The following is a 57,155-nucleotide window of genomic DNA, read 5'->3' on the forward strand; positions in this document are numbered from 1 at the left end:
GCAGCCGTTTTGTATCAGCACAACAATGCAATAATTTATACGGTAAATAAATAGTGAGCGAATATTTGATGGGCTCGCTAAAAATGTGTAAAGTAAAGCCATCAGCCGCGTCTGCGTTGGCTCGCACGCTGTTAAGTCTTTGTGACTGTGTTAAGGAGTGCTTTCAATGCGCCAATCAGTATCATGTCCAGTACCTGCCAATGAGCCTCAGCGCGTTGCGTCATTGTATGCGTATGATATTTTGGATTCGTTGCCAGAAATGGACTTTGATACGCTAGCCAGTGTTGCAGCCAATGCTTTGAAAATGCCAGCCGCCGTGATTGGGCTGATGGATTCCGAGCGATTATGGTTTAAGTCACAAATCGGTTTGGGTGTCACACATCTTGATCGTAGTATTGCATTTTGTGCGCATGCCATTATGCGACCAGATGAGGTGCTGGTCAGCGAAGATTTAACAAAAGATGCTCGGTTTGTGCATAACCCGCTGGTGACCAACGCCCCCAATTTAAGATTTTATGCGGGCGCGCCACTCATCAATCAACAGGGCTATGCGCTTGGGACCATTGCCGTAGCCGATACAAAACCCAGAACACTGTCCGATGCAGAAAAGCAGTTGTTAAAAGACTTTGCCAAACTTGTGATTCTGGCAATAGAAAGCCGTAAAACTGCCACGCAGCTGCAAAAATTGGCCATGACAGATCAATTGACCGGCTTACCTAATCGTGTGCACTTTGAGCGTGTGCTCAATGCGGAAATCTCACATGCCAAACGTAGCAAGATTGCCTTTAAGTTGTACTTGATGGATTTGGATAATTTTAAATGGATCAATGATACCTTTGGGCACCCCGCAGGAGATGAGGTGTTACAGGAAGTGTCGCAACGCATGCTCAATGAAATTAGGGCAGAAGATTTGCTAGCGCGTTTAGGTGGCGATGAGTTTGGTTTGATTGTGCGTGGCGACTGTAGTCAGTTTAAAGATACCATCACCTCGAGGATGGCCTATGCGGTATCTGCGCCACTGACGTTATCCAATGGCAACGAAGTGAATATAGGTATGTCTATTGGCAGCGTTGCGTTCTCTGAGTCTGTTGATTCTATTGGCGAGCTGCTGGGTGTTGCAGACGAGTTGCTGTACCAACAAAAGCGAAAGTAATCCGCTGTTAGGATGACAAGCCCAGCGTTCTGAGGTTGGCCAATCGCCCGTGATAGAGCGCAGAGACCAAATCTGACTGCGTGACGATACCCACAAGCCTCTGCTCACTATCGACGACCGGAATATGGTGCAATACTCGGCCTTGCGTCATCAGCGGAATTAGCTCAATGATATGCATATCGGCGCTCGCCGTGACTACGGGTGAGCTCATGATTTGACCGACGACTTCTGGTTTGTCTGCATGATGGCCAGCGGTGCGTCGGATGAATTGCTTGAGTTTGACTTCAAAATTATCATACACCTCAAGGTTTGCATTTTTCATAAAATCAATTTGCGTGATGATACCAATGACCAAGTTGCTTTTATTGACCACGGGCAGCGCCTTGATTTTATGCTGGCGCATCAACGCCCAAGCCTCTTCCAGTTCTGTACCAAACTCTACGCTAATTACCTCTGTCGACATGATGTCGCGGCATTTGATTTCACCAAAGCGTCTGCGATACGCATGCATCTCGGTTTGTTGAAACAGTTTTTCCAGATCATCACGGCTGATATACAACAGCTCGTTATTTTCTTTCAATACTTCATTCAAGTCATCTGTGGTAAACCCAAACCGCAATTCCGGTGGAATGGTTTCGTTGGCAGCCTCTTTTTTTCTATGCCGAGCATGGTGTGGGTATTCGTGCCGGGTGGTGGTATGAAAAACGATGGCGGTGATAATCAGAATGACAGAATTCAGTGCTACCGGCGCAGCTACAAACCAATACCCTAACGCATGAATGGCTGGCCCGCCCAACACTGCGGTGAGTGCAACCGCGCCACTTGGGGGGTGCAGGCAACGCATGCATAACATCAGTAAAATGGAGGCGCCCACAGCAATCGAAGCTGCCAACATGGGATTGGGAATCCATATGGCGCAGGTGACGCCGACTAATGCGGCAACCAGATTGCCACCTAATAATGACCATGGTTGTGCTAATGGGCTGGCTGGTAATGAAAACAGTAGTACCGCGGAAGCCCCCATAGGGGCAATCAAGTAAGGGACACTGGAGAGTTCGCCGGTGATAAGGTATGTAGATACGGCTGTTAGCGCGATACCTGCAAATGCACCGATAGCAGCGCGCAAGCGCTCACGGTTGGAAATGACGATGGCTTCCGGTACAAAGCCAGACAGCCAATCATATAGTCTGATCATGTAAAGCTCGTTGGATTCAATAGACGCTGATTTTACACTGTGCACTTTTTCAGTGCATGTGTTATTTTCTGCGTCAGTTGATCTCCTGATTATTTTTCAACGAATGCGCGCTCAATCACATAGTCTGCCGGGTCGCCAATACGTGGCGATACACGGAAACCGCGTGCATCCAGTAGCGCTTCTGTGTCTTTGAGCATTTGCGGGCTACCGCATATCATGGCTCTGTCATGTTCAGGGCTTAATGGCGGCAGGCCAATATCGTCAAACAGTTTGCCACTGTTGATCAGATCGGTAAGTCGGCCTTGATTACGGAAAGGTTCTCTGGTGACGGTTGGGTAGTAAATGAGCTTTTGTTTGACTTCATCACCAAAAAACTCGTTATTGGGCAGTACGTTTTCAATAAAGTCTGCGTAAGCCAGTTCATTCACATTCCGCACACCGTGAATTAACACCACTTTTTCAAAGCGCTCATATACTTCAATGTCTTGAATCAAACTCATGAAAGGCGCCAAGCCAGTGCCGGTAGAAAGAAAGTAAAGGTGTTTGGCAGGCGTTAAGTCATGAATCACCAACGTACCGGTCGGTTTTTTGCTGACGAGCAACTCGTCACCGACTTTCAGGTGCTGGAGCCTTGAAGTGAGCGGGCCATTGGGCACTTTAATGCTAAAGAACTCTAAATGCTCTTCATAGTTTGGGCTGGCAATACTGTAAGCGCGGGTGAGGGGGATGCCATCCACCTCAAGCCCAATCATCACAAATTGGCCATTTTCAAAACGCAGGCCAGGGTCACGCGTCGTTGTAAAACTAAATAAAGTATCGTTCCAGTGGTGAACGCTCAATACGCGTTCAGAAGTGTATTTGCTCATGAATTAAATTCTTATGGTTGTGATTGAATGGAGGCAGTGAGTGATGGCACGACTTCAAATAAGTCACCCACCAAGCCGTAGTCTGCTACTTGGAAAATAGGGGCATCAGGGTCTTGGTTAATCGCCACGACCACTTTGCTGTCTTTCATGCCGTATGTGTGTTGTACGGCGCCAGAAACGCCAACCGCAATATATAACTCTGGTGCTACAGTCACGCCAGTTTGGCCGACCTGAATATCATTCGGTGCAAAACCTGCATCTACTGCGGCGCGCGTAGCGCCGAGTGCAGCGCCTAATTTAGAGGCCAATGGCGCAAGAATTTGCTCAAAATGTTCTGCGCTACCCAATGAGCGGCCACCAGAAATGACCACTTTAGCGGAGCTGAGTGGTGGGCGTTCTGATTGGCTACGGAATTCAGAAACCCAGCGTGATGCAGGTGTGGCGGGCAGTGCTGCTATCGTATCGATTTCAGCCGGTGCTTGCGTACGGGCAGCCTGCGGAAAACGGCTGCTATGTATCGTCAGTATCTGCAATGTATCGCTACTTTGTACGGTGGTGTAAATATTGCCTGCATACACGGCACGTACATACGTTTTGTTCGCTTGAATTTCCAATACGTCAGAGATCATGGCGACATCCAGCAATGCGGCAGCACGCGGCAGAATATTGCGGCTAAAGGCAGAATGCGCAGCAAGGATAACGGAATAATCACGCCCTAATTGTGAAATCAGCTTGGCTGCATCTTCAGCGAGCGTGTGCGCAAATGCTGTGCTATCGCTGTAGATAACGTGGCTTACGCCTTGAATCGTGGCGGCGGCCTGTGCAATAGAGTTTGCATCATGCCCCAGTACCAATAACTCTACAGGCTGGTTCCAAAAAGCGGCCGCGGCCACGGCGTGATATACGCCCTCTGATAAGGAGCGGCCATCATGCTCTGCCAAAATCAATGTTTTGTTAGCGGTAGTGCTCATAGTGATATCCCTTCATGCGCGCGCAATTTTTCTAATAACTCAGTCACGCTATTGACCTTAATCCCCGCTTTTCTTGCAGGCGGTTCGGCAACACTTAATAAGCGTACGCGTGGTGTGATGTCGTCTGACAGCGTATTCGCTGCAAGCGTTTCAATCACTTTCTTTTTCGCCATCATTAAATTGGGCAGTTTGACAAAGCGCGGTGCGTTCAAACGTAAATCTGCAGTGACAACAGCGGGCAATTGCAAGGCCAGTGTTTCCGTGCCGCCATCTACTTCGCGTGTCACAGTCGCTTCATTGCCAGCAATCTCAATGGCTGAAGCAAATGTACCCTGTGGATAATCCAAGAGCGCGGCAAGCATTTGACCCACTTGGCCAGCATCATCATCCACAGCTTGTTTGCCCAGTAAAATCAGCTGCGGTTGCTCTTTTTCTACCACGGCTTTGAGTAACTTAGCGACAGCTAATGGCTGTACCTCGCTATCGCTTTCCACCAATACGGCACGGTCAGCCCCCATCGCGAGTGCGTGTCTGAGCACATCTTGATGTGCAGCATTGCCGATGCATACTGCGACAATTTCGCTGGCGATGCCTTTTTCTTTGAGGCGAATTGCTTCTTCAATAGCATTTTCATCAAATGGATTGATGCTCATTTTTACGCCCTGCGTATCCACATCAGAGCCATCTGCTTTCACGCGTACTTTGACGTTATAATCAACCACACGTTTGACTGCGACCAGTATTTTCATGTCAGAAATCCTTTGTAATTGCTGCGTATTTTACAGTAGCGTATAATATTTACCAAATGGATTGTATTGATAAAATGTATCTACAAAATAGATACAAAGGACGATGAAATTTAGCTTAAGACAATTAGAGATATTTGTGGCGATTAGCCGCACTGCCAGTGTGTCACGCGCTGCAGACGATTTGTCATTGTCTCAATCAGCGACCAGTACGGCATTAAGCGAATTAGAACGCCAATTCGATTTGCAACTATTTGATCGTGGAGGTAAAGCGCTGCGCATCAATGAAACGGGATTGCAGCTATTACCACGCGCTGTGGAGCTGTTAGATCGTGCCAAAGAGATCGAACACTTACTACAAGGCCATGCTGGATTTGGCCATATGCGCATTGGCGCGACACTTACCGTGGGCAATTATTTGGCTACCATATTGGTTGCCAAGTTTTTACAAGATCATCCGGAAAGCCGTATTCAGTTGCAAGTGCACAATACGCAAACCATTGTGCAGCAAATTGCTAACCACGAGCTAGACCTAGGCTTGATCGAGGGCGATTGTAATCATCCGGATATTGCTGTGCAGCCATGGATCGCCGATGAGCTGGTCGTGTTCGGCGCACCCAATCACCCATTGGCCAATCAGAAACAGGTGAGTGTGGAGCAACTATTACAAGAGCCCTGGATTTTGCGCGAAAAGGGATCTGGGACGCGTGAAACGTTTGATAAAGCTTTTCACAGCATGCATTCCAGACTCAAAATTCGATTAGAGCTTGAACATACAGAAGCGATTAAGCGCGCAGTTGAATCTGGCTTAGGCATTGGCTGTATTTCGCGCTTGGCGCTCAAAGATGCATTTAGACGAGGTAGTTTAGTGCCGATTGCCACGCCAAGTCTGGATCTCAGCCGCAATTTTTATTTTTTGTGGCATAAGCAAAAGTATCAAACAACTGGCATGCGCGAGTTTTTAGCGTTGTGTAATGCGTTTACCGCGGGGGTAACGCGCAGCGATCTAGTGAACTTGCCGGATGTAGCATAACGGTGATAGAAATACGGATATAGAAATAAGGAACAGCGATGGAACGTGATGTGATGAATTATGATGTGCTGATTGTCGGTGCAGGCCCCGCAGGGCTATCGGCTGCGATTAAGATCAAGCAGCTGGCACAACAACAAGGGCAAGAAGTCAGTGTGTGTGTACTTGAAAAAGCGTCAGAAGTCGGTGCGCATATCATGTCCGGCGCCGTCATCGATCCCATTGCACTGAATGAGTTGATTCCCGATTGGCAAGAGAAAGGTGCACCACTGAAAACTGCGGTGCAGGATGATCAATTCTTGATTTTGGGTAAAACCAAGCACTGGACGATTCCACACTGGCTATTACCACCGCTGATGAAAAACCACGGTAACTATATTGTGAGCCTTGGCGATGTTTGTCGTTGGTTGGGCGAGCAAGCTGAAGCACTTGGCGTGGAAATTTATGCGGGCTTTGCTGCGCAATCTATGTTGTACGATGAGAGCGGCGCAGTGGTGGGGATTATCACTGGCGATATGGGGCGTGATGCACAGGGCGAACCGACTGCACAATTTACACTAGGCATTGAAATCAGAGCTGCGTACACACTGATTGCTGAAGGTGTGCGTGGTTCGCTGACACGTGAGTTAGAAACCAAGTTTGATCTACGTAAAACAGCATCGCCACAGAAATATGGATTGGGCTTTAAAGAAATATGGCGTGTGCACGTGGAACAACATCAGCCAGGGCTAGTGCAGCACAGTTTGGGCTGGCCACTCAACGCAGATACTGGCGGCGGCTCGTTTATCTACCACTACGGCGAGCAATTGGTCTCGATAGGCTTTGTTGTGCATTTGGATTACACCAATCCACATTTATCTCCGTTTGAAGAATTTCAGCGCTTTAAAACGCATCCGGCCGTCAAGGCACTATTAAAAGAGGGTAAACGATTAAGCTATGGTGCTAGAGCGATTAGCGAAGGTGGCCTACAGTCATTGCCTAAATTGATTTTTCCGGGCGGTGCCTTGATTGGCTGCAGTGCTGGCATGGTGAATGTGCCACGCATCAAAGGCAGTCATAACGCAATGAAGTCCGGCATGCTTGCCGCAGAGGCTGTATTGGATGCTATTCAATCGCCAAATACGGCGGGTGAACGTTTATTGCATGCCTATCCGCAAGCGTTGCAAGATTCTTGGGTATGGCAAGATTTGGATGCCGTGCGTAATGTAAAACCTTGGTTATCTAAACTGGGGAGTTGGGGTGGCATGCTGATGGGCGGTATGGAGATGTGGTTGCGCGCACTGCACGTGCGTTTACCGTGGACCTTACAGCATCAGCAGGCCGATCATACGTGCACACAGCCAGCCAACACAATGCCCGTCATCTCTTATCCAAAACCAGATGGTGTGTATAGCTTCGATCGATTGACTTCCATTAGTTTAAGCAATATTGCGCATGAGGCGAACCAGCCTTGTCACTTACAGCTACTAGATAACACTGTGCCCATTCGTATTAATTTGGCAACCTATGATGCGCCTGAGCAAAGGTACTGCCCAGCTGGTGTGTATGAAATTGTGCAGCAAGCATCAGCACCGGTATTGCAGATTAACGCGCAGAACTGCATCCATTGTAAAACTTGCGATATTAAAGACCCCACCCAGAATATTGTATGGGTACCGCCGGAAGGTGGCAGCGGCCCGACTTACACAGGCATGTAGTTTTCACTGGTATATAACTTCGTATTCAAGTAAAGCCGCCCCGATTTGGTGTTGAGCTTGTGGCTCAATACCTAGAGTCATGTAGGGGGGATGCTTGAATGCGAGAAACAACCCCATATTTTGCATCTCACCTCGCTTTTGAATCCATGGAATATAGAGTAAAGTGGCTTAACAAGATTCACCATGAGAGAGATGTGATGGGGTACTGATCGGCTTATGAAAAATCTTTCATCATTTTCACGCAACATTTTACTGACACTGATCTGGTTTGTTTTTGTGGTCATTGCATTCTCTGTGTATGTGTACGCAGAGAAAAAAGTGGACAGTGTCAACGCGTTGCGCGTGAATTCCTTTAAGTTGGCAGAAGAGTTACGTCAATCATCGGAAGACCTTACCCGTATGGTGCGTGCTTACGTACTCACGGGCAACCCGGATTATAAAAAGTACTTTCAAGAAATTGTCGATATTCGCAATGGGGATGCGCCGCGTCCGGTAAATTACCAAGGGATATACTGGGATTTAGTGTTGAAGAACGACCAGCGCCCACGCCCCTATAGTCAAAAAAAAATCCCATTATTACAACTGATGCGAGAGCAGGGTTTTACTGACGCAGAGTTTTCTAAATTGACAGAAGCCAAAGATAATTCTGATTTCTTGGTCAAGTTGGAGTTGGATGCGATGGCTTTGGTGGAAGCCAATCCGAATAACCCCGACAGCAAAGCACAAGCAGTGCAAATGTTATATAACGACGCTTATATGCAAGGCAAAGCCAATGTCATGCGGCCGATTGACGCGTTGAATCAAATGGTAGACAAGCGTACGCAAACTGCAGTTAACCAAGCGATGCAAGCGGCAAAGTATTTCAGGTGGATGTTTATTTTGTTTGGCGTGGTGCAGCTATGGATGCTGTGGCGTACTTACCGCTTGCTTGGTAACACCTTGGGGACTTCTGTTGACGCCTTGCATGAGCATATTGCGCGATTAGGCAGAGGCGATATTCATACGCCGATTCCTGTACCGGAGGATAAGGCAGGAAGCGTCATGGGTTGGTTATCTGAAACGCAAGTGAATTTAGCAAAGATAGATGCCGAAGAAAAGGCTGCGAGAATCCATAATGAGCGACTCACGCAGTTGTATGCTGCTTTAAGTCAATGTAATCAGGCTATTGTGCGTTGCAATAACGAGTCCGAATTGTTCCCGCAAATATGCAATGTGGCGGTGACGTTTGGTGGTGTCAAAATGGCTTGGATAGGTTTGGTGGATACGCATAGCCAGGATAGCCAAGTCATGCCAATTGCCTGTTATGGAGAAGGCGTTGAGTACTTGGAAGGGCTGCAAGTGTCTATCGATAGGCATCACCCTGCTGGGGGCGGCCCCATTGGTCAGGTGCTAAGAGAAGACCGTGCCTATTGGTGTCAAGACTTTATGCGCGACCCGGCCACTGTGCCTTGGCATCAGCATGCCGAGAAGTTTGGTTGGGGGTCGTGTGCTTGTTTGCCACTACATAAGCGTGGCAAGGTGATTGGCGCATTTACGTTGTACTCTGCAGAAATCGATGCGTTTGATGATAGTGCGCGTAAGTTGCTTGAGGAAATGGCATCGGATATTGATTATGCGTTAGACCGCTTTACGGTAGAGGTTGAGCGTGAGTTGTATCGAGAACATTTAGCGCATAGCGAAGAAAGTTTTCGCTTGATGTTGGAAAACTCCCTAGATGCCGTCATTAATATGGGCGTCAATGGCTTAATCAGTGAGTGGAGTGGCGCTGCAGAAAAGATTTTTGGTTATCGTCGCGAAGAGGCTGTAGGCAGGCCATTGGGTGACTTAATTGTGCCACCGCAGTATCGTGAGGCGCATGCCAAAGGTATGCAGCGCTTATTGACCACGGGCGAAAGTAAAATCATCGGGCAACTTATCGAAATCATCGCCATACGGCGAGATGGCACAGAGTTTCCGGTAGAGATGTCGATTGCACAAGTGAACCGTGGTAATGAAGTGTTTTTTAGCTCATTTATACGAGACATTACCGAGCGTAAAAAATCTGAAGCACGTATCCAATATCTCGCTAATCATGACGCCTTGACCGGATTGCCAAATCGCAACCAGTTACATGAGCGTGTGAAATACTCTATTAGTTTGACCCATCGCACGCATGAAAAAATTGCGATCATGTTCTTAGATATTGATCACTTTAAAGATGTCAACGATACCTTAGGGCATAGCATTGGCGATTTGTTATTGCTTGAACTTGCTAAACGCTTGAAATCAATTTTACGTGAAGAAGATACCGTCTCACGTTTGGGCGGCGATGAGTTCATCTTTATGTTGCCTAATTCGGACGAATATGCGGCGGCACAGGTAGCCCAAAAGCTATTGCAGGTGATAGATCGGCCGATGCTGATTGAAAATCACCAACTATCAGTCACGGCTTCTATAGGCATAGCGCTGTATCCCAATGATGGTATGGATCTAGAAACCTTGCTGCGAAATGCTGATGTGGCGATGTATAAAGCCAAGCAAGAAAACCGCAACGGCTATCGTTTCTATACGGCCAAAATGCAAAGCCAATCGGCACGTAATCTTTTATTGGCCAGTGCGTTGCGGCAGGCGGTAGAGTTGAACCAGTTGGAAGTGCATTACCAGCCGCAGATGTCGCTCAAAGGCCAGTGTGTTATTGGCGCCGAAGCATTGCTACGTTGGCATCATCCTGAGTTTGGGTTGGTCATGCCTTCTGAGTTTATCCCAGTGGCTGAGGCCAGTGGTGTTATCTTGCCGATAGGTGAATGGGTGCTCAGGCAATCGGTGCGTCAAGCCAAGCACTGGTTACAAGATGGTTTTTCACCGCTGGTGATGGCAGTTAACTTATCGGTTGTGCAGTTCCGTGATCCGAATTTGCCAGATTTGGTGACGCGCATTTTGGAAGAAGAAGGCTTACCGCCGGAATATCTAGAATTGGAGCTGACCGAAGGCGTAGCATTGGCTGATCCACAAGGCGCTATTGCATTGATGGATGCGCTACACGCGCGAGGCGTACGTATGTCGATTGATGATTTTGGCACCGGTTACTCTTCATTGAGCCATCTTAAAAAATTCAAGGTCTATAAGCTTAAAATTGACCAATCGTTTGTACGTGACATCAGCACAGACGAAGAAGATAAGGCGATTGTCACGGCCATTATTAATATGGCACGCAGCCTCGGTTTAAAAACAATTGCAGAAGGGGTGGAGACTGCCGGTCAGTTAGCTTTCTTACAAACGCAGAACTGTGATGAAGTGCAAGGCTACTACTTTAGCCGGCCATTGACAGTGGAAGCATTTGAAGCGTTTTTACGTAAGCAGCCATCATCGTTGAGCTAGGGCAATGCACTAAGGTATTGAACCAAGGTGTTGAACCAAGCAAGGCAATGAACTAAGGCAATTGACGTATTGTCAACTGCATGTGGATGGCTTTCAATGCATCATTGTAAGAACAGTTTATTTCAGATAGCATACGGTCCGGTTTGCAACCACTTGCGAAATAAGCAAGTACTTGATTGCAAGCGATAACTGGAATTCTGCGTAAATAACCCCTTGTTAAAGCCTATATGAAGCACAACTTCAATTCAGTGACACTCCAAATCAGACTGTTAATATTAACAGCGCTGATTAGTGTACTTGGATTGGCGGTGTTCTCGCATTATTCAGAAAAAACCTCCTACAGTGATGATACCGCGCGAGTGCGCGTGGCTGAAATACAAGAGATTTCCGGCGATGGTGAGTTGCCGCAGTATGATGGCTATACGCCCGCTGCCATACTCAGCAGTGTCTTAATTCTTAGCATCAAAACGTTCATCACGCTGGTGCTGTTTCGCAGCAAGCGTATTGCACGTTATTCTTTTTTACACCATATCCGTCCTCGTTCTCCCCCGCTTTAATTTCGCTTCTACGCGTTTTGCCTAAGAGTGCATCACATCACCAAGGTGCGCTCCCTCATTTGATTGCCTTATTCAATACCAGCTGTGTTGCTAGCCGCAATACAAGGTGTTATCCGGACATCTGTGATATTCAAAAAGATATTCAGATGTGACGGGTTAACGGTAATCGATGTGCGCCCAAGCAACGCGTTAGATTGATATTTCAGCGAAATACCATCTGCTGCACCTTGGCTAATGATTGTCGTGTTGTAAGCACCATGTAAGGTATATGCGCTCAAAATATCAATCGTGTTATCACTTCTTTTATATTTTTACAGGCATTACGCACACTTATGATCAATAAATTAGTTACAGTTTTAGGCTTAACGACGATCGTGTTGTTAAACGGTTGCCACAAGACAGAGGCACCAAAAGAAGAGGCCCCCAAGCTTCAGGTCAGTTCACCACTACGCAAAGATACTGTCATTACCAAAGAGTACGTGTGCCAAATACATGCGTACAGACACATCGAATTAAGGGCGTTAGAAAAAGGCTATCTACAAAGTATTTTTGTAGATGAAGGGCAAACGGTGACGCAAGGCCAGCCCATGTTCAAGATCATGCCTAATATCTATCAATCTGATTTGCTGAAGGCCAAGGCTGAGGCCGATGTGGTTTCCATCGAATATCAAAATACCAAAGCACTGGCCGAAAAGAATATTGTTTCCGCCAATGAGCTAGCACTCGCAAAAGCCAAGCAGGATAAAGCGTATGCCGAAGTGAAGTTGGCTGAGACGCATTTGGGCTTTACCAATATCAATGCGCCATTCGGTGGCATTATGGATCACCTCAACGCCAGAAACGGCAGCTTGGTGGATGAAGGTGATTTGCTCACCACATTGTCTGACATCAGCAAAATGTGGGTGTATTTTAATGTGCCAGAGGCCGAGTATTTGGACTACAAAGCTAATAAGGGCGATCAGTCTTCCACAAAAGTACAGTTGAGAATGGCCAATGGCGAGGTGTTTGACCAAGCTGGCGTGGTGGAAACTATCGAAGCGGATTTTGACAACAAAACCGGTAATATCGAATTCAGAGCCACTTTCCCCAACCCTAATAAGGTACTCAGGCACGGGCAAACCGGCAATATCTTAATGGCTAAGCCGTATAAAAATGCCTTGATGATTCCGCAAAAAGCTACGTTTGAAATTCTCGACAAAACCTATGTATATGTGGTGAATAAAGACAACAAGCTAGAGCAACGGTTAATCACAATTGCTGCCGAACAGCCGCACGTGTTTATTGTGAAATCTGGCCTCAAAGACAAAGACAGAATTTTGTTAGAAGGTTTACGCCGTGTACATAGCGGTGAAGAGATCGAGGTCAATTATCAAGCGCCGGAGAAAGCCATGGCATCACTCAACCTTTACGCAGAATAGTCGCGCAGAAAGTACACAGAGAGTACCTACATTATGCTGAATATTTTTATCAAAAGGCCGGTGTTGGCGATTGTGTTATCGCTGCTCATCGTCTTTTTAGGATTTTTATCCATCCGTACGCTGGCAACTTCACAGTTCCCAGATATTGCGCCGCCACGCGTGATTGTGTCACTGGCTTACCCCGGGGCAAGTGCCGATGTATTGGTGCAGTCTTCGCTCATTACCATTGAGCGTGCCATTAACGGTGTGCCGGGCATGAAATACATTGTGTCTGACGCCACCAGTGCCGGTGAAGCGACCATTCAGGTGATTTTTGCCTTGGGTACAGACCCCAATCAGGCCATGATTAACGTGAAAACGCGTATCGACCAAGTGATGAGCCGCCTGCCAGAATTGGTGCAGTTAGAGGGTGTAGTGGTTGAGCGTGTGCAGCCAAGTATGCTGATGTACATCAACTTGTTTAGTAAAGATAAGAACGCGGACGAAAAGTTTTTATACAACTATGCCAACGTCAACGTGATTCCAGAGATACAACGTGTGAACGGGATTGCCAGTGCCAAGATTTTGGGTAGCCGCCAATATGCGATGCGTATTTGGTTAAACCCAGACCGCATGCGCGCTTACAAAATATCCATTGAAGATGTGATGAAAGCGATTAGCGAACAAAGCATTATTGGACGTCCTGGTCGTTTAGGGCAAAGTTCCGGTATTTCTGCGCAATCTAAAGAATATGTATTGGTATACAAAGGTCGCTACAACAAGCCGGAAGAATACGAAAACATTATTATCCGTGCCAATTCAGAAGGGGAAATCCTAAAACTGAAGGATTTGGCCAAAGTGGAGTTGGGCAGTGAGTTCTTTGATATTTACTCCAATAAAGATGGCCTCCCGTCATCTGCCATTATCTTGAAGCAGAACTACGGTAGTAATGCGAGTGAGGTGATTGAGCAAGTGAAAGCCAAAATGAAAGAGCTGAAAACTTCTTTCCCAGAAGGCATGGAATACGAAATTGATTACGACGTTTCTAAGTTCTTGGATGCTTCGATTGACAAAGTATTACACACCTTAGTAGAGGCATTTATTTTGGTGGCCTTGGTTGTATTTATCTTTTTGGGCGATTGGCGCTCGACGTTGATCCCGATTTTGGCGGTACCGGTTTCGTTGATTGGCGCATTCTTTTGTATGCAAATGTTTGGTATCACCATTAACTTGATTACCTTGTTTGCGCTGGTGCTGGCGATTGGTATTGTGGTGGATAACGCGATTGTTGTGGTTGAAGCCGTACATGCTAAGTTTGAAGAAGATGCGCATATCACACCGTATCGTGCCACGCAGAAAGTGTTGGGCGAAATCGGTGGTGCGATTGTGGCCATTACCTTGGTGATGACCGCGGTATTTATTCCAGTCGCCTTTATGTCAGGGCCAGTGGGTGTGTTCTATCGCCAGTTCTCGATCACGATGGCTTCTTCTATTGTGATTTCCGGCGTGGTTGCGTTGTCACTGACGCCGGTGTTGTGCGCAATGTTGCTGAAAAACAATCACGGAAAGCCGAAAAGCAGAACGCCGATTAGCTTTTTCTTAGACAGGTTTAACCGCATGTTCGACAAAATGACCGGTGGATACACGCGTTTCTTAAGCAGTATTGTGACCTTGCGTTCAGTCACCTTTATTGCGCTGGCAGCGTTTGTGTTTGGTACTTTTGTAGTGAACAAAACCTTACCTGCAGGCTTTATTCCAGGTGAAGACCAAGGCCAGATCTATGCCATTATCCAAACGCCGCCGGGTAGTACCTTGGAAGCGACAAATCAAGTAGCACGTGCCTTGCAAAAAGAAGCAGAAAAGGTTGAAGGTGTTGCCTCAGTTTCTTCACTGGCGGGCTATGAAATTCTGACCGAAGGGCGCGGTTCAAACGCAGGTACTTGTTTGATTAACTTGAAAGACTGGTCAAAACGTAAGAAATCCGTGCATCAGATTATTGAAGAGTTGGAAGAAAAAACCAAAAACTTTGGTGCTGTGATTGAGTATTTTGAACCGCCAGCGGTACCTGGTTATGGTGCAGCTTCTGGTTTGGCCTTGCGTTTATTAGATAAAACCAATGGCACCGATTACCATGAGTTTGACAAAATCAACCAAGAGTTTATGGCGAACCTGGGCAAACGCAAGGAGTTGACTGGTTTATTCACGTTCTATGCTGCCAATTATCCGCAATATGAGCTAGAAATTGACAACAAATCAGCCATGCAAAAAGGCGTGTCTATCGGTAAAGCCATGGACAACCTGAATATCTTGATTGGTAGTACTTACGAGCAAGGCTTTATTCGCTTTAATAACTTTTTTAAAGTGTATACACAAGCCAGTCCGGAATTCCGCCGTTATCCAAGCGATATTCTGAATTATTACGTGAAAAATGAAGAGGGTGAAATGGTGCCTTATTCTGCCTTCATGAAGCTCAAAAAAATCCAAGGCCCTAACGAGATTACACGTTATAACTTGTACAACTCAGCCACGATTCGTGCAGTTCCTGCCAAAGGCTACACCACGGATGATGCGATTAAAGCGGTAAAAGAAGTGGCCAAAACTACCTTGCCGCATGGTTACGATGTGGGTTGGGAAGGGTTGTCATTTGACGAGGCACAACGTGGGAACGAAGCGGTAGTGATTTTTGGCATCGTATTGATTTTCGTGTACATGGTATTGGCTGCGCAGTATGAAAGCTTCTTATTGCCATTGGCCGTGATTCTATCGCTCCCTGCTGGTGTGTTTGGTTCGTTCTTATTGCTTAAAACGCTTGGGCTTGCCAATGATATTTATGCACAGGTCGGGCTGGTCATGCTGGTCGGCTTGCTGGGTAAAAACGCGGTGTTGATTGTGGAGTTTGCCGTGCAGAAACATGAACAAGGCATGTCGGTAAAAGATGCGGCGATTGAAGGCGCTAAAGCGCGGTTCAGACCAATTTTGATGACATCGTTCGCCTTTATTGCCGGCCTCATTCCATTGGTGGTTGCCACTGGTGCGGGTGCTGTCGGCAATAGAACAATTGGTACGTCTGCGTTGGGCGGCATGCTGTTCGGTACCGTATTTGGTGTGATTTTGATTCCAGGTCTGTACTACGTATTTGCCAAAATGATTGAAGGTAAATCATTGATCAGACACGAAGAGTTTGAGCCATTAACCGAGCTATATCACTATAGTAGTAAAGAAGAAGATGACGATGAAGACAAATAACCACTATGTAAAATTAATCGCTTTGGGGTGCCTAAGCATGATGTTGCAGTCATGCGGCATTCCAACGCTGATATCCAAAAAAGCGGATACGCATCTGCCTGAGCAATTTACGAGTACTGCACAGCAGGCTACTAGTGCGCAGGACACTACCAACGCTGCAGATGTGAACTGGAAAGATTTTTTTGACGACCCTAATCTGGCTAGCTTGATAGACACAGGCGTTGTGAACAATAAAGAGGTCAATATATTGTTGCAACGCATCAGTGTGGCGCAGAACGAGATCCAAGCACGCAAAGGTGAGTATTTGCCTTTTGTGAATTTTGGCGCCGGGGCCGAGATTGAAAAAGCTGCACAGTACACACGTAACGGTGCGGTTGAGGAAAACTTGGAAATCAAAGAGGGTAAGAAATTTCCTAAGTATCTTGGCAATTATCAGTTCGGGCTCTACTCCTCTTGGGAGCTAGACGTTTGGAAGAAACTGAGAAATGCGACCAAAGTGGCGACGCTGGAATACATGGCATCCATCGAAGGTAAGAATTTCCTTGTGACTAATTTGGTGTCGGAAATTGCGCACGCCTACTACGAGCTGATCGCGTTGGATAATCAGCTGGAGAACTTGGATCAGAATATTCAGCTGCAACAAAACGGTTTGGATATTGTGAAAGAGCTGCAAAAGTACGCTAGATCCAATGCTTTAGCGGTGAAACGTTACGAGGCTGAGGTGAAGAAAAACCAAAGCAAGCGCTATGTGCTCAAACAACAAATTGTTGAGGCAGAAAACCGCATCAACTTTCTGCTGGGTAGAACGCCACAGCCTATTCAACGTGCATCTATTGGGTTTATGGAGTTAAAACCTAAACTGATGCAAGCGGGTATCCCGTCGCAGCTGTTAGCCAATAGACCAGATATCCGCAAAGCAGAGCTGGAGTTAAAAGCGGCGAGTCTGAATATTGATGTGGCCAAAGCCAACTTTTATCCTTCATTTGCCATCAAGGCCGGGGTAGGATTCCAAGCGTTTAATCCTAAGTACTTGCTGAGCACACCTGAGTCTTTGGCCTTGTCTTTGGCTGGCGATGTCATGGCACCGTTGGTGAATCGTAATGCGATTATTGCGCAATATAAAAATGCCAATGCGGGACAAATTCAGGCGGCGTATGATTATGAGCAAACCATCATCAACGCCTATGCTGAAGTGGCTACCCAGTTGTCTAATATCGATAATCTGGATCAAAACTTCCAACTTAAAACCAAGCAGGTAGATGAATTAACACAGTCTATTGATGTAGCCAACCAGCTGTTTAAATCTGCCAGAGCGGATTATTTAGAAGTGCTGTTGACACAACGTGATGCGCTGGAAGCCAAAATGGAGTTGATTGAAACCAAGCAAAAACAGATTGTTGCCATAGTCGATCTGTACAAAGCACTAGGCGGCGGTTGGAAATAAATTAGCTTTTTGTTTGCTGAATAAAACAATCTCAAATAAGGCGGATTTTCCGCCTTATTTTTTGATTAAAGCATGTTTGTATGCTTTGTTAAAATGTTACTCCTTCCTATATTTACATATGTTGCATATAATATGAAACATATGTAAGATGCACCTATGCAGATCAATAAATTCACCGATTTAAGTTTAAGAGTGCTGATGTACCTTTCCAACGAGGAAGCAGGGCATGTCATCACGATTAGTGAGATTGCAGAGAAGTTTGATGCACCGAGAAACCACCTGATTAAAGTTGTCACCAATTTGAATAAACTAGGATTTATCTTAGCAACCAGAGGCCGGAACGGTGGATTGAAGTTAGCTAAACCATGCGCAGACATCAAGCTTGGCAATGTGCTGCAACTGTTAGAGCACGTGACGTTGATTGATTGTAATCACCCGGTTTGCCCCATTAGAGGCGTGTGTAATCTGAAGCATATTTTAGATAAAGGTTTAAGTATGTTTTATCGTGAAATGGATCAATATTCTCTCAAAGATATTCTGGATAATCAGACAGAAACTGCGCTGATTGCACTACATAGAAAGTAATGCAAACTGGTAAGAAACGGTTTGCTTTTTTTTAACCATAAAGTTTCATTTAATATACAACATAAAAGGAGATCAACATGTTATCACCTGCTGCAAAACCCTATATCGAAGCCAGTGTCCCAGTATTGAGAGAGCATGGGCTGGCGATTACCACCGTGTTTTATAGCAATATGCTTGCAGCGCACCCTGAGTTGTACAACCTGTTCAACTTGGGCAATCAGGCCAATGGTTCACAACAACAATCGCTGGCTTCCGCTGTGTTTGCCTATGCAGCCAATATTGATAATCAAGCAGCGTTAACCCCAGTAATAGAGCGGATAGTACATAAGCACGTGTCGATTGGGATATTGCCAGACCACTATCCCATTGTCGGCAAGTATCTACTCGGCGCCATTAAGCAAGTGTTGGGCGATGCAGCCACGCCAGAGTTAATGGCTGCATGGGATGAGGCCTATTGGTTATTAGCTAGCGCGCTGATTGCAGCAGAGGCACGACTTTACGCAGCCAATGATGGTGTAGAACAGCAGTGGATGCAGATGGTGGTGACCCATAAAGCACATATTACGGAGGATATGATTGCGATTACTTTAGAGCCGGAGCAGCATCAAAAGTTACCTACCTTTAAACCGGGCCAATATGTGAGTGTGGCTGTGCATCTGGATGCGCTTAATGTGCGGCAAATCCGGCAGTATAGTTTATCGGATGTGGACGATGGTCAGCGTTACCGCATTACCGTTAAGCGAGAAAAAGGCGACGAGTTTAAACCCAATGGCATGATCTCACATTGGCTACACCAGCATGTGCGTGTCGGTAGCAAGTTAAATGTCAGCCACCCTTACGGCACATTTGTGCCAGATTTAGATAAAGTGGAACCCATTCATTTGATCTCAGCGGGGGTAGGCATTACGCCTATGATTTCTATTTTAAAAACATTGGCAAGCAAGCAAGCTAAACGGAAAGTGGTGTTTGCGCACGCAGCGAGAACGGTACACCACATTCCACATTTAAGTGAGATAGAGCAGGCTAAGACGAACAACCCTCGGCTAGCGCTTGCTATATTTCTCAACCAGCAGACGGATCATCAATACATTCAAGGCAGAATGGATTTAAAGACAATCGTGAGTAAGCGTGATTTGGAAGGCGATTACTATATTTGCGGGCCGATTGCATTTATGAATGACCAATGGAAAACATTGGTGGAACTAGGGGTGGATGCAAGCCGCATCAACCGTGAAGTGTTTGGGCCGGAAAGCTTAAATCATCTGCTTTAAGAACGGCTATGGTTACGCATCTATAGTCCAAGCGGACTAGATGCTATAACTTACTGAGTAATATTGGCGCAGTACATTCAGCTGTTGAATCATCTTAATCGATTTAATCATTCAACAATTGGAGCACATGATGAGAAAAGCATTACCTTACCTATTATTAGCATTCACGACGACAGTTTCATTTCAGGCCAATGCGGGCGTTGCCATTACAGAGGTAGCAGCATGGGGCAGCGGTAATGCGCCTTACGAGGCTGACTGGTTTGAATTGACCAACACCGGTACTTCAGCCATTAATCTCTCAGGATGGAAAGTCGACGATAGTTCTAATGCATTTGCTTCTGCATTGGCACTGAACGGGATTACCAGCATCAGCGCCGGTCAGTCTGTTATCTTTATTGAAAGCGCAGGCGGCAGTGCAATTCCTTCGTTTATCAGTACTTGGTTTGGTAGTGGCGCAGCACCTTTGGTTGGCTACTATAGCGGTAATGGTATTGGCTTGAGCACATCGGGCGATGCAGTGAATGTTTTTAATGCAAGTGGTGTAGTACAAGCCAGTGTGACATTTGGCGCATCTGACGCAACTTCACCTTATCAAACGTTTGATAATGCCGCAGGGTTGAACGGTGCAATTTCTACACTGAGCGTGATTGGCAAAAATGGTGCGTTTGTTGCGGTCAATGATGCGACTGAAATTGGCTCGCCAGGTACGATTACAGCAGTACCAGAGCCAGAGACTTATGCGCTGATGATCGCTGGCCTAGGCATTATGGGCTTGTCTGCACGCCGTAAACAAGCATAGTGGTTTGCTAATTAGATGAAGTAGCTGAGTAAATAACTAAGCAGGATAAAACGATAAGAATGAGGTAGCGTTGCTACCTCATTTTTTTACTATATTCATGATAGCGTTTACTAAACACGAGGCCAGCATAGGGCTTGTTGTTAAATTTTATACAAAAGCACGTTTTAGCCGTTGAATGCCCGTTGTAAGTTCAACTGCATTAAGGCTGCCAAACCCAAGCCGGATAGCATGAATGTCTAGAGGTGAGTCTGAAAATAATGACGCTGGTAGCACTCTTACTTTTTCAAGCAAAGCATGTTGAACGATTTTGTTAATTTCAATGCCGTCATTCAACCGTAACCAAATGGCCAAGCCCCCGTTGGGCGAGTCAAAGTTTACAAACTCGCCCAATTCACTGCGAAGTAAATCTATTAAGATATTTCGGCGTTCATTGTATGTTTTTAAGATTCGTCGGATGTGGCGTTTGATTTCACCGGAATCCATTAATGCGGCAACCGCAAGTTCAGTCACAGAATTGCCTTGTCTATCAATAAGCATGACTTCAGCTGCGCATTGATCGATGATTTCTTTGGAGGCGACTAAGTAGCCAACGCGCAGGCCGGGCGCTAATACTTTGGAAAGCGACCCCACATAAATGACTCTACCCGCATGGTTAGTACTGGCAAGTGGAAACACCGGATGATTTTGGAAATGAAATTCATGGTCGTAATCATCTTCAACAATCACAAAATCATATTGTTGAGCCAACATCAATAATTTTAATCTACGTTCTGCTGTCATCATCACCGTGGTCGGAAACTGATGATGCGGGGTGACATAAATTGCGCGGATAGGATATGTTTTACATAACTGTTCCAATTCAATGACGTTGATTCCGTCACGATCTAAGCCTACCGTCAGGATTTTTGCTCCGCATGATCTGAATGCTTCACGTGCAGGAGGATAACTCAGACTCTCCACCACCACATATTCGTTTGGTTTAGCTAGCACACGTGCAGATAAAAATATCCCCATCTGGCTACCCCGAGCAATACATATATTGTCGACCTCTACGCTTAACCCTCTTTCCATGTTAAGCATTTCTGCAATCGAGTGACGTAAACTCAGTACGCCTTTGGGGTCACCATAGCCCAATTTATTGCTTCTGATTGGCTCTATTAGCGCGTGTCTAAAAGCTTTTGATAGCGTTTCAAATGGGATTAAACGTGTGTCCGGTATGCCGTCATTAAAGTCAATGATATGGGGCTCAGCGTTAGGCTGCATGGTTTCTGCATAGTGATCTAGTCTAGACGTTGGTAGTTGGCTTACCTTGGGCTTTAAGTAATTGGGCGCTAAAAAAAGCGGGAGTTTAGCTGACACAAATGTACCGCGCCGATTTTCTGTAGTCAGCCAACCTTGTGCAATCAGCTCATCATAAGCCAGCACAACAGTCTTTCTGTTGACACCAAGGTTTTCCGCTAATTCTCTAGTGCCTGGCATGGCCGTGGATGGGGGTAAGCGTCCACGTTGAATTTCATCAATAATTTGTTGTGCAATTTGTAAATAGACCACTAAGCCAGATGCTTTAGTGATATGCAGTTTGAGATCCCATGAGCGTAACATTTACTCTTCCTAAAGATTTCTGGATTATTAAAACGCATTATTACACCAAATTTTACTGGACCACTAGAATTGTTCAATCTGGATGGCCAGCATTTAATTACACTCTGTTACATTTCTGTAAAGATTTGTTGCAACTCACAGTACATCACTACGAATAGTCGTGTGTCATTCAATAAATCAGGTTGATTCATCCTTCAAAACGATTAGAGATTACAGAGGAAATTTATGTCACCACCACTAGATCATCAATTAACGGACTGGCGTAGCCATGCATTAAAGCTAGAAAAAGAAGTTAAAAATGTCATCGTAGGCCAAGATAAAGCGATTCGGCTCATGAATATCGCCATTTTTGCACGCGGGCATGTATTGCTTGATGGTGGTGTGGGCGTAGGTAAAACGACATTACTGCAATCCATTGCGCGTGGCATTGGTGGGGCCTATGAGCGTATTGAAGGTACGGTCGATTTAATGCCCAACGACTTGATTTACCATACTTTTCTGGGGCCAGATGGTCGCCCACAAATTGATGAGGGCCCACTGTTGCGCGCTGGCGAAAAATTATCGGTGTTCTTTTTTAATGAGATTAATCGTGCTCGGCCACAAGTGCATGCGCTGATGTTACGGGTCATGGCAGAACGCCATCTCAGTGCTTTCAAAAAAGAATATCGCATGCCGCACATGATTGTGTTTGCTGACCGTAACCAAGTAGAAAAAAATGAGACATTTGAAATTCCTTCAGCTGCGCGCGATCGTTTTATGATGGAAATTCCGATTGAAATTCCAACGGATCGTGACTTAAAGAAATCTCTGATTTTCAATACTAAATTCCAACATGCAGAAAAACTGACTCAGCAAGTTGAAAGTGGGATTCTACAATTTGATCAACTGAATGCTTTCTCTGACCTGTTACAAAACCACATCAAATCAAGTGATGTATTGGAAGAGTATGCCCTAGATTTATGGGATGCAACTCAACATCCTGAGAAGTTCGGCGTGACAATGGAAAGTGTCGATGTTTTGCGTGTTATTCAAAACGGTGCAAGTCCACGTGGTATGGGTATGCTGCTTAAAGCCGCGCGCGTAAATGCTTGGTTAAATGGACGTGACAGTCTGTTTCCAGAAGATATCCATGCAGTATTCCATGAAGTGATTTCGCACAGGTTGGTATTTAACTCCATGTATGAAAACCGTAGAACCGCTCTGGCAAGGGAGCTCACGGCCAATATTATGAGTACCGTAGCTGTGCCTAGCACTACTTTTAGCAAAGCGGCTTAAGCCATTCTGGTAAAAATAGGGCAATCAAATGAGCTTATCTATACGTAATGCAGCAGACCCAACTTATGCCAAACCTTTTGAATATGTAGTCTCCTGGAAATCCACAAGCATACAGTTGGGGGACCATCGCGGCACTCAGCGCGGTCTAGGTTTGGAGTATCGCGGCAACGTTAACTTGGTGGATTACCCCGATGCAAGGCGTATGGATATCAGGCAAACGCTACGAGACCCTTTTGAGCAAGTGCAGGTACGGCAGTTTAATCAAGAGAGCACCACGCCGATCTATGCTGTTTGTGATTTATCTAGTTCCATGCAATTTAAGGGGCGCCAACGCAAGCTGGATAAAGCGATTGAGGTTTCGACAGCAGTTGCAACCTCGGCCTATCAAACGGGCGACTTATTCAGTTTTATTGGTTACAACACCCATGTGCTTGAAGATTTCACGCTCCCTTTAAGTCGTAACTTGCATCAATCAAAAGAAGCAATTGCGCAGTTGCATCACTATCAAACAATGCGCGTTGGGGTAGAGGGTTTGAACGATGTGCCTAATTTTATCGGACAAAGCCGAGGCTTGGTGTTTTGGATATCAGATTTTCACATGCCACTGAGTTTGATTGAGAAAACACTGACTGCTATGTCCGCACATCAGGTGATACCAATCGTGCTGTGGGACGATGAAGAGTATAAAAAATTACCCAAGTTTGGCTTTGGCACCATGATAGACCCAGAAACTGGCCTGAACCGTACGTTGTTTTTTAGAGCTGAAGTCAGAGCAAAATTTATTTCAGTATTCAATGCACGTAGACACGCGCTGGAGGCTTTGTTTTTGAAATTTGATAGCCCAGCGCTTTTTATGCACGGTGATTACAAGCCAGAAACCATGACCCATTATTTTGAACAAAATATGAACCTATGAAATATAACCTGATGAAAAAATTGATGGCAACCATTCGCAATACAGCGCATTTGCTAGCGTGTCTATTAGCTGCAAGCTTGGTATTTAATGTATCTGTAGTCAGTGCAGAAAATAGCGTATCAGAACCAAAAATACGCTCGCTAAGCAATCCAAGCAAAAATTATAGTGTGCATATTGGTGATCAATTAAACCGAAAAATTGTGTTTGATGTGCCAGCGCCTTACCAACTGGTCAGTACTGCTTTACCCAAAAAAGGCACTAAAGATAAAGGGATTGAGTTGGTCGCAATCACGATAGAAACTGAACAACAAAAAACTAGCACCACCTATACCGTTGACCTCAGTTATCAATCTTTTATCAACGCCAACTCACCAACAGTCATGCAATTGCCAGCAGAGAAATTCACGTTTACAGGTGCTGGGAAAAGTATGGCAATAGCGCTACCAGCTTGGGGTTTTTGGTTCTCGCCGTTAGTTACTGGCGGCATTGAAACCGCTATTAAGAGTATGCAGCCAGAGTTTAGGCCTCCACTTGTCGATATCAGCACACATCAAACTCGTCTCACTATATTTGCTGGCATGTTGATCATCAGCTTACTCACGTTGCTGTATATAAATGCCGATGGTCAGTGGTTACCATTCATGGGAGGCGCCTTTGCAAAAGCGCATAGACAATTAAAGCGCTTATCCAGAACATCCGCTGTGAAAACGACAGAAGATGAGAAACAGGCATTGGTTTATATCCACCAAGCCTTTAATCAGCACTATGGTGCAAATATTTTTGCACGTGATATAGAGCGGTTCATCACGTTACGTCCAAGTTTTAGGAAAATGAAAAATGACATTGAGCAGTTTTTTAATGACTCCAATCAATCCTTATACGCAGTAGAAACACGTGATAGTGCAAAAATCATCACAAATCTAGTGCTATTAAGTAAGCAACTGCGTGATTGTGAGCGAGGCATTTAATGGAAATTCTTAACCCTTGGGCTTTTGCGCTCTTACCCATTGCTCTGCTGCCGTTTTGGCTTAAAGGCCATCAAGGTAAGATATACACGTGGCTGGAGATGCTGCCTGAAGATTTGCTTTCAGACAGGCTAAATCTAGCAGTGAAAGTCATTACCGCCTTGCTTCTGGTGACCATTGTCATTGCCTTGGCATCACCTCGTGGCCATGATGAAAAAATACAGCGCACAGGTAAAGGTGCGCAAACAGTCATGGTGATCGACCGCAGTGTGAGTATGGACCACCCTTTTGCTGGAGACTCCTCAGGCAATGCAGCGGAAATAAAATCTGACGCTGCACGTCGCATCATCACGCAGTTTATTGATTCTCGCCCAGTGGACATGATGGGGGTCGTTGGGTTTACAAACTCTGCGCTGTATGGCATAAAAATCACTACCAATCGTGATGCAATTCATGCCGCTATTCTAGCGGCTACTAGTCCATCGCTTAACCAAACCAATATCGGTGCAGGGTTGACTGAGGCCGTAGGCTTGTTCGATAAAATTCAAAGTTCTGGTTCTAGGGCCATTATTTTGCTCTCAGATGGCGCAGGCAAGCTGAGTCCGCGCGTTAAATTTTTATTAAGCGAGCGTTTGAAAAGCCGTGGTTTAAGTATCTATTGGATTATGTTGCGTGAGCCAGGAGAGCCCAGCATTTTCACAAAAGAAGAATATGAGGAGACGCGCGTACCCAACTCTATCGTGTTACACAAATACTTTCAGTCATTAGGTCTTAAGTACAAAGCTTACGAGGCAGATAACCCTGAAACCTTGCAATCGGCCATTAGCGATATTGATGCGCGTGAGAAAAAAGCCATTAAATACAATGAAACAATCGCGGGCTATGATTATTCAAGGCTGTTCATCATCATAGCGTTTGTATTGGGTTTACTTATTGTAGCAATCAAAAACTTGAGGGTGTATGCATGACGAATAGAATAAATCGTAAGAATCAGCTGCTAGGGTTGGTATTGTTGGCAGGGTTATTAGGCACTGCCTATGAATGCTATCAAATCAATAAAATAGGTAAAGTGAACCGTGCATTACTTTCGGGGGAAGTGGTAAGTGATGAAAGTTACCCATTTCATAAAAAATTCTCAGATGCCTACCAGCAAGGAAAAACGGGCCATTTTAAACATGCTATACAGGGGTTTGGTCAGTTGCTTGCACCACCTAAAATGCAGCAAGAAGACACATTTGCCATCAATCAAAATCTAAAGTCACAGATTCATTTCAATATAGCCAACAATCTATTTCGCTCTGGTTTACAGCGGTTAGTGACAGCAGAAGGTGAAATTCAAGAAGAGGCAAAGTTTGATTATATGCAGGCAAAAGCCTCTTATGAGCATGCGTTAAAGCTAAACCCTAATGCACAGGAGGCCAAATTTAACTTAAGTTTATTGCTCTCCGTCATTCCAGGAAATATAAAAACAGTCGCTCAAGATCCATCCGGGATGGAGATTAGTAATTTGCCACAAGGTTTGCCATGAAAAAACTTGTTTCCACGTTAAAAGAAAATTATGAAACAGCGCTGTTGGTGTTGGCTTTACTGTTCTTGTTGCTTGCGCTCATTAAGCCGCAGATACAACTGAAGCAAGCCGTACATAACTACTTGTTAGTTGCCGATATATCGCAAAGCATGAATGCAGAAGATATGAAGGTCAATGATCAGCTAGTCAGCCGTCTGGCCTACACACAACACCTCATGAAAGAGGTTGTGAAAAGCTCACCTTGTGGTACTTATGTCAGTGTTGGTGTATTTGCTGCTGAAAATGTGGCCTTGCTATTTATGCCGTTAGAGGTATGTGCGAATTTCGATATCATTACTGACGCTATAGAGCATCTGGAATGGCGGATGGCGTGGAGTGGCAATAGCCGCATGACTTTTGGGGTAAAGGCAGCTGAGGCTACTTTTGAGTATCTAAATATCCCGGCACAAATGCTCTTTTTTACAGATGGCGACGAAGCCCCTAAAGCCAACGGTATTAATCGGCTGGATATTAGCAATGTGCGTATTGGTCAGCATGTTATTTTTGTGGGGGTAGGTGGCCATGAACCAGTGCCGATTAAACGGTTTAACGCCAATAACAAATTTGTAGGGTATTGGGGTACAGATGCCGCGGCTGAAAGTGCTGGTGGGGGCATTATGTATAACGATGCAAGTAAAGATGATCCGGATCCGCCAGTTGCTTATGCAGAGTTTGATCGCTTTCTATCAAAACTAGATGTAGAACATTTGAAAGATATGGCGAGTGAAATTAAAGGTCAATATATAGAAGCAACAGATAAACCAGAGTTTTATGCATTTGTTCAATCACAAACGCCCGCCGCAAAATTTGTAACGGGGTATTCTGTGCGTTGGATATTTTTATTGTTAGCTGCATTGCTGGTGATTGCTACTTATGTACCGTATTTACTCTCACATCACTTTGGTCGGCGCTAACCATCTATCAAAAGTAGGAGACCTGATCACTGACTAGATATCCCAGAATAAAAAAATGCATTTTATAGCGATTGGTAACTAGGTTTTCTAACTTAACTGCTTGAAATCTGTGTGGGATTTATATCACTAAGGGCCTGGCCTGACGGTATTGCAAATCATCAAGCGTGACATCCATACCACCCACGCGGATACCTAGCAGACTGAGCAGGGGGTCTAGCAACACCCGTCCTATCTCTGACAATAGCGGCCTGACAAGCGTAGAAACAACATTATTGATCAGCCCTAGATTCAATACACTCAAGACAGTCACATTCACCGCGCTAGGCTGCCCTAATGCGTTTTCCAGGCTGCTGCCAACTGGGCTGGCAACTGACTGTGTTTGTGGCAAATGATCTTCCACCGGGTGTGCGACGGAATACTCAAGCGTTTGTGGCGTGGGTGGCTGAATAGGCAGGTTCAATCCAATATCTGCAACTGGTAGGTTCAACAGCGTTGATACTCTCGCTGGCCCCGTCCCGGCATTATTGGTGAGTGTGAGTGCAGCAATGCCAGGGCTAGCCTCTATTTCGACATCCGTTTCGCTACCATTTTGCTGAATGGAGCGCAGCCCGGCGGAGCCTTGTGCAACCTCTGCATTCAGCGCAAGGTCAATACGCGCAAGCAATGGAATGCTGACTAGCACACCGACCCGCGTTCTGATTTGTGCTGTCCGCGCGATGGTGCATAAATTGCCATTACCCGCTGCAGGGCCGACCGTGAGTTGTGGTGGTTCAATGACGGTCACTTGTGCATTAATACTGGTGATGGAGGGCAGGTTAATCCCCAACGGTAGGTTTATGGCATTGGTGCCATTGGCAATCATTGCTGTCGTAGTAATCAGTGATAACGCATTGAGACCTACCGTGGCAGCGGCACTGGTATCAGGCGTGGTCACGGCAAGTACATCCCCTAGTTTTAGCGTCGCATTTTTTACGGCTACAGCCGCAATACTTTGCATCGCTGACACTGCTTGTACATCAGCCGCACCACTTTGCCCTGCGGCGTTGGCAAACAGTTCGAGCAAGTCTGCAACTTGCATATTGGCATCTAATAAATCCTCTAAGGTGCCAACCTGCCCAGAAACAGCCAGCATGTCTTGCAATGTGATTTGGGTGCCTGCGATTCCGCGATAGCTCAGCACATCCAAGTTGAGCGGCCCACCCAGCATGCCACCTAACAGCCCATTCAATAGCACGGATTGTTGACTGCTAAGACTCACAGTAAAACTACCCACACCAAAAGCTGCCCATGGTGCATCTGCTACTGACACCGCCTCGGCACGCAAGGTGACTGTGCCACCCATCAGTCCGCCGGCAATCAGGCTACTGGGCACCTCTGTTGTTGTTCTAACGTAAACGGCTTCACTGCTACCATCAGCGGTAAACTGCCGTATGCCTTGTACTGTATCGAGCCTGCCTAGCAAGACTTGATTGGGGTTGGCAGAAAGTTGCCCACCAAAGCCGTTATTGCTGGCCGCTAGCTGCGCCATTTGGATGACATTTTGCAGGTTGGCGTTACAGCCAAGATGGCGTGAAGCATGGATGGCAGCCATGTCCGCGATGGATTGCAGATGCCTTTGTTGCATCCAGAGGCGTCCACTGTCTACTACTAAGGCAGTTAACAGCAATACCGTCAGCAAAACCAATATCCCCGCGAGCCCAATAGCGCCGCGCTGATACTGGTACTTAGCGGCTGATCGGCGTCTCATGCCCGTAAAACTCCGGAATCGGTTTTTCAAAGCTCTTGAGGTAGCGTTTATGTACTTTATCCATCACCTCACCCGAGATTGGCTGTGCTTGGGGTGAGGCGGATTTTCCTGAGCGTTGTAGCTCCAACCATTGTTGCGTGGACGATGGCGCATGCGCTTCTATCGATGGCGTTAGCGTTGTCTGCACATCGTCTGCCATGGCGTTGTTCATACTGAACAATCCACTTAGCATGAGCATAATGATTCGTTTCATGATGACCTCCGTGCCGTTTAGGGCATTGCTTCGTTGTTTTCTTGCGCTAGTTTTTTCAATTGTTGCATTGCTTCCGAGGCGACCCCGAACTGCTTGGCAAACGCCTCAGCCTTGGCAGTGTCTCCCTGTTGGTAAAGCAGCATCACTAGATTATTGGCAGCCTGTCGATAATCCGGCGCAAGTTCCACAGCAGTAAGAAACTCATGCAAAGCAGCTGTGGATTCGCCAGATTGCATCAGCACATACCCATAATCATTGCGGATGGTATGTTCGGTTGGCAGGGCATTGCTGGCGGCCTTGAGATGGCGAAGCGCCTCCTGTTGATTGCCGGTTTCGCTGGCAATCAACCCCAGACCACGGTACGCATATCCGGATACGCAGCTATTCACCAACTGCGCATAAATGCTCTGTGCCTGTAACGCACGCCCGGTTTGGCGTAAAGCATCTGCACGCAGTAGTTCTGCGTGTTCATTTTTGATGTTGGCTGCATCAAGGTGTGCAATGGCGGCATGTGGCTTGCCTTCTGTTAGCATCTGTCGAATCAGCGCAAGTCTGGTCGCTTCTTCCGTAGAGATTTCTGCGCATGCCTTACCAGTGCTGCCTTTTGTCTGCTGCACGGATGTTGTCTTATTATCGGCTGCCATTGCATGTGGCAAGCCATACGTCAATGCCCATGCGAGCGCCATCCATAGTGTGATAATTTTCATAAGCCACTCACTCCTTTTAATGCTTTGGCCAAGCCCATAAATCCGGGGCCTGCCAGAAATATCATCAGCGCCGGGAACAAGAATAGAATCATGACAACCGTCATTTTGGCAGATAGCTTGCTGACATATTCACGCAACTCCGATACTTGGCGTTGCTCCACCAATGTCGTATATTCTGCTAAAGAGTCTCGGATGTTACCGCCATAACGCGTGACCTGTTTAAGCATTGCAATCGTGTCATTCAGCTCAGGCACCTCCAGTGGTGCGGCCATCTCAACCAATGCATCTGCTCTGTCCTGACCAGTTTGTATGCGTTTGATGACCAGATGTAACTCATCCGCGAGATTCGGAATTAGATCTTTTCCCTGTTGCTCAATCACCAACAATATATGCTCCATCGATAGACCTGCTTCAAATAGCATACGCAGTAGATGCAGAAATGGAATGACTTCTTTGCGAATAGCATCACGCCGTTTTTGCGCTTGCCAACGTAGCAAGCGACGAATGGCTACGAACGTGGCTGCGAACACAAACAGAAAATGAAACAGCACATTCACCCAAGTGTCCTGATTCAAGACGGCATAAAACATTGCAATGACGCCAAGCGCGACAGGCAGTACCCATGCCATCAGTAGGAATATTAACCTTGCCTTTGCGCCATGCCACCCGGCTTGCACTAGTAAGCGATGTATTTCCGCCATTTCACTTCGGGACACTTTTTCTAAGACATCATGCAGCGCTTCTTCAAGGTCTAGCGGCCCGAGATGCGAGATGTGTATCCCTTCTTGCTGCAAGGCTTCCCGAAAACGGCGCTGAATATGCTTTGGATGGCTGTTCTGTTGTGTGCTGTATAGCAAGAGTCCTGCTGCCAGCAGCATGAGCGTTATGGTGATCCACCACAAAAGGCTCATCTTCAAACGCTCCGCAACATCCGCCAAAGAAAGAATGCACCGAAACCTTGCAGTGCCAGCGCGGTAATCATCATGGTTTTGCCTGTCTCGTCATGTAGCAGCATGTTCAAATAACTAGGGTTCATCACCATGATATAGGCCGCAATTGCAATCGGCGTTAATCCAAGCACCCATGCTGATATTCTGGTTTCTCCTGTCATGGCTGCCAGTTCTCGACGCGCCAGTTCCTGCTGGCGCACCATTTTTACCACGCTATCTAACATGTCACGCGGGCTGCTGCCGTAGTTGTTGCTGATACGCATGGCCAACGCAATCAGGTTAAGCTCACGTAGGCTATGTAGTTTGGCAGCCTCGGTGAGATTCTCCACCATGTCGGCTCCTAAGTCTGCTGCCCGAATCACGCGATCCAACACGTAGCGTAGCGGAGGTGGTGTTTCATCCGAGGCAAAACGAATGGCATTTTCTAAGCTGCGACCGGTACTGAGGCTACGTAATATCTGATCAATAAACAGGGGGACTTGGGCAATGATTTGCATCTGACGGCGATGTAAGCGGCTGTATGGCAGCAAAAATCCAAAAATAAATATCGCCATGCCAGAAAACAGGACAGCACCAATCACACCATAAACAAGCCAGCCCACTATGCCAATAGAAACAAATGCAAGCGAGATGGTAATGACATGTTTTTTTTGTAATTCAAATCCAGCATAGATAGAGGCGCGCACTTTGAATCGATGCCAGTGACTCTGACGAATGCCCGGTGCTACACCTGATACAGTAGCACCTAGAGGTAGCACCTCCATGAAATGGCGCATCATACGTTCTCGCAGGCGCCTTTCCTTAATGCGACTATGTACGCCAATGGACAGTAGCAACATCACTGCTGCTACCAAAATCAATGATACTGCCATCGTATTCATAGCAGCCCTCTGATGGGTAAGTCCTGCAATTTTTGATTGCATGGGCGAACCCCAGGGTGTGCAAAACGCCCTGTCGTTGCGTCATAGGCATATAGCTCATTGAGTACAAAATGGCCATCGCGCACACCCACAACCTCAGTAATCGAAATGACTTTGCGCTGCCCATTGGGCATGCGGGAAATTTGCACGACTAGCTCAATCGCGGCTGCAATCATTTTGCGCAAGGTGCTTTCTGTACCTTGAAATTTGGCTAATCCAGCCAGCATTTCAAAGCGTAGCATGGCATCTTCGGGGCTGTTTGCATGCACCGTACTCATACAACCGTCGTGCCCAGTATTCATTGCCTGAAGCACATCCATCACTTCTTCGCCACGCACCTCGCCCAATATGATACGGTCGGGTCGCATGCGCAAAGAGTTTTTTACCAGATCGCGCGCAGTAATTTCGCCACTGTCATCTATATTGGGTGGTCTAGTTTCAAGCCGCACCACATGGTCGTGTTCCAGTTGCAGTTCAGCCGCATCCTCGATAGTGACAATACGCTCAGTATGCGGAATGAAACGGCTCAATACATTCAATAGTGTTGTTTTACCTGCACCCGTACCGCCACTCACAATGAGATTACAGCGACGATTCACTGCAGCTGTCAGAAAAGCCAGCATGTCATTGTCAAGCGTGCCGTACTGCAATAAATCGCCAGAAAGCAAGGGCTGCTTGCTGAATTTACGAATAGATAAACATGGGCCATCTAACGCCAAGGGAGGAATAATGGCATTCACACGGCTACCATCTGGCAAGCGCGCATCCACCATGGGGCTAGCTTCATCTATACGGCGCCCCAAATGGGCAAGAATACGTCGGATAACGCGCAAGACATGCTCATCATCAATAAATCGCAGTGTGGTGGTTTCAAGCCGTCCATCCCGCTCTATAAATATCTTTCTAGGACCGTTCACCAAGATGTCATTAATGCGATCATCCCTGATCAAGCTTTCCAGTGGGCCATAGCCTGCCAGCTCATCTACCACATCTTCTACAAGGTTTTCTAGATCGTAGCCACTGATCGGTAGATGCCGTTCTGCAATATACGCAATCACCTTTTCTCTTACATAAGCCGCTATTTCACCGCGCGCCAGATCAAGCAGCCCAACATGGTCGCGCTCAATTTCTGCAATCAAGTGCTGATGTAGTTGAAATTTGAGCTCTTGATAGTCCTGTGCTTCTTTCAGGCCATAATCAACACCCTTTAGCAGAAAATTCATCATAAGCCTTAATGCCTTTCACTCGTGTGAGTGACTGCGGAAATCAATTTGTGAAGTAGGCCGTGTTTTTTCTCTGTATGCGAGGTAGGGGCATCCAGCAGTTTTTCTGCCAATTTGCGCACACTTAAGCTATAGGGATCATTGGGCGATAGATCAAACATGCTCTCGCCAGAGTTCATGGTGGCCAAGCGCGCCATACCGGAGGATGACAGGGTAGTAAGCAATGGCAGACCAAACGATTGCGCAATACTCTCAGCGTCTGGCGGCATTTTGGATAAGTAATGATCCACCACCACGCCTGCGTTATTCAATAGCACTTTTTCCTCGCGCAGATGCTTGATAAGGTGCATATTTTGGCGGCAACTGGGTACGCTTTGCTCAACAAGTAAAATGACTTGATCCACATTGCCCAATAACAGCAGTAGGAAATCAGAACCAGCCATACCGCCAAGATTTACGATGATTCTGGAAAAATGTCGGCGCAAACTGCGTAAAAGCACATAGACATCTGCTGCGGTAAATTGTGCGCCCGTCCAAGGATCTTCCGGCATGGAGAGCACGGTTAAACCACTTTTGTGTTTACCAAAGCCGTTTTGAATAAGCGTGGAATCGATTCTTCGCAAGCTACGAATAGCATCAATAAAACTGTAAGAAGCAGTTAAGCCAAGGTATAACATGGCATCACCATGTGGTATGCCTAGGTCTAGCAGAAGTGTAGGTTCTGTCTCTTGCACGGCTAAGGCAAGGTGTAGCGCAAGCATGGGGGAGTCGCTACCTGGTCGCGCGCTAATCACCGCAGTAATCTTACCTCCCTGATCTGCTTGCGTTGCATGCAGGGCAGCATCACGTGGAATCAAGCGTTTGACCACAGCGGACACTTCGCTTACTCGCGTGCCGATTTTGATAAAGTCACGCGCACCCAAACGCATCACGGTGAGTAGCAAATTCTGATCAAAAGAATCAGCAACAATAATCACCGGCAGAAAAGGCTTAGCTGCAATAATGCCTTCTATCAGTAATGTTTCTTGTCGGTAGTCCAGCGGGTTAAGCTGCACAAAAATGGTAGAGGCACCAATGGCATCCGAGAGTTGTACCACGCGCTCTATGGAAGGTGCGTCAGCGGGAATCACCTCGCCCTCATCCTTGAGCGATTGGCTTAACCATTGCATGCATTCCTGCGTACTTGTAATGGCAATAAAGCAGTTGCGTTCATGTTCGCTCATCTTTATTACCTCGAAAAACCCGTGGCAGGGGTTCCAGTATCCGGTTTGATGCCTTTTTGAAAGAATAAATCACTAAAGCTAGGGTTGTATTCACGCAGATTTCCACCCGGCAATGCAGGCATCGCTGCGTCTTTGGCAATTGGCTTCACGAGATGAGGTGTCACAATCATCAGCAATTCCTTATCCTCACGATCGAATCGGGTAGAGCGGAAAAAAGCACCGATGATGGGCAAGTTACCTAATCCCGGAAACTTATCTACGTTCTGCAATGTGTTGCGACTGACCAGCCCACTGATGACAAAGCTTTCGCCATCGCCAAGCGAGACACTGGTGTCGGTTCTACGTACACGCAGGCCCGGCACTGCAACCCCGCCGCTTTGCACCGCATTAGAAAAATCTATTTCACTGACTTCAGGCGACACTTTAAGGAAAATTCTGTTGGTATCTAATACTGTGGGGGTCAACATCAGGCGCACACCATATTCCTTGTAGCGAATCGTGACGGTGCTGTCACCACCGGCGCCTGCGCGAATCGGTACCGGAAACTCACCACCGGCCAAGAAGCTAGCACTTTGACCAGAAAAAGCAGTAAGACTTGGTTCTGCCAATGTGTACGCAAACCCGTTTGCCTCCAGTATGCTCAACGTGCCGAGTAATCCTCGGCTTGCATTGCCTGCTACAAAATTAAATGCACTCGCATTAGGTAAAAATCCTGAAGCACTATCTAAGATAAATCCACCACCCTCGCTATGTACACCGCTAAGATTGCCTGGAGACCCAATACCAAGCGTTGTATTTCGACTATTTTTTCCCAAGAAAAAGCCAGCGCGCATCATATTTTGGCGGCTGACTTCCACCACTTTGATATCAATCTGCACTTGATTGTCAAAGCTGCTCAAGGTCGCATCCATAGGGACTGTGCTCGCTTTATCAATGGCTTGGCGCGCTAGGGCGTGGTCTTCTAAAGACTCGGCCTCACCAGAAATGGCCGCCTGATTGCCAGCCGGTAGCAATTTGATTGCTTTTGAAAACTGTAGGCGCTGCTTTTCAAGTGCAGTATTGAGGCTGACCGCCACCTTAATTTGTCTTGCAGGCGCTGCCGCTTTTTCACTCTCCCAGATTGAAATCTCGGTCACGCCCACTTGCTTGCCTGTAATCATGATATTGCGTGATGTCAGCATGGTGATGCCTACAATATCTGGGCTTCCCACTGCAACGCGCTTAACTGGTTTGGCATGTACATAAACATGCTGGTCACCAGTCACCAGCTGTAGTTCATCCGCATCTCCGGCCTGCGCATCCAGCGCAAAACTGCCTATGCAGGTAAACAGTATTAACCAAACATATTTCATATTCGACATGTTGAGCCCTTATTTTTTTTGTTGTTATCTTGCCACGTTGACGACTTCTACTTGTTCGCCGCGATGCACAATGACGCGCGCGCGTTTAGTTGCCGATGTGGTTGTTTTCTTTTTCACCACAGGCACTGTGGCGGGTGATAACGTGGTATTGGCTGGGGTTGAATGCTGGATGCTTGATGAATGAGAGATATCTCCCAGACGAATAAACTGACTATCTGATACGATATGAGCGTTAGGCAATGATTCACCGCGCAGCGCCAAACGCAACACGCCAGTGCTTTCAGCCAGCATCAGTGTCGAAATGTGCTGCTCCGCTACCGCCAAGATGGCAGAACGGCTGTCTTTTTCTTTATTACTGTCAGCGCGGCTATTGCTGGTGCCCAGTTTGTTTGGGGCAGATGGCATCAACTCATTCTCTTGGCTGGGCTCCGTTTCAGTTGTTAGCGCGCCGTAGGCAAGCACTTTCACATTGGTGAGCACAACTTGGGCTGAACTGATATCACCAGTCTCGCGATCAGCACGCAAATACAGCAGTACATCCACATGGTCTCCTGGCTTGATAAACCCGCCGACCCCAATCACTTCATTTACCTTAATCGCTACTGCACGTTCATGGGGTGCAAGTCCCTGTCCCAGCAAACTGTAAGTAGGAAAATGCGATGTTTTGATTGGGGTGCCTTTTGTCACAGCCACAGATGTGACTTTCCCAACGAGATGTTGTGTGTCGCTAAAGGTCCGCTTATCTGGTTGTTGTGTAGTGACGCGCTCTAAATCTTCCGCAGTCAGTAGATGGCCAGCCGGAATATCATTTCGCGCGACAACTTGTGAAAAAGTAGGCACCACAACTTTTAATGTGTCCACAGGCTTTTTGTTGCTTATCTGATAGCCTAAATAGGCAGTCACAATGGCAGCAATCAACATCAATACTGCTAATACACGTAGAAATGTACTGTTCATGATGGCTCCGCTCTTTGATATTCTTCTTATTTATTTTTCTAAAGCTCAATCACTGCTGTGCCCGTCAAATCGGTAGGCACCTTGGGGATTTGCCCAATGATAGGTAATGTCAGCATCGGTATCAGTGGATCGTTCGCATAACCACTGTAAACAACGCGTACCGTGAGTTGATTACCATTCATGGCCAGTTGTACTTGGCTGTTACCGGCGCCAAGCACTTTACTTTTTGGTTTGGCAGGCAACCAGTTCAGCGAACTGCCAACAACACTGCGCACCCTCGGATCCACGCCATTGCTAAGGTAGGCCACATTACTGGCATACGCTAGGCGGTCTACAGCAATCGCAGCACGTGCACCTTCTTCAGCCGCATGGATAAATGCAGATTGCATCAGCATCACAACCGCATAATTCACCATGGCATAGAACAAGCCAAAGAACAGAAGGAATAGCATCACAAACTCAATCGCTACCGCGCCTTGTTGTGACCGTGAAAGCGGTTGACGATCAGTCGGCTTCACTGGCGTGATCATGTCGCCATCCCTATTGCGCACAGTAGCCCGGTACTTAGGGCTGCACCAAAAGGAATCCATCTTTTTGGCTTGTTTTGCTGTGTGTTAAATCGGGTGAAGAGGAGGTGAGCAACGCTTAATAGCATGGCTAAGATAGATGCAATCACAAAGGCAAACAGCGTTAAATACCAGCCCCCGATAAGTGCAATGGCCAGTATTATTTTGACGTCAGCAGCACCTAGTAGGCGTGCTGCATAAGCGGGTAATGTTAAAAGTAGGCTGACACCTACGCCAATGGCTACAGACTGCCAGTTTGCACCGAGCAATGTATGCCCCGTAATCAATAAGCAAATGATGGCAATCAAGCAAGCCCCAAGTGCCAAAATATTTGGGATACGTCTTGCGTAGAGATCGGCTAGGCCAACACTTAGGCACCAAGCGACCACGATCAATTCTACGGTGGTAATCATCATATGCATTCAACAATCAATCGCCTAATGTTGGTGGCGATTGCATGAGCGCTAGATTACGTGAGCGCACCTTGAATTTGTGTAAAGATGGCGCTAATGGCGAGATTGATAGGCTGGACGAATGCGACAAGTGCAATCGCCACCATCGCTGCAATCAATGCGTATTCGATGGCACTAGCCCCTTCTTCGTCACGCAAGAAGTTTAAAATAACTGTTTTAATAGAGTGGTTCATTTTGATTCCCCTGTTGTTAATAGGGTGGTAGCCTTGATTAATTATCAGCTCAGCCCTAAATTAAATTTACCCATCACAAACGGTATCACCTCAAGAAGTATTTCAATCACTCAAGTAGAGCGCTAAAAGCAAGCTAATTCGCCTTGCTAATGTTGTCTACCAAGTATTTATTGCTTTTGTAAATTTATGTTAAGCAACTAGCGTGCCCACTATCTGCTATCCATTATTATGACTTTTTATTTAGCAAAAAATAATTATAACTGTTTGATTTTAATTGATTTAAATTAAAACATACGCTTGTATGCTCAGAAAGAAACATTACCACTGTATTCGCATGATTGTCTAAAGTAAAACAAAATATGACAAAATTCGGCAATGATGTATGTATAAGTTGTATATAAGTCGTCGTGATGTTTGGCGTTGTTTGTAAGTGCTGTAAAAACCTCAATCCTTTCTTACATTACCCAATATTTGCCACTCCGCACGATTGCGTCCATTCTCCTTCGCGCGATAAAGGGACTTATCCGCTTCTTCTATGAACTGTTGCACATCGTCATCAACCGTAGGCACAATAGTTGTAATGCCCATCGAAATGGTGACGATTTCATGTGACGATTGTTCGTGCCGGATATTGAGTTTTCGAACGGCTGCCAGCATGTTCTCACCGATATTCCGTGCCTCGTTCAGTGAGGTATGAAACAAGACCGCGGCAAACTCCTCGCCGCCGTAACGGGTAACCGAATCGCCAGCCCGGCGCGCGCAACCATCCAGTGCTGTTGCAACCTGCCGCAAGCACTCGTCCCCTGCCTGATGGCCATAGGCGTCGTTGAATTTCTTGAAAAAGTCCACATCCACCATCATGAGTGAGAGCGGCACTTTGGCGCGCGATGCTTGCGCCCAAGTAGTAGCCATATTGGCATCAAAGCTTCGGCGGTTACCAATGCCGGTCAAACGATCCTCCCAAGAAGCCTGTTCTGACGAAACCTGCTTGAGCAGTACATCAATCAGAATCTTGCGTATCTCTCGTGCCGTAGCCCACAGAGTAGCGCCAACCAACACGAGCATGAACAGCACCATGTGCAAGGTTTCATAATCCAAAAACGGGGTAGTCAGCAAAAGGGGGATGTATACACCAGCCGCAAAGGCAAAGAAAATAGGTAAAAATACCACCAGACGCGGCAGCGCCATAATCACGCCGATCAGCATGATCATAAGAACGGCCGCCTTACTCGGGCGGCTCAGTAAGGGCAGGGCAATTGAGAGGGCACCCCAGCCCAAGCCGGCAATGGCCGCAGCCATCACATGGCGATTGATACGCGCCAACTCGATACTGACATTGGCAGATGCCCAATCTAGGCGACCTAACCACCAGTGCCAGGCATGTGCGATTAACAGCCAGGCATACCAGACACCAGCATAAAACCAACCGATATCCCATGCCAACATGCCAGCGACAATAGCCCCGCTAAACAATACAATCAGCTTGCCGCTACTTTTGCCCCGGTAAACATGTCGTAACTCTTCGCAGGCAAGATCGTGCGGATCAAACTTCAGATCTTTGATGACGTTTTCTCTTATTCTGTTGATCAAGTTCAATCCTATCCCAGTACGTTCACTGTTTGAAAATCGATAGTACACGCTGCTGAATACTGCCTAATCTGAATGAGACTCGATGTTGTAGCAGGGCAGGTTTGATTATTATGCGGTATTTTGCGTCGTTGCGACTGTCAAGCTGAAGCGAATTGTGCAGGTATTTGAGTATTGATGTTCGTATGACTACAAAAGCGTGTGATTGGCACTTGGGACTGGGCACTGGATATTGGTCGAATCAATTACAATTGAATCGATAGTCTCAAAAAACTTTATCAGCTGACATTGTTGCTTGGCGAAGCCAACCTAAAAGTGGCATGGATGCTCCTTTAGATTGGCTAGGTGTGTTGGTAAAAGCCCAAATTACTTTCTGTACTAAATGCATATTAGGCTTTTTTAGCGGCATCCTCCATGGCTGCACGTAACACTCTACGACGCCCTGTTAGCCAATAAAAGAAACCTGCCGTAGCTGCTAATGGAATAATCGAACTGCCTATGCTTCCACCCAATAAACTAAATGCGCCAATTACACCCACAATTACAAATACGATAATCAACATGTTGTATAAATGCGGGCCGCATAAATCATTCACGGATTTTGCAATATGCCCAATATTACCGGTGTCATGGTTGTAAACAGTGGTATATGGCCCCTTGTCTTTGTTGCCTAAAATTCCCCATAATACAGTGACCGTATTGCCCGGCCGCACCGGTACACCGGCAGAAGCCACCTCTACGGAAATTTCCTTACCGTCTTTATCACGTAAAAATATCTCGTTATAGTGAGAGGTATAAGAGCTCACTTGGCCATTACTATGAGAGGTAATGCTGGTTTCAGATGAACGCTGACTATCGATAACCTCTCCAGTAAAGCGATATATGCTAATGCTTCGCCCACCCACGCTTACATTATTCACTGCTGCCATTTTCTTCTCCCTTGTTTAAAAAAGCTGAATGGACACGCAGATTCATTCTAATGATTGTGATGCGTGTGATTTTAAAATGTGCATTTAGCGCTCACATTTTTTATAAATATCGTATTGGGTTCCGTTCCAGCGCCAAATTGGAAAGCAACTGCCTGGACCACCAATTTCGATATCCGGGTAACCTTTATTTCGTGTCTTTAGGATGGAGTACGTCCCTGGAAATCCAAACTGTGCTATCCATTTCCCAGCTTTATTTTTAATATACAAGTCAACCTGCACTCCAGCAGCGCCGCCTATGCAAGTGCCATAGTAATTTGTAAATACTTCAGGTGTTCCATCTTTATTCAAGTCGATGACTTCTGTATCAAATGCTATTTCCTCGTTGCAGGATGCCTCAAAGAACTTTCCTTTCGTGCTTTTTAACACACCATTGGTGGCTTGAGCGACCACTTGGCTATTATCACTAGTCAATCTAGTCAATGGATGTGTTTCTGCAATAGCGGAGCTCATAAGCGTTAGCATGCACACACCACAAAAATGGTGCATGAGAGATTGATTCAAGCGGGTGTTCATCCTAGGTTAAGTTTTACAAGAAACAATAAAGTTAGCAACGCCAGATTTACTGCCCGCCACTTGCGTAATGCTATTCAAGGTCAATGCGCAATGCTGATTTTTTTCATTCGTGAAATAGGTGCCTTGTCCTGCTGTAAGATATTTATTTTTGGTATTGTCAGCTTGGTTAAGCGAAGTCAGCGTGACATAACTCCCCTTGCGGAAAATTGAATGTCCAAAGGACACCTGACTATCAATCTTAAAGCCAGATTTGTCTGGCACCATCAAGTCTACGCCCCCGTAAACACCTTTTTGCGACTTGAGCGTTTGCTTGAGTGATGCATTCTCTTCCTGCAGTGCCGCTAGTTTGATGGACAGATTCTCACTATCTTGCTTGATGCTACTCACTGCGTCTAATGCAGAATTTAAATAAGCTTTGTCCTGACCGCTGATGGCACTTTGTAGCTTTTTAAGATTTTCTTTCACTGCATCAAACTGCTGATTTTGATTCGCAATAATGGCGGCAGAATCATCTAATTGAGGAAAGAAATATTCGGTTGCTCTGCCAATTAAACTTTCGGCAATAGCAGCAAAGGAGAAGATAATGCCGGCGAGCAGTACCGTTATCAGCCTATTTTCTTTGATAACGGCGATGAATGCTTGTAAGCCTCTGATTTTATGACCACAAAATGCAATGATTTTTTTCATTTTATTGCAGACACCCTATCATAAGGCCTTGATAAAACAATAAACTAAATCATTCTGCATTTCAAGTTTGTTCATAACTTACATCAGATAAAACTGCTTCAGCACAGAAATCACCAAAGCGGATGTTCAAGGGTAAAAATTTATCTGTGTGAATTTAGTTGCTTCCAATTAATGGTTAGAAAAATAGTTGGACTTCACCGCCAAAATAGATATTTGAAATGCTTATCAAATATTTTCTATTGACTAAGCTATTTTACTTGCTAATTATGATGGTCGTCATATATGATGATCGTCATGAAAAAATCTATTGGCAAACAAAATACTTCCAGCCGTAAGGAAATTACGCATATGCGAATTGTGGAAACTGCTGCTCGGGCTATCCGTAGAAGTGGTTATGATGGCACAGGCGTAGCCGATATTATGAAAGAAGCAGGCCTCACGCATGGTGGTTTTTACGCACATTTCGCATCTCGTGATGCAATGCTTGCGGAGGCTGCTGATAAAGCCGGTGAAGAAACGGTTGCTATTGCTGAACATATATTCGCTAATGTTCCTGAAGATCAGGCACTGCAAGCTTTGATGCATGCATATTTATCAAATGAGCATATGGGCAACATTGAAAAAGGATGTTCCTTCGCAGCGCTAGGTTCTGAGATGCCGCGCCAAGCCCCTGAGGTGAGGAAAGCTTCTACTTGCCGCATCAAGGAAATGATAGGTCTAATTAAAAGTAAACTAGCAGACGAATCGAATCCGTATGAAAAAGCATTGGTCATGATGTCCACCATGGTAGGAGCATTACTATTATCTCGTGCAGTCGATGACAATACACTTAGCGAAGATTTCCGCCAGGCAGCGTTAAAACACTACGATGCCAAATTGTGATTAATTACTTACTAAGCACTTAGGCTTTTTTTTGACCATAAATATGATGATTATCATATTTAAGCAACATGTTTTTATTCACTGAATTAAAAGGAGAGACATATGAAAAGCAAGATCGCAATTGTGACAGGTGCATCATCAGGAATCGGTGCGGCAACAGCAGCGTTGCTCGCAAACTCTGGTTATAAGGTCTATGGGACGAGCCGAAAAGGACCACAAGCCGCCCAACGCGCATACAAGATGATTGCGCTAGATGTAAATAGCGAGGCATCTATAGAAGCTGCCTTAAAAGAAGTAGTGCAAATTGAAGGCAGGATTGATTTGGTGGTGAACAATGCAGGCTTCGGTGTAGCCCCTGGTGGTGCCGAAGAGAGTTCAATTGAACAAACCAAAATGATTTTTGATACTAATTTTTTTGGGATTGTCCGCATGACGCGCGCTGTTGTGCCCTATATGAGAAAGCAGGGCGAAGGACGCATCATCAACATCGGCTCGATACTAGGACTGATACCTGCACCATATATGGCAACTTATGCTGCTACCAAGCATGCAGTAGAAGGCTTTTCAGAATCGCTAGATCACGAGTTGCGAACAAGAGGTATCCGTGTTTCTGTGGTAGAACCCGGTTATACCAATACGCATTTTGAAGCCAACACACTAGAAGTAGACGCAAAAATAGATGAGTACAATATTGCGCGAAAAGCGCTCGCAAAATTAATGAAAGTAGCTGTGGCAAACGGTGATGATCCAAAAGTTGTTGCCAATGTGGTATTGAAAGCCGCCAATGCCAAGCATCCAAAGCTCCGATACGCTGCTGGAAAATTAGCTTGCCGCTTGAGTTTTTTGAGAAGATTTGCGCCTGCTGTATTAGTTGATGGCGGCATTCGTAAAGAACTGAAGCTTGATTCTCTCGATAAAGTTGCTAGTCAACTATAGGAGACAATCATGAACCAATTATCTTTTTACCGACTTTCAGTGTTCAGTTCAATCCTGTTTACAGTATTGTCTATTATCTTGATGTTTGCACCAGTTGTTATGCTATCAGCCTGGGGCGTGGAGTTAACAGATTCGGTAGGCTTGGTTGCTAGACGAATAGCAGCACTCTACGCTGGTATCGCTGTGATGTATTTTTTTGCAAGGAATGCTGAGTATTCAGCAACCCGTACAGCGCTCATCGTGGGCACCATCACCGCCTGCTTAATATTGGCGCTACTTGGCGTTTATGAGTTTGTTGCAGGGCATGCGTCGGGTGGCATTCTAGGATCTGTACTGATCGAAGTCGCTCTTGTACTAGCATTTTTATATGTTGGCGCGCGCAAGAAATAAGCATTATCAAAACATCACCAAAACACTGGGAAAATATGATGAAAGCACTTATCTTAAAACGTTATGGAAAATCCGATCAACTTGCGTTCGCGGATATTCCCAGTCCTACAATTGAGCCAAACGAAATGCTCGTTCAGGTACATGCCGTCGGTTTGAATCCAATCGATTACATGATTCCGAAAGGAGCGTTTAAACCCATTCTCAAGTTTAAGCTACCGGCAACAATGGGTAGTGATCTGGCCGGTGTCGTGGTGGAAGTGGGAAGTCGCGTGACGCGTTTTAAGACAGGCGATGCCGTTTTCGCCAGCATTTTCGACCTAGGCACGGGATCGCTCGCAGAATTGGCTGTCGTACCCGAGACTGCGGCCGCGATCAAACCAGCGAATCTGGACTTTGTACAAGCTGCTTCAATCCCAATGGTCGGGCTCACATCATGGCAAGCACTTAAAGAACGGGCACATCTCAAACACGGCCAGAAGATATTCATCCCAGCTGGTTCTGGAGGCATTGGCACATTCGCAATCCAGCTTGCAAAATATCTTGGCGCAAAGGTGGCAACAACTACTAGCGCAGCTAATGTCGGCTTAGTGCAGAGCCTTGGAGCCGATGAAGTGATTGATTATAAGAAGCAGGAATTTGAAGAGGTGCTACGGGACTATGACGTAGTGCTAGGTACTATCAGGGGTGACGGAATCGAAAAATCTCTTCGGATTTTGAAACCCAAGAGCAGTGTCGTTTCACTCATCGGCCCGCCGGATGCTGCGTTCGCTCGCGCTAGAGGCATGAACTTTTTAATGACGTTTATATTCGGGGTGATTAGCAGCAAGATCATTCGCCAAGCCGGGAAGCGCGGTATCCATTATTCGTTCTTATTTCTACATCCTGACGGCCATCAGCTTGCAGAGATTGGCAAGCTTCTCGACGCGGGTCACATCCATCCGGTGATTGATAAGGTGTTTCCGTTCGATGAAACAAAGAATGCACTTGCCTATCTCGAAGCAGGTCGAGCCAGAGGTAAGGTGGTAGTAAAAATCATTTGATTGCTACTAAACAATCAAACTAAATTATAAGGAGCTGTTGATATCCAAGGTATGCTTCGGCCGGTAACTTAATTCTGCATGCTGGATCTGAACGGAACTTTGTCCCTAAGTTGACTGTAATCTTTGTAAAAGTGCCCAAATTCATCACTTAGGGTGGCAAATAAAAAAGGCTGAAACCCTGATGGAATCAACCTCTTCAATTTGTGGCGCGCTCGGCGGGAGTCGAACCCACGACCTTTGGCTTCGGAAACCAACACTCTATCCAGCTGAGCTACGAGCGCAACCTGCGGATTATAACAAAATAGAACTGTATACATCGCCAATCTTTTATGCATTTAAAGTTAAATGTATAATGGGTGCTTATTTTAATATTCAACTTAATATTTATACGGGGAAGATAGGCGATGGCAAAAAAAGAAGAGGGTTATTCAAGTTCAAGTTTTTGGCAGTTAATGCTTGTCATTCCGGGCACTATCATTGGATTTACATTGCTAATTTCAATACTTGCTCACTTTTTTGGTAGTGGTGAGTCAGCGGCGCCAGCACCTGCGGCGGCTGCACCAGTGGCGGCTGTTGAAACCAAAGTGGATGAAGCGATTAAGCCAGTGGCTGAAGTGCAAGTAGCTGATACTTCTGGTGCTAAAGTTGAGAAAACTGGTGAAGAGGTCGTGAAAGCCGTATGTTCTATGTGTCATGCGGCAGGCTTAATGGAATCTCCGAAACTGGGCGATAAAGGTCAATGGGCACCACGTATTGCACAAGGCTATGAAACCTTAGTGAAGCACGCGATCGAGGGTATTCGTAATATGCCAGCACGTGGCGGTAACCCAGATTTAAGCGATACTGAAGTGGCGAGTGCGGTAGCGCATATGGCTAATGCAGCGGGTGCAAATTTTGACCCAGCAACACTTAAAAAGTAATCAGTAAGGACAGTGAATTGAAAAAGCCGCTTAGCAACTAAGCGGCTTTTTTGTGGGCAGATTTCCCCACGGTATTACTTTTGGATTTACTATTAACTATGGCAACTTATGCAATTGGTGATGTACAGGGCTGTTTTTATGCGTTTCTGGCCTTACTTGCCAAGCTAAACTTTGATACTCAGCGTGATAGGCTGTGGCTGGTAGGCGATATGATTAATCGCGGTACAGGCTCGCTTGAAATGCTGAGGTGGTGTGTGGAGCATCAACACGCCATTGATGTGGTATTGGGTAACCATGATTTGCATGCTATTGCAGTCGCACATAGCGTGCGCCCACCTCACCGTAGTGATACTTTGCAACCGATACTTAATGCGCATGATGGCCCGGATTTGCTGGCATGGCTGAGACATCAGCCGTTGATGCTGCAAAAAGAGAATGTGGTGATGGTGCATGCAGGTTTGCTTCCGCAATGGACAATAGCAGATGCGCTCGGGTATGCAAGGGAAGTCGAAGCTGTACTGCAACATGCTGAGTATGAAAAATTTCTCCATCAGATGTATGGGAACTACCCAAGTCTTTGGCAGGATGATTTAGGTAGTGTAGACCGACTACGTCTGATTACGAATGCATTTACCCGTATGCGTATATGTACACAAGATGGCGAGCTGGACTATGCGTTTAAGGGTGAACTTGGTGATATCCCAGACGGCTATATGCCTTGGTTTACCGTGCCTAGTCGTCAATCAAAAGAGGCTACGATTATCTGCGGGCATTGGTCTGCATTGGGTTTGTATCAGCACAATAATATCCATGCATTAGATACCGGCTGCTTGTGGGGTGGGCAATTAACGGCAATGTGTCTAGAGGATAAGACCATTACTCAGGTCGACTTTGATCCGAGGGATAAAATCTAAGAGATAAAACCTAGGAGATAAAACTTAGCCATCATGGTTGCTGGTGGCTCAATCGCTGGTTAAAGGCTGCAGAAATTATCTGATATGCAAGCTGCGTCACATGCTGGCGCGTGTGCCCGACACAGGGGATAGGTGTGAGAAAGTGCAATTCCACCACTGGATTTTTTAAGCGCAAGATTTGATCCATCGATTCGATCATGCTGGTTTCTCCCGCATAGGCCATGGTTAAACTAGGCTGCCCATTTGGCTGCGGATAGTAAATGGCAATTGGCCACAACGTGGCTTGCGCATCTACGGCAGCTTGAACAATGCTGCTTTTAAATGGAAGCATGTGCGTCCCGTCTGTGGTTGTCCCTTCCGGAAAAAAGCAGACATTTTCTAAATTACGCAGACTTTCTGAGGTGATTTCCACAATCCTAGCGGCATCTCTGCGGATGGTCCGATTAATAAACAAAGTGCCGGACTTGGTCACCAAATAACCAAACACTGGCCAAGTCCTGATTTCTAATTTTGCAATAAACCGCACGGGTATCAGGCTATTTAGGGCATGAATGTCCGTCCACGAAATATGATTTGCAACAAACATGGTGCTGTGGGTTGTGCTGTCTGGGCGTACGCCAAACACACGTACTTGTATGCTAAAACACTTGAGTAGCGATTGACACCACCAGCGTATGATACGGCCACGCCGATACACACTCACCAAAGGCAATACTGCTGCGGCAATGGCGAGACCTAATAGCGTGTGAACAATCACCCGTGCAATACGGAAATAGCGAATAAGCGTTGGTGTTTGTTGCAAATTTATTTTAAGAAATGCGCGGCATATCTTTTGTTGATTCTAGATAATGGCAACATTACCAGCATATCTGCGGTATTGAAATAGGCATCCCATGCTGGCTCGCTACAAATGTAGGCGCCCAGTCTTAAATAGCCTTTAATCAGCGGCGGGCACGCTACTTGAATGTCTTGATTCAAGGCTTCGATCGGTAATGGATTGTGTGGGAACACGCGATATTCTGGTGGTGATAGATAGTCATCTTTGAGGCGATTAAAGAGTGACGCGGCAGCATGGCCACCATCGTTCATCGGCACGCTAGCGCATCCAATCATATACTCGTAATGATGCATTTGCATATACTTGGCCAAGCCCGCCCACAACATTGTAATGGTGCCGCCGCTGCGGTAATCTTGATGCACGCATGCGCGCCCGACTTCTACAGTGCGATCAAATAAATGTGTAATCCGGCTCAAGTCAAATTCGCCGGCAGAGTAATAACCGCCAGCTTGGGCAGCTTGATGTGGATTCAATATACGGTAAGTGCCAATTACTTGATGAGTGCTGCTTTCACGCACCAATAAGTGATCGCAGAAGGCATCAAATCCATCAATATCTAATCCACCGGTACCACTGACTTGCGCGCCCATCTCTTCGGCAAATACTTTGTAGCGTAAGCGCTGGGCTTCTGCAATCTCTGCAGAGGTGCGTGCAATAGATAGGTATAAGCGGCTTTGCGCTTGGCTGGATTCTTGATTGAGTGCTTTTTGAAACATATCATCTCTCCGTGAATTTGAAGAGATGATAGGTAGGCTAGATGAAATTTAAATGACGGCGTGGTGACAGTTTAATGAAACGCTATCACCACTGTTTGCTGTGTCACTGACGATTAGTGGGAGACTCTTGAAGTCTCGCCATTCTCTACGATGCGTACTTTCTCGCCCGGACTAAATGCTTCATCTGCTTCTTGCACAATTGCAATCAAGCCGCCGCCATCCAGTTTTACCGTGATTTCAATGCCGTCTTTGCGGGTCACGACTTCTTCAGCAGCTGAGCCGGCAAGGCCGCCTGCCACAGCACCAATCACGGCGGCAATTGCGCTGCCACGGCCACCACCAATTGAGCTACCAGCGATACCGCCGATGGCACCACCTGCAACCGTACCCACAGGGGATTTAGTGCCTTCCAATTTCACTTGGCGCACACTTTCTACAATGCCGGTTTTAACGGTTTGTACTTTGCGCGCATCGTCACGTTTATATACGCTACCAGAGTTTGAGCTTGCACAAGCAGCAAGGATGCTGGTGATGACGATGAGGCATGCTAATTTAATGTAACGCATACAGAACTCCTTTAACTATTGTTTCATTATTGAGTGAGTTTTTCTTTTGCTGCCACTTCTTTGACCAGTGCATGGCTATAGACGTTCTCAATTTCTTCGCGTGTTGGTCGATGATTTTGTCCGCCTCTACTTGCGATTTTAATTGCCCCCATAGTGGACGCCAGTCTGCCGCACGTTGGCCAATCCCAGCCTCTTACCATGCCATAGAGCAGCCCGGCACGGTACGCATCGCCACAGCCAGTAGGATCTACAATCTTATCTGCGTTAACGCATGGAATCTCAAACAGTTGACCATCGGCATAGATTTGGGAGCCGTTGGCGCCTAATGTCACAATCAGCGCCTTCACTTTTGCCGCCAGCTGCTCTAGGTTCAAACCGGTTTTATCTTGAATGACTTGTGACTCATAATCATTGACGGCCAAAAAATCGGCCATGTCGATAAAATGTAATAACTCTTCACCGTTGAACATGGGTAAACCCTGGCCAGGGTCGAACATAAACGGGATGCCGGCTTCAAAACACTCGCGCGCATGTTGGAACATGCCGTCTCGGCCATCTGGAGCAATAATGGCAAGGCTCACATCCTGAGTGTCTTTGACACTGTTTTGATGTGATTCCACCATTGCACCCGGGTGGAACGCTGTAATCTGATTGTCTTCAGTGTCGGTCGTAATAAAAGCCTGCGCAGTAAAGCTATGATCAATGGATTTCACATGGGCTTGATTCAGCTGATTTTGCTCAAGCCATTTGGCGTAGGGTGTAAAGTCTTCACCCACGGTTGCCATAATGAGAGGGTTGCCTTCTAGCAATTGCAAGTTGTAGGCAATATTGCCGGCAGTACCACCAAACTCTCTACGCATCTCCGGTACATAAAAAGCGACGCTTAATTTATGAATTTTGTCCGGCAAGATATGGTTTTTGAATTGGTCTTGGAACACCATGATGGTGTCGTAAGCAAGTGAGCCACAAATAAGAATATGCATGATAAACGTACGGAATAATAATCCGTCATTATCGTGTAGCTTAATGGCGTAAAGCAAGCATTAAGCATTTAGTGTGGAATTATTTGCGTGCGCCGTCGATTAGAATTTTGGCAGCTTGTTTCGCGTACTTGATGGCGCCAGAGCCACGTTTCATTTGCTCCGCTTGTACAGCGCCTTCAAACAGCAGTGAGAGCTGCAATGCCAAGCCGTCTGCATCCTGAATACTGGCGTCTGCTGCTAGTTTTGCAATATACAGTCTGAAATCTCTGGATTGTTGCGAAGAAAGTTGATGAATAGGGTTCTGCTCATCTGGAAATTCTGCAGAAGCTTTGATAAAGCCCATGCCTAAAAAGCTAGGAGAGCTGACCCACTCTTCAATGAAGTCAAATAATTGCTGTATTTTTTCTGTGGGTTTTTGATTGCTTGTGCTGAATTTAAGATCTAGCCAGCTTTGGAAATCAGACTGGCTTTTTCTTAATACTTCTAAAATCAACTCTTCCTTGGTGCGGAAGTATTTGTACAGTGTCATTTTAGTAGTGCCAGCTTCGGCTACAATGGTGTCTACGCCAGTCGAGTTAATCCCTCTCGTTTGAAAAAGATCGGTTGCCGTACTTAATATTCGTTCGCGTAACACAGACATAATTTCATTATACTAATCTGTATATATAGTGCAAGTGTAATTTTTAAGAGTGATTTTAGGGTTAGTTTTTGGAGTTGGCCATCAGCATGGGTGTGTAATTACACCTCACCATGTCGAGTAGCTGGTTGGTCAGTCGTTGATCTTCACGGTTCACGGAAATTTGGCCTAGTATAATATTTTCAAAATACACTTTTTTATAAGAATCAGGCAGTTGCAAAGCCTCTATTAATTGACAATTGCCTTTACGCATTTGTTCAATCCGGGCAAATAGTGCTGCCGTTTGCTCCGGGCTGGCGGTGAGGTGGCTGGCATCGGCCACCATGCCAGTGGCTGGACCCATGTTTGGCATGGTGTCACTTGCAAATTGCGCTGTGTGTGCAACTGGGTCAATGGCGTTGTATTTCCAGAACTGGTACCCAATCATGCTGCTAATAATGAGTATGGTGCTGGCCGCTACCGCATAGGCTGGTTTTTTAGGTACATGAAATTCACGTTTGGTCTGCGCTGCGATCAAGGCCTTCGCCGCGTTTTTTGCATGCGATAAGCTAGCCGGGTTTTGGTGATGCAGCTTTTCTTGTGCGGCAGCAATCGCCATAAAATACAGTTGGTTTGCCAATAGCTCAGGCATGGCTGCACCTGCCTTGGCAGCTTCTAGCGTAAGGTAATGTACCAGTGGTGAGTCGCCTTGAGATGGTTTGAAGTCAACACGGGGCTGCATTTTGGGCGCATCCAGCCAGTCATCAAGCAGATCGAATAAATGCAGTAGACGGCTGTGTGGTGTGCTGCCCGATTTTTTGAGCATGGCGATTAACCATTCGGAATTGAGTATATCCATGCTGTTCCTTTCACCTAAAAAGGTTTGACGACCACTAGAATCACGATTGCAAATAATACTAACACGGGGATTTCATTAAACCAGCGATACCACATATGGCTATGCTGATTTTTGCCAGCGGCAAAGTCTCGCATCAGTTTGCCACAGTATAGATGATAAGCCACTAAGCCTATTACCAGCGCCAGTTTGGCATGTAGCCAGCCGCCCGTGATGCCAAAGCCTAACCATAGCCATAGCCCAAATGCCAATGCAAGCACTGCAAGCGGCAGCATGAATCGGTATAGCTTCTGTTCCATCAGCGCCAATCGTGCTTTTGTATTGGCATCATCTACCATGGCATGATTCACAAATAGGCGTGGCAAATAAAACAGGCCGGCGAACCAACTGATCACAAAAATAATATGGAGTGCTTTAATCCACAGCATTAGTGCAGTTCTTTATCTAGTAGCTGACGCAATTCTGCAAAGTTTAGCTCGCCAATAATGCGTTGCACGCGATTTCCCTGCTTATCGTAAAGAAACGTGGTGGGGGTTAGGTTAACACCGCCAAACGCATGCACCATTTCGCTCAGTCCATCGTGCATCACTGGGAAAGGTAGCGATTTTTGTTGCGTATAGTTAAGTACTTGCGCGGGCGGATCGTATGGCATTGCCACTGCAATCACTTCAAACCCTTTTTGTTTGTATTCATTGTATGTATTGATCAAATCTGGCATTTCTTTGATGCAGCCTGGGCAATCAGTGGCCCAAAAATTAACCAGTACCACTTTGTTTTTTAATGCGGCCATGGGTATCTTTTCACCACGAATGGTCGTGAAAGTGACATCCGGAGATTGTGCTGTTTGCGATAAGCTGAATATCAGTGCACCCAATAACGCAGCCAGCGCAAGTGGGATAAGAATTTTTTTAAAATGTGTCATCATAAAATTGTAACGTTTTTTGCTGAAATGGTGTCAATAACCACAGGCGGTTAGTAGTTTTTGTGCAGTCTACAGCATGCTATAATTGGTTTTTGTTTGTAATGAACTATCAATGAACGCACCGACACCTGCTGCTTTTCTTCAATCTGACGCATTGCCTGTCACGCGCTTGCGCGAGATCCCCTATAACTACACCTCATTCTCAGACCGCGAAATTGTCATTCGGTTTCTTGGCGAGGAAATTTGGGAAATCCTGAATACATTACGCGAGCAGCGTAAGACTGGACGTAGTGCGCGCATGTTGTTTGAAGTGCTGGGTGATTTGTGGGTAGTGAGTCGCAACCCCTATCTACAAGATGACTTGCTAGATAATCCTAAGCGTCGTAAAGCCTTGATTGATGCGCTATATCACCGTATTGCTGCCATTGATGAGCGTAGCGCGGGCAATGCTAACGTACAAAAGCTGGTGGCAGCTGCCAAACAAGCAGTACAAAAATTTAGCGATGACTTCCGTCAAACGTACGATTTGCGTAAGAAAGCGTTAAGTAAGCTAAGCAAATATACCCGCAAGGACAATATCCAATTTGATGGACTGGCGCGTGTCTCACACGTGACCGATGCGACTGACTGGCGTGTGGAATATCCGTTTGTCGTATTGAATCCGGATACCGAAGCGGAAATTGCCTATTTGGTCAGGGCTTGTGTCGAGCTCGGGCTAACCGTGATTCCACGCGGCGGTGGCACTGGCTATACCGGTGGCGCAATTCCGCTCACACCACTGTCAGCGGTAATTAATACAGAAAAATTAGACCAGCATACTGGCGTGCAAATGCGCACCTTGCCTGGCGTTGCGCGTCAGGTGGCGACCATTGAGTGTGGCGCCGGTGTGGTGACACGTCGCGCCATGGAAGCGGCGACGGATGCTGGACTTGAGTTTGCATGTGACCCGACTTCTGCCGATGCTTGCTGTATTGGCGGTAACGTGGCCATGAACGCTGGTGGTAAAAAAGCGGTGTTGTGGGGTACTGCGTTGGATAACCTAGCCTCATGGCGCATGGTGACGCCCGATGCTACATGGATGGAAGTTGAGCGCTTAGACCATAACTTGGGCAAGATTCATGATATTGAAATGGCGCGCTTTAAAATTAGCCGTTACGACATCGACATGAAAACTTTGTTGTCTGAGCCGGAAATCATTGCGATTCCTGGGCCAAGCTTCCGTAAAGTAGGCTTGGGTAAAGATGTGACGGATAAATTCCTGTCAGGTTTGCCAGGCATTCAAAAAGAAGGCTGCGATGGTCTCATCACCAGCGCGACTTTTATTCTGCACCGCATGCCTAAACATGTGCGTACGATTGCCTTGGAGTTCTTTGGCAATGTATCCCATGCAGTGCCTGCGATTGTTGAGATCAAAGATTATTTAGACGCGACTGCCAAGCAAGAGCCTGCTGTCATCATGGCTGGCTTGGAGCATATGGATGAGCGTTACATTAAAGCCGTAGGCTACGCTACTAAAGCCGCGCGTCAACAACGCCCTAAAATGGTGTTGTTATGTGATATCGCATCGGACGACGAAAACGCAGTGGGGGAAGTCGCCTCAGCCGTGGTGCGGATGTGCAACGCACGTAATGGTGAGGGCTTTATTGCTGTTTCTTCTGAGGCGCGTAAAAAATTCTGGTTAGACCGCTCACGTACGGCTGCGATTGCTAAGCATACTAACGCATTCAAAATCAATGAAGACGTGGTGATTCCATTGCCAAAACTGGGTGAATACTCAGATGGTATTGAGCGTATCAACATTGAATTGTCAATTCAAAACAAGCTCAAACTGGTGGATGCACTAGAGACGTTCCTGCAAGGGGATTTGCCGATTCAGCCAGACGAAGAGGGCAATGCGGATGCTGAGAGCGTACAGTCTAAACAAGTGATTGCTTTGCAGTTGTTGCGTGATTTGCGTGCCAAATGGCGTTTAATTTTAAATACGCTGGATGAGCCTGTTGCTACATTGGGCGAGTTGGGCAAAGGCCACGCGCAATACGACAATGTATTCCGCGCGGTACAGTCTTACGATTTGCGTATTTCTTGGAAGCGCGAATTAAAGCGCCCCATGGCCGATATTTTTGCTGGGCGTGAGTATCAAAAGATATTGAATGAATTGGACGTCATTCATAAAAAAGTGCTGAAAAGCCGCGTGTTCATTGCGTTGCATATGCACGCGGGTGATGGCAATGTGCATACCAATATTCCGGTCAATTCAGACGATTACGGCATGATGCAAGACGCACATGCTGCGGTTGCGCGCGTGATGGCATTGGCTAGACACTTGAATGGTGTGATCTCTGGTGAGCACGGTATCGGCATTACCAAAATGGAGTTCTTGGACCAATCCACTATTGATACTTTTACTACCTATAAAAATAAAGTGGACCCCAATGGTCACTTTAATAAAGGTAAATTGCTGGCTGGCTCTGGTTTAGACAATGCCTATACGCCAAGCTTTGGTTTGCTGGAGCAAGAGTCCATCATCATGGAGCAATCAGCCATTGGTGAGATTGCCGATGATATTTCTGACTGCTTGCGTTGTGGTAAGTGTAAGCCCGTGTGCTCTACGCATGTGCCACGCGCTAATTTATTGTATTCACCGCGCAATAAAATTTTAGGCACTTCATTGCTGATCGAGGCATTTTTGTACGAAGAGCAAACACGTCGCGGTATCTCACTCAAGCATTTTGATGAGTTTAACGATGTGGCGGATCACTGCACGGTGTGTCATCGTTGCGAAAAACCGTGTCCGGTCGATATTGATTTTGGTGATGTATCGATCAAAATGCGTAACTTTTTGCGCGAGCAAGGCAAGAAGAAATTCAACCCTGGTACGGCGGCAGGCATGCTGTTCTTAAACGCAAAAGACCCGGCCACCATTAAGTTCTTGCGTACCACTATGATTGGTTGGGGCTATAAAGTGCAAAATATTGCGCATAGTCTCGCTAAGCGATTCGGCTTGCTAAAAGACAAAAAAGCACCGCCAGCGACAGTCGGTAAAGCGGATATCAAAACACAGGTGATTCATTTTATTAATCGCCCAATGCCAAGAAAAATGCAATCTAAGACTTCACGCGCGATGCTGGGTGTGGAAGATGATCACATGATCCCGGTGATTCGTAACCCGCAAAAAGTAACGGAAGATTCAGAAGCTGTATTCTATTTTCCTGGTTGCGGTTCTGAGCGTTTGTTCTCTAATGTGGGTTTAGCTACGCAAGCCATGTTGTATGAGGTCGGCGCCATTACGGTACTGCCGCCTGGCTATTTGTGCTGCGGCTACCCACAAACTTCAGCAGGTAATCATGATAAAGGGCAAGAAATCACGGCAGACAATCGCGTGTTGTTCCATCGTGTGGCTAACACCTTGAACTATCTGGATATCAAGACAGTGATTGTGTCTTGCGGTACTTGTATGGACCAATTACAGAAGTATGAGTTTGAGAAGATATTCCCGGGTTGCCGTTTGTTAGATATTCACGAGTACCTGATGGAGAAAGACCAGAAATTATCTGGCGTTACGGGTACGCGTTATATGTACCATGACCCATGTCATAGCCCAATGAAAACCTATAAACCGCTGGAAGTGACGAATAAACTGATGGGTCAGGATGTTGCGTTGAACGACCGCTGCTGTGGTGAGAGCGGCACGTTTGCAGCTGCACGCCCGGATATTGCCACGCAGGTCAAATTCCGCAAGCAAGAAGAACTGGCTAAAGGCATGGAGAAAATGGGTCTGACTGTGGGCGCGCCTGAGCAGCCTGTGAAGATCCTGACCTCATGCCCAAGCTGCTTGCAAGGGCTGGCCCGCTACGGTGATGACACTGGTATTGAAGCAGACTATATTGTGGTGGAAATGGCGAAGCATATTCTTGGCGAGAACTGGATGCAAGACTATGTAGAAAAAGCCAATAATGGTGGTATAGAGAAAGTGCTGCTGTAGATAGCTTAGCCGTACGCGTCAAATGACGGTGCGGCATCCTTGGGTGATGCTATTTCATGGCTTTGTATATGGCGTAACAGGCAAGGCCCAGCATGGTGAATGCGATAACCGCAATCACAATCAAGCTCATTAGACCGTAGTCTGTGGATAGTAGGTCACTGATTATTTTCATGATGGTCTCCTTCGGGTGCGTTCAGTGCATACTTTGACATGCTGCCTTTTGTTTGGCTTTGATGTAGCGCAAGAAATGCGAACTTTGCAACAATCGTTAACCTAATCAGTGATTAAGATAGCCTATGCCTCAATTAATACTTGGTGTTGTGTTGTGTGGATTTAGTCAATTGTTGTTTGCAGCAACGCAAGATGGTCGATGGCATTTAGGGATTGGTGACCCAACGATCTGGGGATGGTTAACCGTTGTTGTGTACCTAGCGGCAGTAGCGCGCTGCTTTATAAAAGCCAAACGTAGTCGAGATGAGGGCATGCCTTATCAATTTTGGTTATGGTTAGGTGTACTGCTGTTATTGCTTAGTATTAATAAGCAGTTAGATTTGCAAACCTGGCTGAGTCAAACCATACGTGATTTATCAGTCGCACATGGTTGGTACGAACAACGCAGACTGTTGCAAATGGCATTTGTGGTGACGGTTGGGGCCGCTATGGTGATATTGCTACTCACATTGCGTATCTACTTATGGAATCTGTGGCGTAA

56 protein-coding genes and 1 tRNA gene (1 of these 57 cut by a window edge) are annotated in these 57,155 nt (G+C 46.2%); 25 read left to right on the forward strand and 32 right to left on the reverse strand.

Annotated features, from left to right (window positions below):
- Positions 1–166 precede the first annotated feature (166 nt).
- Entirely contained in the window at positions 167–1,153 is a 987-nt protein-coding gene (locus A3Q3_RS0111735; RefSeq protein ID WP_020183782.1) for a sensor domain-containing diguanylate cyclase, read from the forward strand.
- A gap of 7 nt (positions 1,154–1,160) precedes the next feature.
- On the opposite strand, the gene A3Q3_RS0111740 is transcribed toward A3Q3_RS0111735, so the two are convergent.
- From A3Q3_RS0111740 to A3Q3_RS0111755, 4 genes are all read right to left on the reverse strand, one after another.
- Positions 1,161–2,348: an HPP family protein gene (locus A3Q3_RS0111740; RefSeq protein WP_020183783.1), complete on the reverse strand. Its 1,188-nt coding sequence runs from the start codon at positions 2,346–2,348 to the stop codon at positions 1,161–1,163.
- Between the two features lie 89 nt (positions 2,349–2,437).
- On the reverse strand, positions 2,438–3,214 hold the full coding sequence (locus tag A3Q3_RS0111745) for a ferredoxin--NADP reductase (RefSeq protein ID WP_020183784.1): 777 nt from the start codon (positions 3,212–3,214) through the stop codon (positions 2,438–2,440).
- Positions 3,215–3,225: 11 nt separating this feature from the next.
- The gene (locus A3Q3_RS0111750; RefSeq protein WP_020183785.1) at positions 3,226–4,185 is read right to left on the reverse strand and encodes an electron transfer flavoprotein subunit alpha/FixB family protein; all 960 of its coding nucleotides are present in this window, start codon (positions 4,183–4,185) and stop codon (positions 3,226–3,228) included.
- Positions 4,182–4,934, reverse strand: coding sequence for an electron transfer flavoprotein subunit beta/FixA family protein (locus A3Q3_RS0111755; RefSeq protein WP_020183786.1), 753 nt, complete (start codon positions 4,932–4,934; stop codon positions 4,182–4,184). Before A3Q3_RS0111755 ends, A3Q3_RS0111750 begins: the two co-directional genes overlap by 4 nt.
- Before the next feature lie 103 nt (positions 4,935–5,037).
- Here A3Q3_RS0111755 and A3Q3_RS0111760 point away from each other — a divergent pair, with 103 nt between their 5' ends.
- From A3Q3_RS0111760 to A3Q3_RS0111780, 4 genes are all read left to right on the forward strand, one after another.
- A complete protein-coding gene (locus tag A3Q3_RS0111760) occupies positions 5,038–5,964 on the forward strand; it encodes a LysR family transcriptional regulator (protein ID WP_020183787.1) in 927 nt (308 codons plus the stop codon).
- A 38-nt stretch (positions 5,965–6,002) separates the two neighbouring features.
- Complete coding sequence (locus tag A3Q3_RS0111765) at positions 6,003–7,658, forward strand: electron transfer flavoprotein-ubiquinone oxidoreductase (RefSeq protein ID WP_020183788.1); 1,656 nt, start codon at positions 6,003–6,005, stop codon at positions 7,656–7,658.
- Between the two features lie 216 nt (positions 7,659–7,874).
- Entirely contained in the window at positions 7,875–11,015 is a 3,141-nt protein-coding gene (locus A3Q3_RS0111775; RefSeq protein ID WP_020183790.1) for an EAL domain-containing protein, read from the forward strand.
- Positions 11,016–11,242: 227 nt separating this feature from the next.
- Positions 11,243–11,572, forward strand: coding sequence for a hypothetical protein (locus A3Q3_RS0111780; protein WP_020183791.1), 330 nt, complete (start codon positions 11,243–11,245; stop codon positions 11,570–11,572).
- A 68-nt stretch (positions 11,573–11,640) separates the two neighbouring features.
- On the opposite strand, the gene A3Q3_RS0111785 is transcribed toward A3Q3_RS0111780, so the two are convergent.
- A complete protein-coding gene (locus A3Q3_RS0111785; RefSeq protein ID WP_020183792.1) occupies positions 11,641–11,850 on the reverse strand; it encodes a hypothetical protein in 210 nt (69 codons plus the stop codon).
- A gap of 54 nt (positions 11,851–11,904) precedes the next feature.
- Here A3Q3_RS0111785 and A3Q3_RS0111790 point away from each other — a divergent pair, with 54 nt between their 5' ends.
- From A3Q3_RS0111790 to A3Q3_RS0111815, 6 genes are all read left to right on the forward strand, one after another.
- The gene (locus A3Q3_RS0111790; protein ID WP_020183793.1) at positions 11,905–12,990 is read left to right on the forward strand and encodes an efflux RND transporter periplasmic adaptor subunit; all 1,086 of its coding nucleotides are present in this window, start codon (positions 11,905–11,907) and stop codon (positions 12,988–12,990) included.
- Positions 12,991–13,023: 33 nt separating this feature from the next.
- Complete coding sequence (locus A3Q3_RS0111795; RefSeq protein WP_020183794.1) at positions 13,024–16,215, forward strand: efflux RND transporter permease subunit; 3,192 nt, start codon at positions 13,024–13,026, stop codon at positions 16,213–16,215.
- Complete coding sequence (locus A3Q3_RS0111800) at positions 16,202–17,659, forward strand: TolC family protein (RefSeq protein WP_026361904.1); 1,458 nt, start codon at positions 16,202–16,204, stop codon at positions 17,657–17,659. Before A3Q3_RS0111795 ends, A3Q3_RS0111800 begins: the two co-directional genes overlap by 14 nt.
- 156 nt (positions 17,660–17,815) lie before the next feature.
- Positions 17,816–18,244, forward strand: coding sequence for an Rrf2 family transcriptional regulator (locus tag A3Q3_RS0111805; RefSeq protein WP_020183796.1), 429 nt, complete (start codon positions 17,816–17,818; stop codon positions 18,242–18,244).
- A 77-nt stretch (positions 18,245–18,321) separates the two neighbouring features.
- A complete protein-coding gene (locus A3Q3_RS0111810; RefSeq protein WP_020183797.1) occupies positions 18,322–19,515 on the forward strand; it encodes a globin domain-containing protein in 1,194 nt (397 codons plus the stop codon).
- Between the two features lie 127 nt (positions 19,516–19,642).
- Positions 19,643–20,314 (forward strand): lamin tail domain-containing protein, encoded by a 672-nt coding sequence (locus A3Q3_RS0111815; protein ID WP_232418416.1) that lies wholly within the window; start codon positions 19,643–19,645, stop codon positions 20,312–20,314.
- 147 nt (positions 20,315–20,461) lie between these two features.
- Here A3Q3_RS0111815 and A3Q3_RS0111820 read toward each other — a convergent pair whose 3' ends face one another.
- Positions 20,462–21,916: a PLP-dependent aminotransferase family protein gene (locus A3Q3_RS0111820; protein ID WP_020183799.1), complete on the reverse strand. Its 1,455-nt coding sequence runs from the start codon at positions 21,914–21,916 to the stop codon at positions 20,462–20,464.
- A gap of 225 nt (positions 21,917–22,141) precedes the next feature.
- Here A3Q3_RS0111820 and A3Q3_RS0111825 point away from each other — a divergent pair, with 225 nt between their 5' ends.
- The 6 genes from A3Q3_RS0111825 to A3Q3_RS0111850 are packed head-to-tail and all read left to right on the forward strand — an operon-like array spanning position 22,142 to position 27,553.
- Positions 22,142–23,191 (forward strand): MoxR family ATPase, encoded by a 1,050-nt coding sequence (locus A3Q3_RS0111825; protein WP_020183800.1) that lies wholly within the window; start codon positions 22,142–22,144, stop codon positions 23,189–23,191.
- Positions 23,192–23,219: 28 nt separating this feature from the next.
- Entirely contained in the window at positions 23,220–24,107 is an 888-nt protein-coding gene (locus A3Q3_RS0111830) for a DUF58 domain-containing protein (protein ID WP_020183801.1), read from the forward strand.
- A 23-nt stretch (positions 24,108–24,130) separates the two neighbouring features.
- Positions 24,131–25,075 carry a hypothetical protein gene (locus A3Q3_RS0111835; protein WP_232418418.1) on the forward strand — a complete coding sequence of 315 codons (945 nt, stop codon included), beginning with the start codon at positions 24,131–24,133 and terminating at the stop codon, positions 25,073–25,075.
- Positions 25,075–26,040 carry a VWA domain-containing protein gene (locus A3Q3_RS0111840; protein ID WP_020183803.1) on the forward strand — a complete coding sequence of 322 codons (966 nt, stop codon included), beginning with the start codon at positions 25,075–25,077 and terminating at the stop codon, positions 26,038–26,040. Before A3Q3_RS0111835 ends, A3Q3_RS0111840 begins: the two co-directional genes overlap by 1 nt.
- Positions 26,037–26,600, forward strand: a complete 564-nt coding sequence (locus tag A3Q3_RS0111845; protein WP_020183804.1) for a hypothetical protein — start codon at positions 26,037–26,039, stop codon at positions 26,598–26,600. The genes A3Q3_RS0111840 and A3Q3_RS0111845 overlap by 4 nt, the downstream gene beginning before the upstream one ends.
- Positions 26,597–27,553, forward strand: coding sequence for a vWA domain-containing protein (locus A3Q3_RS0111850; protein WP_020183805.1), 957 nt, complete (start codon positions 26,597–26,599; stop codon positions 27,551–27,553). Before A3Q3_RS0111845 ends, A3Q3_RS0111850 begins: the two co-directional genes overlap by 4 nt.
- 118 nt (positions 27,554–27,671) lie before the next feature.
- Here the strand turns inward: A3Q3_RS0111850 and A3Q3_RS0111855 are convergent, their stop codons facing one another.
- From A3Q3_RS0111855 to A3Q3_RS0111935, 16 genes are all read right to left on the reverse strand, one after another.
- Positions 27,672–29,300, reverse strand: a complete 1,629-nt coding sequence (locus tag A3Q3_RS0111855) for a pilus assembly protein TadG-related protein (protein ID WP_020183806.1) — start codon at positions 29,298–29,300, stop codon at positions 27,672–27,674.
- Complete coding sequence (locus tag A3Q3_RS0111860) at positions 29,278–29,553, reverse strand: DUF3613 domain-containing protein (protein WP_020183807.1); 276 nt, start codon at positions 29,551–29,553, stop codon at positions 29,278–29,280. The genes A3Q3_RS0111855 and A3Q3_RS0111860 overlap by 23 nt, the downstream gene beginning before the upstream one ends.
- Positions 29,554–29,570: 17 nt before the next feature.
- Positions 29,571–30,260 carry a hypothetical protein gene (locus A3Q3_RS0111865; protein WP_020183808.1) on the reverse strand — a complete coding sequence of 230 codons (690 nt, stop codon included), beginning with the start codon at positions 30,258–30,260 and terminating at the stop codon, positions 29,571–29,573.
- Positions 30,257–31,171, reverse strand: coding sequence for a type II secretion system F family protein (locus A3Q3_RS0111870; protein WP_020183809.1), 915 nt, complete (start codon positions 31,169–31,171; stop codon positions 30,257–30,259). The genes A3Q3_RS0111865 and A3Q3_RS0111870 overlap by 4 nt, the downstream gene beginning before the upstream one ends.
- A gap of 2 nt (positions 31,172–31,173) precedes the next feature.
- Complete coding sequence (locus A3Q3_RS0111875) at positions 31,174–32,082, reverse strand: type II secretion system F family protein (RefSeq protein WP_232418420.1); 909 nt, start codon at positions 32,080–32,082, stop codon at positions 31,174–31,176.
- Positions 32,083–32,087: 5 nt separating this feature from the next.
- Positions 32,088–33,356, reverse strand: coding sequence for a CpaF family protein (locus A3Q3_RS0111880; RefSeq protein WP_020183811.1), 1,269 nt, complete (start codon positions 33,354–33,356; stop codon positions 32,088–32,090).
- 5 nt (positions 33,357–33,361) lie between these two features.
- Entirely contained in the window at positions 33,362–34,576 is a 1,215-nt protein-coding gene (locus tag A3Q3_RS0111885) for a hypothetical protein (protein ID WP_020183812.1), read from the reverse strand.
- Positions 34,577–34,581: 5 nt separating this feature from the next.
- Entirely contained in the window at positions 34,582–35,937 is a 1,356-nt protein-coding gene (locus A3Q3_RS0111890; RefSeq protein WP_020183813.1) for a type II and III secretion system protein family protein, read from the reverse strand.
- A gap of 24 nt (positions 35,938–35,961) precedes the next feature.
- Positions 35,962–36,894, reverse strand: a complete 933-nt coding sequence (gene cpaB / locus A3Q3_RS0111895; RefSeq protein ID WP_020183814.1) for a Flp pilus assembly protein CpaB — start codon at positions 36,892–36,894, stop codon at positions 35,962–35,964.
- Between the two features lie 38 nt (positions 36,895–36,932).
- Positions 36,933–37,424, reverse strand: coding sequence for a TadE/TadG family type IV pilus assembly protein (locus A3Q3_RS0111900; protein ID WP_020183815.1), 492 nt, complete (start codon positions 37,422–37,424; stop codon positions 36,933–36,935).
- Positions 37,421–37,876 carry a prepilin peptidase gene (locus A3Q3_RS0111905; protein WP_033425150.1) on the reverse strand — a complete coding sequence of 152 codons (456 nt, stop codon included), beginning with the start codon at positions 37,874–37,876 and terminating at the stop codon, positions 37,421–37,423. Before A3Q3_RS0111905 ends, A3Q3_RS0111900 begins: the two co-directional genes overlap by 4 nt.
- A 53-nt stretch (positions 37,877–37,929) precedes the next feature.
- Positions 37,930–38,106: a Flp family type IVb pilin gene (locus A3Q3_RS0111910; protein WP_020183817.1), complete on the reverse strand. Its 177-nt coding sequence runs from the start codon at positions 38,104–38,106 to the stop codon at positions 37,930–37,932.
- A 444-nt stretch (positions 38,107–38,550) separates the two neighbouring features.
- Positions 38,551–39,696 carry a diguanylate cyclase gene (locus A3Q3_RS0111915; RefSeq protein ID WP_020183818.1) on the reverse strand — a complete coding sequence of 382 codons (1,146 nt, stop codon included), beginning with the start codon at positions 39,694–39,696 and terminating at the stop codon, positions 38,551–38,553.
- Between the two features lie 386 nt (positions 39,697–40,082).
- Entirely contained in the window at positions 40,083–40,622 is a 540-nt protein-coding gene (locus tag A3Q3_RS0111925) for a hypothetical protein (protein ID WP_020183820.1), read from the reverse strand.
- A gap of 84 nt (positions 40,623–40,706) precedes the next feature.
- Entirely contained in the window at positions 40,707–41,132 is a 426-nt protein-coding gene (locus tag A3Q3_RS13945; RefSeq protein WP_157355110.1) for a hypothetical protein, read from the reverse strand.
- 69 nt (positions 41,133–41,201) lie between these two features.
- Complete coding sequence (locus A3Q3_RS0111935; protein ID WP_020183822.1) at positions 41,202–41,882, reverse strand: hypothetical protein; 681 nt, start codon at positions 41,880–41,882, stop codon at positions 41,202–41,204.
- A 294-nt stretch (positions 41,883–42,176) separates the two neighbouring features.
- Here A3Q3_RS0111935 and A3Q3_RS0111940 point away from each other — a divergent pair, with 294 nt between their 5' ends.
- From A3Q3_RS0111940 to A3Q3_RS0111955, 4 genes are all read left to right on the forward strand, one after another.
- Positions 42,177–42,764, forward strand: coding sequence for a TetR/AcrR family transcriptional regulator (locus A3Q3_RS0111940; protein WP_020183823.1), 588 nt, complete (start codon positions 42,177–42,179; stop codon positions 42,762–42,764).
- Positions 42,765–42,866: 102 nt separating this feature from the next.
- The gene (locus A3Q3_RS0111945) at positions 42,867–43,700 is read left to right on the forward strand and encodes an oxidoreductase (RefSeq protein WP_020183824.1); all 834 of its coding nucleotides are present in this window, start codon (positions 42,867–42,869) and stop codon (positions 43,698–43,700) included.
- 9 nt (positions 43,701–43,709) lie between these two features.
- On the forward strand, positions 43,710–44,090 hold the full coding sequence (locus tag A3Q3_RS0111950) for a hypothetical protein (RefSeq protein ID WP_020183825.1): 381 nt from the start codon (positions 43,710–43,712) through the stop codon (positions 44,088–44,090).
- Positions 44,091–44,125: 35 nt separating this feature from the next.
- The gene (locus A3Q3_RS0111955) at positions 44,126–45,130 is read left to right on the forward strand and encodes an NADP-dependent oxidoreductase (RefSeq protein WP_232418422.1); all 1,005 of its coding nucleotides are present in this window, start codon (positions 44,126–44,128) and stop codon (positions 45,128–45,130) included.
- Between the two features lie 204 nt (positions 45,131–45,334).
- On the opposite strand, the gene A3Q3_RS0111960 is transcribed toward A3Q3_RS0111955, so the two are convergent.
- A tRNA-Arg gene (locus A3Q3_RS0111960) sits at positions 45,335–45,411 on the reverse strand.
- Between the two features lie 123 nt (positions 45,412–45,534).
- Here A3Q3_RS0111960 and A3Q3_RS0111965 point away from each other — a divergent pair.
- Positions 45,535–46,050 carry a cytochrome c5 family protein gene (locus A3Q3_RS0111965; protein WP_020183827.1) on the forward strand — a complete coding sequence of 172 codons (516 nt, stop codon included), beginning with the start codon at positions 45,535–45,537 and terminating at the stop codon, positions 46,048–46,050.
- A 98-nt stretch (positions 46,051–46,148) separates the two neighbouring features.
- Positions 46,149–46,964, forward strand: a complete 816-nt coding sequence (locus A3Q3_RS0111970; protein WP_020183828.1) for a symmetrical bis(5'-nucleosyl)-tetraphosphatase — start codon at positions 46,149–46,151, stop codon at positions 46,962–46,964.
- 31 nt (positions 46,965–46,995) lie between these two features.
- Here the strand turns inward: A3Q3_RS0111970 and A3Q3_RS0111975 are convergent, their stop codons facing one another.
- The 8 genes from A3Q3_RS0111975 to A3Q3_RS0112010 all read right to left on the reverse strand — a co-directional run bounded on the left by A3Q3_RS0111975 (position 46,996) and on the right by A3Q3_RS0112010 (position 52,464).
- Positions 46,996–47,766 (reverse strand): 1-acyl-sn-glycerol-3-phosphate acyltransferase, encoded by a 771-nt coding sequence (locus A3Q3_RS0111975; RefSeq protein WP_020183829.1) that lies wholly within the window; start codon positions 47,764–47,766, stop codon positions 46,996–46,998.
- Between the two features lie 2 nt (positions 47,767–47,768).
- Positions 47,769–48,518, reverse strand: a complete 750-nt coding sequence (locus A3Q3_RS0111980; protein ID WP_020183830.1) for a GNAT family N-acetyltransferase — start codon at positions 48,516–48,518, stop codon at positions 47,769–47,771.
- A 113-nt stretch (positions 48,519–48,631) separates the two neighbouring features.
- Complete coding sequence (locus A3Q3_RS0111985) at positions 48,632–49,084, reverse strand: glycine zipper 2TM domain-containing protein (protein WP_020183831.1); 453 nt, start codon at positions 49,082–49,084, stop codon at positions 48,632–48,634.
- 26 nt (positions 49,085–49,110) lie between these two features.
- Positions 49,111–50,067, reverse strand: coding sequence for a carbohydrate kinase family protein (locus A3Q3_RS0111990; RefSeq protein WP_026361909.1), 957 nt, complete (start codon positions 50,065–50,067; stop codon positions 49,111–49,113).
- A 79-nt stretch (positions 50,068–50,146) separates the two neighbouring features.
- Positions 50,147–50,707, reverse strand: a complete 561-nt coding sequence (locus A3Q3_RS0111995) for a TetR/AcrR family transcriptional regulator (RefSeq protein ID WP_020183833.1) — start codon at positions 50,705–50,707, stop codon at positions 50,147–50,149.
- A gap of 61 nt (positions 50,708–50,768) precedes the next feature.
- Complete coding sequence (locus A3Q3_RS0112000) at positions 50,769–51,542, reverse strand: hypothetical protein (RefSeq protein WP_020183834.1); 774 nt, start codon at positions 51,540–51,542, stop codon at positions 50,769–50,771.
- Between the two features lie 14 nt (positions 51,543–51,556).
- The gene (locus A3Q3_RS0112005) at positions 51,557–51,967 is read right to left on the reverse strand and encodes a CopD family protein (protein ID WP_020183835.1); all 411 of its coding nucleotides are present in this window, start codon (positions 51,965–51,967) and stop codon (positions 51,557–51,559) included.
- Entirely contained in the window at positions 51,967–52,464 is a 498-nt protein-coding gene (locus A3Q3_RS0112010; RefSeq protein WP_020183836.1) for a redoxin family protein, read from the reverse strand. The genes A3Q3_RS0112005 and A3Q3_RS0112010 overlap by 1 nt, the downstream gene beginning before the upstream one ends.
- 109 nt (positions 52,465–52,573) lie before the next feature.
- On the opposite strand from A3Q3_RS0112010, the gene A3Q3_RS0112015 reads away from it, so the two are divergent.
- On the forward strand, positions 52,574–56,443 hold the full coding sequence (locus tag A3Q3_RS0112015; RefSeq protein WP_020183837.1) for a DUF3683 domain-containing protein: 3,870 nt from the start codon (positions 52,574–52,576) through the stop codon (positions 56,441–56,443).
- Positions 56,444–56,492: 49 nt separating this feature from the next.
- Here A3Q3_RS0112015 and A3Q3_RS14350 read toward each other — a convergent pair whose 3' ends face one another.
- Positions 56,493–56,615, reverse strand: a complete 123-nt coding sequence (locus tag A3Q3_RS14350; RefSeq protein ID WP_020183838.1) for a DUF3149 domain-containing protein — start codon at positions 56,613–56,615, stop codon at positions 56,493–56,495.
- A 124-nt stretch (positions 56,616–56,739) separates the two neighbouring features.
- Here A3Q3_RS14350 and A3Q3_RS0112025 point away from each other — a divergent pair, with 124 nt between their 5' ends.
- A protein-coding gene (locus A3Q3_RS0112025; protein WP_020183839.1) for a hypothetical protein crosses the window boundary here: on the forward strand, positions 56,740–57,155 show its 5' portion. Its footprint extends 370 nt past the window's final position; only the first 416 of its 786 coding nucleotides appear in the window; it begins with the start codon at positions 56,740–56,742; its stop codon lies beyond the right edge, outside the window.

It is taken from the genome of Methylotenera sp. 1P/1 (assembly GCF_000384355.1).
Lineage (GTDB): Bacteria > Pseudomonadota > Gammaproteobacteria > Burkholderiales > Methylophilaceae > Methylophilus.

What these genes read in the sequence shown, in the direction of transcription:
- A3Q3_RS0111980 (WP_020183830.1), bottom strand. Translation starts at nt 48,518, where the DNA reads ATGTTTCAAAAAGCACTCAATCAAGAATCCAGCCAAGCGCAAAGCCGC.
- A3Q3_RS0111985 (WP_020183831.1), bottom strand. Translation starts at nt 49,084, where the DNA reads ATGCGTTACATTAAATTAGCATGCCTCATCGTCATCACCAGCATCCTT.
- A3Q3_RS0111840 (WP_020183803.1), top strand. Translation starts at nt 25,075, where the DNA reads ATGGAAATTCTTAACCCTTGGGCTTTTGCGCTCTTACCCATTGCTCTG.
- A3Q3_RS0111970 (WP_020183828.1), top strand. Translation starts at nt 46,149, where the DNA reads ATGGCAACTTATGCAATTGGTGATGTACAGGGCTGTTTTTATGCGTTT.
- A3Q3_RS0111995 (WP_020183833.1), bottom strand. Translation starts at nt 50,707, where the DNA reads ATGTCTGTGTTACGCGAACGAATATTAAGTACGGCAACCGATCTTTTT.
- A3Q3_RS0111740 (WP_020183783.1), bottom strand. Translation starts at nt 2,348, where the DNA reads ATGATCAGACTATATGATTGGCTGTCTGGCTTTGTACCGGAAGCCATC.
- A3Q3_RS0111870 (WP_020183809.1), bottom strand. Translation starts at nt 31,171, where the DNA reads ATGAGCCTTTTGTGGTGGATCACCATAACGCTCATGCTGCTGGCAGCA.
- A3Q3_RS0111925 (WP_020183820.1), bottom strand. Translation starts at nt 40,622, where the DNA reads ATGGCAGCAGTGAATAATGTAAGCGTGGGTGGGCGAAGCATTAGCATA.
- A3Q3_RS0111855 (WP_020183806.1), bottom strand. Translation starts at nt 29,300, where the DNA reads ATGAGACGCCGATCAGCCGCTAAGTACCAGTATCAGCGCGGCGCTATT.
- A3Q3_RS0111795 (WP_020183794.1), top strand. Translation starts at nt 13,024, where the DNA reads ATGCTGAATATTTTTATCAAAAGGCCGGTGTTGGCGATTGTGTTATCG.
- A3Q3_RS0111790 (WP_020183793.1), top strand. Translation starts at nt 11,905, where the DNA reads ATGATCAATAAATTAGTTACAGTTTTAGGCTTAACGACGATCGTGTTG.
- A3Q3_RS0112015 (WP_020183837.1), top strand. Translation starts at nt 52,574, where the DNA reads ATGAACGCACCGACACCTGCTGCTTTTCTTCAATCTGACGCATTGCCT.
- A3Q3_RS0111885 (WP_020183812.1), bottom strand. Translation starts at nt 34,576, where the DNA reads ATGAGCGAACATGAACGCAACTGCTTTATTGCCATTACAAGTACGCAG.
- A3Q3_RS0111905 (WP_033425150.1), bottom strand. Translation starts at nt 37,876, where the DNA reads ATGATGATTACCACCGTAGAATTGATCGTGGTCGCTTGGTGCCTAAGT.
- A3Q3_RS0111755 (WP_020183786.1), bottom strand. Translation starts at nt 4,934, where the DNA reads ATGAAAATACTGGTCGCAGTCAAACGTGTGGTTGATTATAACGTCAAA.
- A3Q3_RS0111860 (WP_020183807.1), bottom strand. Translation starts at nt 29,553, where the DNA reads ATGAAACGAATCATTATGCTCATGCTAAGTGGATTGTTCAGTATGAAC.
- A3Q3_RS0111735 (WP_020183782.1), top strand. Translation starts at nt 167, where the DNA reads ATGCGCCAATCAGTATCATGTCCAGTACCTGCCAATGAGCCTCAGCGC.
- A3Q3_RS0111955 (WP_232418422.1), top strand. Translation starts at nt 44,126, where the DNA reads ATGATGAAAGCACTTATCTTAAAACGTTATGGAAAATCCGATCAACTT.
- A3Q3_RS0111760 (WP_020183787.1), top strand. Translation starts at nt 5,038, where the DNA reads ATGAAATTTAGCTTAAGACAATTAGAGATATTTGTGGCGATTAGCCGC.
- A3Q3_RS14350 (WP_020183838.1), bottom strand. Translation starts at nt 56,615, where the DNA reads ATGAAAATAATCAGTGACCTACTATCCACAGACTACGGTCTAATGAGC.
- A3Q3_RS0111815 (WP_232418416.1), top strand. Translation starts at nt 19,643, where the DNA reads ATGATGAGAAAAGCATTACCTTACCTATTATTAGCATTCACGACGACA.
- A3Q3_RS0111865 (WP_020183808.1), bottom strand. Translation starts at nt 30,260, where the DNA reads ATGAAAATTATCACACTATGGATGGCGCTCGCATGGGCATTGACGTAT.
- A3Q3_RS0111820 (WP_020183799.1), bottom strand. Translation starts at nt 21,916, where the DNA reads ATGTTACGCTCATGGGATCTCAAACTGCATATCACTAAAGCATCTGGC.
- A3Q3_RS0111835 (WP_232418418.1), top strand. Translation starts at nt 24,131, where the DNA reads ATGGCAACCATTCGCAATACAGCGCATTTGCTAGCGTGTCTATTAGCT.
- A3Q3_RS0111765 (WP_020183788.1), top strand. Translation starts at nt 6,003, where the DNA reads ATGGAACGTGATGTGATGAATTATGATGTGCTGATTGTCGGTGCAGGC.
- A3Q3_RS0111845 (WP_020183804.1), top strand. Translation starts at nt 26,037, where the DNA reads ATGACGAATAGAATAAATCGTAAGAATCAGCTGCTAGGGTTGGTATTG.
- A3Q3_RS0111990 (WP_026361909.1), bottom strand. Translation starts at nt 50,067, where the DNA reads ATGCATATTCTTATTTGTGGCTCACTTGCTTACGACACCATCATGGTG.
- A3Q3_RS0112010 (WP_020183836.1), bottom strand. Translation starts at nt 52,464, where the DNA reads ATGATGACACATTTTAAAAAAATTCTTATCCCACTTGCGCTGGCTGCG.
- A3Q3_RS0111745 (WP_020183784.1), bottom strand. Translation starts at nt 3,214, where the DNA reads ATGAGCAAATACACTTCTGAACGCGTATTGAGCGTTCACCACTGGAAC.
- A3Q3_RS0112000 (WP_020183834.1), bottom strand. Translation starts at nt 51,542, where the DNA reads ATGGATATACTCAATTCCGAATGGTTAATCGCCATGCTCAAAAAATCG.
- A3Q3_RS0111940 (WP_020183823.1), top strand. Translation starts at nt 42,177, where the DNA reads ATGAAAAAATCTATTGGCAAACAAAATACTTCCAGCCGTAAGGAAATT.
- A3Q3_RS0111935 (WP_020183822.1), bottom strand. Translation starts at nt 41,882, where the DNA reads ATGAAAAAAATCATTGCATTTTGTGGTCATAAAATCAGAGGCTTACAA.
- A3Q3_RS0111880 (WP_020183811.1), bottom strand. Translation starts at nt 33,356, where the DNA reads ATGATGAATTTTCTGCTAAAGGGTGTTGATTATGGCCTGAAAGAAGCA.
- A3Q3_RS0111950 (WP_020183825.1), top strand. Translation starts at nt 43,710, where the DNA reads ATGAACCAATTATCTTTTTACCGACTTTCAGTGTTCAGTTCAATCCTG.
- A3Q3_RS0111780 (WP_020183791.1), top strand. Translation starts at nt 11,243, where the DNA reads ATGAAGCACAACTTCAATTCAGTGACACTCCAAATCAGACTGTTAATA.
- A3Q3_RS0111805 (WP_020183796.1), top strand. Translation starts at nt 17,816, where the DNA reads ATGCAGATCAATAAATTCACCGATTTAAGTTTAAGAGTGCTGATGTAC.
- A3Q3_RS0111775 (WP_020183790.1), top strand. Translation starts at nt 7,875, where the DNA reads ATGAAAAATCTTTCATCATTTTCACGCAACATTTTACTGACACTGATC.
- A3Q3_RS0111825 (WP_020183800.1), top strand. Translation starts at nt 22,142, where the DNA reads ATGTCACCACCACTAGATCATCAATTAACGGACTGGCGTAGCCATGCA.
- A3Q3_RS0111900 (WP_020183815.1), bottom strand. Translation starts at nt 37,424, where the DNA reads ATGATCACGCCAGTGAAGCCGACTGATCGTCAACCGCTTTCACGGTCA.
- A3Q3_RS0111830 (WP_020183801.1), top strand. Translation starts at nt 23,220, where the DNA reads ATGAGCTTATCTATACGTAATGCAGCAGACCCAACTTATGCCAAACCT.
- A3Q3_RS0111890 (WP_020183813.1), bottom strand. Translation starts at nt 35,937, where the DNA reads ATGTCGAATATGAAATATGTTTGGTTAATACTGTTTACCTGCATAGGC.
- A3Q3_RS0111850 (WP_020183805.1), top strand. Translation starts at nt 26,597, where the DNA reads ATGAAAAAACTTGTTTCCACGTTAAAAGAAAATTATGAAACAGCGCTG.
- A3Q3_RS13945 (WP_157355110.1), bottom strand. Translation starts at nt 41,132, where the DNA reads ATGAGCTCCGCTATTGCAGAAACACATCCATTGACTAGATTGACTAGT.
- A3Q3_RS0111875 (WP_232418420.1), bottom strand. Translation starts at nt 32,082, where the DNA reads ATGGCAGTATCATTGATTTTGGTAGCAGCAGTGATGTTGCTACTGTCC.
- A3Q3_RS0111750 (WP_020183785.1), bottom strand. Translation starts at nt 4,185, where the DNA reads ATGAGCACTACCGCTAACAAAACATTGATTTTGGCAGAGCATGATGGC.
- cpaB (WP_020183814.1), bottom strand. Translation starts at nt 36,894, where the DNA reads ATGAACAGTACATTTCTACGTGTATTAGCAGTATTGATGTTGATTGCT.
- A3Q3_RS0111800 (WP_026361904.1), top strand. Translation starts at nt 16,202, where the DNA reads ATGAAGACAAATAACCACTATGTAAAATTAATCGCTTTGGGGTGCCTA.
- A3Q3_RS0111965 (WP_020183827.1), top strand. Translation starts at nt 45,535, where the DNA reads ATGGCAAAAAAAGAAGAGGGTTATTCAAGTTCAAGTTTTTGGCAGTTA.
- A3Q3_RS0112005 (WP_020183835.1), bottom strand. Translation starts at nt 51,967, where the DNA reads ATGCTGTGGATTAAAGCACTCCATATTATTTTTGTGATCAGTTGGTTC.
- A3Q3_RS0111810 (WP_020183797.1), top strand. Translation starts at nt 18,322, where the DNA reads ATGTTATCACCTGCTGCAAAACCCTATATCGAAGCCAGTGTCCCAGTA.
- A3Q3_RS0111945 (WP_020183824.1), top strand. Translation starts at nt 42,867, where the DNA reads ATGAAAAGCAAGATCGCAATTGTGACAGGTGCATCATCAGGAATCGGT.
- A3Q3_RS0111910 (WP_020183817.1), bottom strand. Translation starts at nt 38,106, where the DNA reads ATGAACCACTCTATTAAAACAGTTATTTTAAACTTCTTGCGTGACGAA.